This window comes from Candidatus Marithrix sp. Canyon 246 (genome assembly GCF_001723685.1).
Classification (GTDB): Bacteria; Pseudomonadota; Gammaproteobacteria; order Beggiatoales; family Beggiatoaceae; genus Marithrix.
Window position 1 is genome coordinate 1 of the sequence record NZ_MCBX01000010.1, and the last position, 56841, is coordinate 56841.

Below are 56841 nucleotides of genomic sequence, written 5' to 3' on the forward strand. Positions count from 1 at the left end.
TGACTAATAAAATATTGATATTTCTCATTATCTAATTTTTCTAAAATTACAAAGTTCCAATTTTCTCCTATGATAAAAGCCCCTTTTATTACTTTAAAATTATTAATTTCTATTGCTGAGATTAATTCTGCTAATAGTTGTGGTCTAGGGTCGTCATTTTTAATGGATTTTTTAAATTCTTGAATAAAAAAATAAGGTATTTTTGAATATTCTAAGCCTTTTGCTACTAAAAAATCTGTGGTACCTGTTAAGATAAATTTATCGGTTTTATAGGTGAGCTTTTCTTCATAAAAATCTCTTATTTCATGATCCACATCAGTAAATTTTACTCTATTTAAAATCGGAGCAATAAATTTTACTTTTAGTTCTTCTTCGTTATAGCTTTCTATTAAAAAGTAATTTTCCTTAATTAAATTATTAAAAAAATCTTGGTCATTTTGATTAAGTTCAATATCAGCCTTAAACCAATCAGAGAATATTTCAATAGAAATATTTCTTTTAATTTCTACAATAGATTCTAAATCTTTAAAACTAATGGTAGAAAAAGTATAAATTGGTACTTGTTCTTTTAGAGACATTTTTAAATAACCGTTTTAGTAGGGTTCTAGCATATCATAAAATATGTTTAGGTGTTGGACTTGTTTGTCTGATTCAGACAATTATTTTTTGGCAAATATGTTCAATTTCCGTCAAATAAGGGTGCATAGGCAAGCTAATAACTCTTTCAGCCACTTTCTCTGCCACTGAACAATCACTTTCTAATTTAGCAAATGCTTCTTGCTTATTTAGGGGAATGGGATAATGAACCGCTGTTGGAATGTCTTGTTGTTTTAATTTTTGTTGTAGTTGATCACGATTGTCAACTTGTATCGTATATTGGGCATAGACGCTGGTATTATGTAGTTCAATATATGGTGTGGTGACACAATCCTTTAATTTTTCAGTATATGTTTGTCCAATATGATTACGCGCTTGAACTTCTTGTGGGAAAATTTCTAGTTTTGCTAATAATATCGCGGCTTGTAAAGTGTCCATGCGTCCATTAATACCAATACGAGTATGATGATAACGTTTTTCTTGCCCATGTACTCGAATTTCGCGCATTATTTTGGCTAATTCATCATCATTGGTAAAACATGCCCCACCATCTCCATAACATCCCAAGGGTTTAGAAGGGAAAAAACTGGTACAGCCAATCGTCGATAAACTACAAGATTTTTGTCCTTTATAAGTGGCTCCAAAACTTTGAGCAGCGTCTTCAATAACCGGCAGATTATATTTATTAATAGCGTCAAAATCTGCACATTGTCCATACAAGGAAACTGGCATAATAGCTTTAGTTTTTGCTGTTATTGCGGCTTCAATATGTTTAGGATCAATATTATAAGTACGTGGATCAATATCTACAAAAACTGGTTTTGCTCCCAATAACATAATTGTTTCAGCAGTGGCAATGAAACTGAAAGGCGTAGTAATAATTTCATCATCTGGTTTTATGCCGAGTGCCATCATGGCTATAAGTAAGGCATCTGTGCCGCTGGAGACGCTTATGCAGTGTTTTACGCCTACATAGTTGGCTAGTTTTTGTTCCAGTTGGGCAATTTCTGGACCCATGATGTATTTGCCGTGATGCAGAACTTGGTGAATATTTTTTTCTAACTGGGGCAGGATTTGTTGCTGTTGTGCTTTTAAATCAATGAATTCTATTGTCATAGTACTACTCTCAGACCTGACAGGTTTTTAAAACCTGTCAGGTCTTTTGCCAAAATTTAATTTTCTACCCGAATATGAGTCACTTGCCCGTTTATAGCATCTAATTTTTCAATTGTTTCAATTGCTTTATTTAGGTTTTTCTCTACTACTTTATAGGTAAGTATTACTATTGTTACTTCTTCTGTTCCTTCTATCGGTTCTTTTTGAATAATTGCTTCAATATTTATGTTTTGTTCACTTAGTATTGAAGTAATATATGCTAAGACTCCTAATGTGTCATTCGCGGAAATCCTTAAATAATAACTAGTTTCTATTTCTTCTATTGCTACTATTGGTAAATCAGCTAGGGCTTGAAAGGCTAGGTGAGGTACGCGATTGCCGGGATCTGTTGTTAGTGTGCGGGTTACATCTACTAAGTCTGCTATTATCGCTGATCCTGTTGCTAATGCTCCTGCTCCAGCTCCATAGTATAGTGATTCTCCTAATGCGTCTGAATCTACTAATACGGCGTTCATTACTCCTTCTACATTGGCTATTAAACGTTTCTTTGCTACAAATGTTGGATGTACACGTAGTTCAATGCCTTTGTCTGTGCGTTTGGTAATGCCTAGATGTTTTATTTTATAGCCTAATTCATCTGCAAATTTTACATCTTCATTACTAATCTTGGTAATTCCTTCCATATACACTTTATCAAATTGTAATGGAATACCAAAGGCAATCGAGGCTAAAATTGTTAATTTGTGAGCAGCATCAACTCCTTCTATATCAAAAGTTGGATCTTTTTCAGCGTAACCTAAGTCTTGAGCTTCAGCTAATACTTCGCTAAAATCACTGCCTTTTTCACGCATTTCAGTTAAAATAAAGTTACTAGTACCATTAATAATACCAGCAATATATGCGATTTCATTAGCGGCTAAACCTTCGCGCAAGGCTTTAATGATTGGAATACCACCAGCAACTGCGGCTTCAAATGCAACCATAACTCCTTTTTCTTGCGCAGCGGCAAAAATTTCATTACCATGTTTGGCAATCAAGGCTTTATTTGCTGTTACTACATGTTTACCATTTTGAATCGCTTTGAGGATTATTTCTAGCGCGATGGTAGTGCCACCTATTAATTCAACTACAATATCTATATCAGGTTGATTGACTACATCAATCAATTGATCTGTTAATTTAATATTGTCTGTATCATAAGGATAAGCTTTATTTATTTCTTTTGCGCAAGCATGAGTAACTACAATACCTCGCCCTGCACGGCGAGCAATTTCATCAGCATTTTTCTGTAATGTGCTAACTGTGCCACCACCGACTGTACCTAATCCAAGTATTCCTACTTTCACTGGATTTAACATTGTTGTTTATTCTCCTATTTGTAATAATTTATCTTTCTTAAACATTTCTTTAATGTTACGTAATGCTTGACGAGTGCGATGAGGGTTTTCAATCAAAGCAAAACGTACATGATCATCACCATAACTACCAAAACCAATACCGGGTGATACTGCAATTTTAGCGTCATTTATTAGTTTTTTAGCAAATTCTAAAGAACCCATTGATTTATATTGGTCTGGAATTTCTGCCCATACAAACATTGTTGCTTTAGGTTTTTCTACTTGCCATCCTATAGCATTTAAGCCGTCGCATAATACATTACGACGTTCATAATACATATCGCATATTTCTTGAACACAAGTTTGATCATCTTCAAGTGCGCTAACACTTGCGACTTGAATCGGGGTAAATGTACCGTAGTCAAGATATGATTTGAGGCGAGTTAAAGCTCCAATCAGGGTTGGATTACCACACATAAACCCTACTCGCCAACCGGGCATATTATAACTTTTAGATAAGGAAAAAGATTCTACAGCAATATTCTTGGCACCGGGTATTTGTAAGATTGAAGGTGCCACATAACCATCAAACACAATATCTGCATAGGCTAAATCATGTATGACCCATATTTTATACTTTTTAGCAATATCAACTACTTGTGCAAAGAAGTCTAAATCAACGCATTGTGTGGTTGGGTTGCCGGGAAAGTTTAATAATAATATTTTTGGGGGAATTTTAGCAGTAGTAATTTTTTTAACTAATTCAGAGAAAAAATCAACGCCGGGCATTAAAGGTACATGATCAATTTCAGCACCTGCGATTATAAAACCATAAGGATGAATGGGATAAGCTGGATTTGGTACTAAGATTGTATCGCCTTTTTCAACGGTAGCTAAGGCTAAATGGGCTAAGCCTTCTTTAGAGCCAATGGTAACAATTGCTTCAGTTTCAGGATTTAAGGATACATTATAACGTTGTTGATACCAATTAGAGATGGCTTGACGTAAACGCGGTATGCCTTTTGAGGCTGAATAACCATGCGTATCTTTACGCTGCGCTGTTTCTACTAATTTGTCTATGATATGTTGAGGGGTAGCTTGATCGGGATTACCCATACCAAAGTCAATAATATCCTCACCTAGAGAACGTGCTTTTAATTTTAAATCGCCTACTATATTAAATATGTAAGGAGGTAGGAGCTTTATACGAGGGAAGTCATCTTTCAAGGTAAAATTCCTTATAAACACTAAATGATAATATGTATAGAAAAGTCGCAAATTATACGCCAAATTTTAATTAAATTATCAAACCAACAACAGCGGCGGTAAAGCAAGTAGCTAATACTCCTGCAAATACTGATTTTATGCCTAATGATATTATTTCACTTCTTTTTTCTGGTGCCATTGTTGTCATTCCTCCAACCATAATACCAAGGCTGCCTATATTTGCAAATCCACACATTGCATATATCATTATTATTTGGCTTTTTTCTTGTAGCGCGTCTTTTGGTAGATTTGATAAATCTATATATGCTATTAGTTCATTTAATATAATTTTGGTTCCCATTAATGATCCTGCTGTCATAATTTCTGCAACGGGAATTCCTATTAAAAAGGTGAGTGGTGCCATTATTATACCTAATATGTATTGTAAACTTAGTGGTTGTATAATTTGATTGATTAAGTTTACTAGGGCTATTAAGACTATGAGCATTGCTATAATATTTACTAGCAGTTTTACACCATCGCTGGTACCTTTGATAATTGCATCCATTGGGCTATCTGCGATTTTTGGAAATGTAATTTTCTTTTGTTTTTTGTCGCTGTTATGGGGGATCATGATCATAGATATGATTAAGGCTGATATTACGTTTAATACTGATGCGGTTAATATATGCCCCATTGCATCTGGTATTTTGGATCCTATAATTGTTGCGTATAAAACCATTATTGATCCAGCAATTGTTGACATGCCTGCTACCATGACGCTAAATAATTCTCCGCGTGTCATGTCTTTTATATATGGTTTGATTAATAGTGGTGCTTCTACCATTCCAACAAAGGCATTGGCGGCGGCACTAACTCCAGCGGCTCCTCTGATTTTTAGGGTTTTTTCTAGTAACAAGGAAAATATTTTTACAATGAAGGGCAATATACGATAATAATAAAGTAGATATGATATAACGCTCATTATTAAAATGATAGGCAGTGCTTTAAAAGCTAGGATAAACATTGAGTTTTCATTTTTAATTTCAAATGGAGTAGCACCGCCTCCAAGATAGCCAAATACAAAGCTAGTACCAGCAGTTGTTGCTGTTTCTAATACTAATACTAATTTATTCAGCATCATGAAAATATCTTTGAATATGGGTAGATTTAAAAACATTATCGTTAGTATTAAATGAATAGCAATTGCGATTAAAATAGATTTAAATACAATGGTTTTTTTTGCTTCACTGAAGAGATAGGCAATCAGTAAAATAGATAAGATTCCAAATATACTTTGTAGTATCATCATGTTAATATTCTTTAGAAGTTAGTAATAATGTATCATTATATATGATTAATTTAATTCTAGATGCAGCAACTGCAAAAGGTTATGAAACAGATTTTTACCTTTGGCTCATGACAAATGCTGAACTCTTGCGACGACAGCAGTTAAATAAAATTGATATTGAGAATATAATTGATGAGCTAGAAAGTATGGCAAAACGTGATAAACGGGAGTTATTGAGTCGTTTAAAAGTGTTACTTATGCACTTGTTAAAGTGGCAATTTCAAGCGGAAATACGTAGTAAAAGTTGGAAAATGACGATTAATGAGCAACGTGAACAAGTACATTTAATTTTAGTTGATAGCCCTAGTTTAAAGCATCAATTAACAGAAAAACTTGATGATGCTTACCGTTTGGCACTTAGAGCTGCTATAGCAGAAACTGATTTACCAAAAAATGTTTTTCCAAACAACAACCCATATTCTTTGGAACAAACATTAGATGATGATTTTTATCCTTAATTTAACATCAAGCCAACAACAGCGGCGGTAAAAGAAGTAGCTAATACTCCTGCAAATAATGATTTCATTCCTAATGATATTATTTCGCTTCTTTTTTCTGGTGCTATTGTTGTCATTCCTCCTACCATAATACCAAGACTGCCTATATTTGCAAATCCACACATTGCATATATCATAATTAATTGACTTTTTTCTTGTAGCGCGTCTGCTGGTAGATTTAATAAATCTATATATGCTATTAGTGAATTTAATATAACTTTGGTTCCCATTAATGATCCTGCTGTCATAACTTCTGAAATGGGAATTCCTATTAGGAAGGCTAGTGGTGCCATTATTACGCCTAAAATGCCTTGTAAACTGAGTGGCTGTATTATTTGATTTATTAGATTGACTAGGGCTATTAAGACTATAAGTATTGCTATAATATTTACTAGCAGTTTTATGCCATCACTGGTACCTTTGATAATTGCATCCATTGGGCTATCTGCCATTTTTGGAAAGGTAATTTTATTTTGTTGTTTGTCGCTGTTATGGGGGATCATGATCATAGATATGATTAAGGCTGATATTACGTTTAATACTGATGCGGTTAATATATGCCCCATTGCATCTGGTATTTTGGATCCTATAATTGTTGCGTATAAAACCATTATTGATCCAGCAATTGTTGACATGCCTGCTACCATGACGCTAAATAATTCTCCGCGTGTCATGTCTTTTATATATGGTTTGATTAATAGTGGTGCTTCTACCATTCCAACAAAGGCATTGGCGGCGGCACTAACTCCAGCGGCTCCTCTGATTTTTAGGGTTTTTTCTAGTAACAAGGAAAATATTTTTACAATGAAGGGCAATATACGATAATAATAAAGTAGATATGATATAACGCTCATTATTAAAATGATAGGCAGTGCTTTAAAAGCTAGGATAAACATTGAGTTTTCATTTTTAATTTCAAATGGAGTAGCACCGCCTCCAAGATAGCCAAATACAAAGCTAGTACCAGCAGTTGTTGCTGTTTCTAATGCTAATACTAATTTATTAAGCATCATGAACATATCTTTAAATATGGGTAGATTTAAAAACATGATAGCTAGTATTAAATGAATAGCAATTGCTATTAAAATAGATTTAAATACAATTGTTTTTTTTGCTTCACTGAAGAGATAGGCAATCAGTAGAATAGATAGAATTCCAAATATGCTTTGTAGTATTGTCATATTAGAAGTTACAGGGAAAAACGATAAAGTTCATAAAAATCATCCTTATATAAAGATTCGACTTTTTTATATTGTTGTTTGATGGCTATTTTATTAAAAATTGCAAAAGTTTCTGGATAATCATTGTTATATATATGGTATTTAATTAGACTTAATTCTTCTGATGTCATAGCTTTCCAATTATTCAAACAATATTTCCACCAACGATCAAGGTAATCGCTTTGAGTTTCATCTTCACAACGCACTAGATCATATATTAGTAAAGAGCCACCGGGTTTTAAGGCTATAGTTGCTTGTGCAAAAAAATTGTCTTTTTCTGTCAAAGTTAGATGATGTATGGAATAACCTGCGATGATAATATCAAATTTAGCTTGTTGAGTAGCTATAAAATCTATTAAATTTGTTTGAATAAATTGTTTATCACAATTGATAGTAGCAAAATTTTGTTGTGCTTCTTGTAAGGCAATTTCAGAAAGATCGATTCCATAGTAATTTGTTATGTGGCTATTTTTTAAGATTCGCGCTATATGATAAGCATCTCCACATCCTAAATCTAATAGATTTTGATGCTGATGTTGATTTAGGAAATATTGTAATTTTTGAAATATTTCTATATGAAACATGTAATTATGTTTAATTACTTTTTTATAGATATTCCATTGATTGAAAAATTCTTTTATTTGCTTTGACATATTATTGCAATTTTTATTATAAGTGAATAAAATCTATGATGTCTCATTATATACAATATATTATTAATTAGAGGGTCTAAATATGTTTATTATACGTATATTATTGTTTAATTTATTATTAATTGTAACTTCACCAATTGGTGCTGCTTGTAATGATTATCAATTACAAGTAAATCAGGCAATACGTGCTAATGATTTAACTAAATTAGAACGATTGTTACCAAGATTACGCTATTGCCCATCATCTTATAGAAATGCTGTGAAACGTAGTATGTCAAATATTGCAGCGGCAGAAAATTGGCTTAAACGCGCTAAAATTATGACTTGGGCTACTCAAGCTTTGTATGGTGATATTGCGATACGTCGTCAAGATTGGCAAAATGCCAATACATTTTATAATCAGGCATTGGATTTAATAAGTGATAAGCAGGCAACACCTCAAGCACCTGCAAAAGCTCAAATCGAAACAATTTATAAACAAGCAGAAGAAGCTCAAATGTTAGATGGTAACGTAAATACAATCAGTCGTTCAGGGCGAGGTACTGGTATGATGCGTGGCAAAATACGTGGTTTTATACCAATAAAACGAGCTATGCCTATACCATTTTACACAGGTAAATGGGGGTTAGATGAAAATGGTCCACGTTTCTATAATAATTACATTTCAAGACAACGCGCTACATTAGTCAAAATCGAGATAGTCAGCCTTTTGATGAAAAAGATGGTAAGGATGAATCTTTGTTGTTTTATGATTACAATCATAAACAAGGTTTTATTATAGATGATGAGCTTTATAGGGTTAATAAATTTCCTTATAATCTTCCGTCGCTAAAAGTAACATCTCCATTTGGAGGTGATAATTTAATAGCTATACTATGTCGCCAACCAGCATATGGTTTGCATCGTTTGTTAAAATCTAATAAGATTCCAACAATTAAACAAGTTATGGCGCGTTTAGAAGGTAATACTTGTCAAATTGGACAGTATGGGTTTTTTACTCAGGAGCAAGTTAATGCTCAAATTTTAATGAATAAGTAGTTAAAGAGGTAAAAATGGAAAGTATAAATAAACAAGTTTTACAACAGACTTTATCTATAAATGTAAAGATTCCTGAGACTATTGTTAATATCAATCATAAATATGTTCAAGAAGCTCTCGAGCAAATTGTGAATGAATTATTCAGAACCAATCCGGAGGCATTAAAGGCTAATTCTCCAGAAGAAATTCGTAAAAGATTGAATATTTCATCAATATATAAACCGAAAAATACTGGCAAATGGAAAAAATTTACCGAAGGTTTAAAACAACATGCTATGGGAAAAGAAGCTGGGGAAGTATTTGATAAGGGTAGAAAAGAATTTCATGATAATTTTATTATGACAAAACATGAATAAAAGATATTTATTGGATACAAATAGCCTTAGTTCCCTAACTAAAAGTCATGATACACACCATGATAAATTTATTTCAAAGGTGAATGCTCTGAATGATAATGTAGAGCTTTATGCTTCAATTATCAGTCTCTATGAAATGGAATATGGAGCCGCTCATGCTAAAATACCTGAATTAATTCAAGAAGCAAGAGAAGCTATACAATATATTAAAGATGCAGATAAAAATGAAAATAAAGAACAAAATATAATTAAACTTTATGCTTTAACAACACAAGGAGCAGAAATATTTGGAGAACTTAAGGAACAATTTCAGAAATATAAAGAACAAATAGGCGAGAATGAAACGGACATTTGAGTCGGCTTTGCCTTTTAATCCTTAGGGCGTAGGTGAATATTCCATGTTTTAGTTGTGGTAGTTCTTGGGCTAGCGTTTCACTGTCTGTTGCACTTATTACTGTTATTCGTGCATCGGCGGCATCTTTTAGTAGCCGTGACATAATCAGCGGCAGAATCCACGCCTTTATTTAATTGCCAACTCACCATTTTATCCCCATTAGGCGAAGCAGCATAATGTCCACTATTTGTCCAAGCTACCCATTCTCCATTACTTGCATGAAACAAGGTTAATAAATTTTCCTGTGTCTTGACATTCCAAAGCCGTACTGTTTGATCAGCACTACCAGAAAGCAAGAAACGTCCATCTGCCGAAACTGCCACTGCCCAAATAATGTCAGTATGCCCAATATAATCGCCAATTTTTGAGCCATCGCGTTTGTAAGAGGTGAGAACTCCGTTCATTCCACCGCTGATAATTATTTGTCCGTTGGGTGTGAAGGTATAGGAACGGTGTTAATAACCATCAGTATTACCACGTTGAATAGTGGCAACTATACTGTTTTGTTTGCTAATAGCAACAATGGCTGCATTATAGTTATAATCACCGCCTTTATAGTGATATAGATACCAATCTTGCCATTTATCTTTAGCGCGAATGTAATTCTTATAGGGTTGAATTTCTTTGGGTGTGCCTAGTGGATGATCTGAGCTAGGGAATCTGAGACGATATTCTATTAGACCGCGATTAATAGAAGGTTTTGCTGAAGGAGCTTGTGTTTTTCCCCAACCTATCTCTGTCCCATCTTCTGAAAAACCCACAGCCCAAATACTAGCATTAACACTCTGCCCGCTGGGATAAGAGAATACGTGAGAGTTAGATGTTGAACTCATTAGGACTAAAAGATAAGCTAGAAACTTTTGCGCTTTGATTAGCGAAGCTTTTAAGAAATTTCCCAGTTAGTCCATTCCATATAGCAATGTGATCTCTACTTCCAGAAGCTATATTACCATTTGTAGGAGATATTGCCACAGACCTAAACGCTTATCATTACTAGCAGTAACCACACGCTTAGAATCTGGAGTAAAAGCTAGATCATAAATAGCATCAGTATGTCCTTTTAGAATTATTGTGTCCTCGTAGCGTTCGCACTGTCTCTCCAGTTTCTAAGTCCCAGATTCGCACTAGTTTGTCATCTGCCGCCGAGACTAAATAACGTCCATCGGAGGTGAATCTGACATCATTAATCTTCGACTTATGCCCGCCAGTGTCGATTTGCAGGATGGGGGGTGCTCTGAAGCTTATTGTTTCAGTTTGTTCTGATGTTGGTGGTGGTTTATTTTCGGGTTCGTTGCATCCGGTTAGGGATAGTAGCTTTAAAAGCTTGAGTATCGGTATGACCATGAATTTGAATAGTTTTGCCATATAAACTTCTAAAAGCCAATGCGTGTGATTCAACTGATTCATAGCTTGCCGACGCTGTGGATCATACAAAGCCAACAAGCTATCCTTATCATCTTGACAAGCATGTAAATGAGCTTCTAAACTAAGCGCAAAGCGTCCTTGCTTATAATAAGTCTCGCCTAAACCATACCAAGCTTGAGGAAAATTAGGACGCTGTTGTATGGCTTGCTTATAATGAAAAATAGCCTGAGAATAAGAAGCTTCATCTTCCAACAAAGAAGCTAAATTATTATGCGCCTCTGGCATAGTTGGACATAATTGTAAAGCCTTTTGACGATAAATGCTACCAGCTTGACTATGTACATCATAAAACTGATAAACAAAATCAATAGCGGCATCACTACAGTCCGCCCAACTGTTATTAGAAAAGCTTAAAATTAGGATAATTGCAAAATGTTTTAATGAAATGGACATAACTTGCTAGCTCCTGTAACTAATAAAATTAATTTTAGCGTAATTTATAATTTAAATCAATACCTACAGCCTTAAAGTGATATGATAAGCCTATCTAAAAATAAGCATATAAAAGAGGTTATAGCTTATGGAAAGTACAGCACTTTTAAGTAAAAATAGTCACAATTTAAAGGCAAATCTAATCGAAATTCATTTGTCTCGCGATGAAGCTGGTTTATTAAATAATTCGCTCCATGAGATTTGCTATGGCTTGGGATTAAAACCGAAAGAATTTGAAAAGCTAATAGGTGCCAAACCAGAAACTGTAATTGAACTGTTAAACAAAATCAGCCGTGAAATTAATGCGGCTGTTGAAAGGATAGAAGATGAAACGGACTATCTATTAAAATCGCCCGCAAATGCTTTGCAATTAGAACATGCTAAGCAAGAATTTGAAGCTGGGCAAGGAATAATTGTTGATAACTTAGATGAATTGGATCAGTTACTTGAATGAGAAAACTACAGGTGATGCCTTCTGCTATTGAAGCTTTGAAATATTGGAAACAGACAGATCCAAAAAAGTATCAAAAAATTAAAAATATGTTGGCACAGATTTGTGCCACACCTAAAATGGGTATTGGCAAACCGGAACCTTTAAAACATAAATTGACTGGTCTGTGGTCACGACGTATTGACAAAGTCAATAGATTGGTTTACAACTTCGATGATGAATACGCCTATTTATGGCAAGCCCGTTACCATTATTCTGAAATACCAGAATTGTCATCAATAGATAAGACAGTAGAAATAAATTTAGGAAAAAATGGTTTTTCTGATGATGAAAATCATAAATAAAGAATTATAGGTAGGTTATCACCGACCCTACAAGTAATTAGTACAACGGATTTACGGAATAAACGGATTTTTTTTCTAGCTTATTACCAATAATCCGTTTATTATCACACCTAATTCATTCCTAGGGCGTTGCCCTAGGCTGGTATGTTATCCCCTGTTCAATGCGTAACATCAGTAAATTAAATTAAATTATGTAGATTCTGATGAACATATTATTACTAAACCAACATATGCTTTGCATTAATTGTTAGAATATAATTCTAAAATTCCAACAATTGCGCAGGAAAACATATATGAAAACTTTAATTATATTCAGCTTATTATTGACTATTTATAGTACCGCTTATTCTTATGGTTATTATGGTGGTGGTATGAATTCAATGCCTAAACCTTATCAATATCGAAATTATGACCAATATCAACAGGCGTTGCAAATTTGGCAGGATGTGGCTGTGAAACGGCAAAATCAGGTTTTTGTTGAACCTATGCCTATGCCTGATCAATATCGAAATTATGATCAATATCAACAGGCTTTACGATTGTGGCAACAGGTTTATGGGCGATAGCTTAGTTAGTAATCCCATTTTTATAGTCTGGCAGTTGTAGTAGTTGCAAAAATTTGTCTAAGCTTGATGTTGTGTCTATTGCTGAAATGTCATGCGCTGGGGTTACTGTTACTTGCCCTCCATTTCTTTTTACTATTTTCCATGTTTTGTCTGGAATGTTGTTTATTATGTATGGATGGTGGCTTGTTAGTATCACTTGTAAGTGTGATGTTTTGCTTAGTAGGAATTCTGTTAAACCGGGCATACAGTTAGTTCCTAAGCCGCTTTCTAGTTCGTCTATTATTATTACGCTATTTTTCGGTGCTAGCGAAATTTCTATTAGGTGTATGATAGTACGAAACATTCCTGATGACATTTCCCATTGGGCTATCCATTTGGGCGAGGTTTTTTCTTTGAGGTAAAATACATATTCATAAACCCCTCCAGTGTTTTTGCTAATTTCTATCTTTATGTCTTCTACTGAGCCAAAAATTGTTGTAAATAGGTTTTTTATTTTAGTAAATTCTTCTGAATAGCGTTGTTGTAAGCGGTAGGCTTTTACGATAGTTGGTAGTTTAGTGCTTTCCTCTTTAAATTGCTCTATAGGTTCTGATACTTCAGTTAGATTTGGCTCTTGTGGAGTTATACGTGTGCCAAAGTGTTTTTCTTGTAATATATCGCTGAATATAAATTTTTTAAATATTTGATGAATTGGCTTTATTAGTTCAATTTTAGATAATAGATTGATTGCACAATCTTTTTTTTCAAAAATTGGTATGTTGTTATTGTTGAGCTTAAATTCGGTTTCAGAGCGTTTTAAGAGTGTAGTAGTTTTATCTCCTTGTATAATAATTTCTTCTAAGGTGATTGTAGGTACTTTTTTTCCATAAATATATGGTATTTTAGATTTAATTAGTGTACTTTCAAATTTCCATTGATATTGTTCTCCATTAATGCTAAAACCAATTATCCAAGTTTCACCATTCAGTTTATAATCTCCACCAGTAGCTACACGAGATACGAATTCTAGCGCGTTGAGAATTTTGGTTTTGCCTACACCGGAAATACCTACCAATAAGTTAAAGTTATCTAAATCAACTTGTTTAAGGTACCAGTTTTCGGAGTGGTTAGAAAAGCTAAAATGAGTTATTGACATAATATTAATTAATATGTAGGTTGGGCTAACGAAAGAAAGCCCAACAATTTACAAATTATTCGTCGGTAACGCAGCCTTGTGAGGCATTTTTCACATTTTTTATGTATTTATATAATGTGCCTCGTGTGGCTTTGTAGGCTGGCATTGTCCATTGGACGCGACGTTCTGCCATTTGTTGTTCGGTTATGTTGACGCTTAGTTGTTTGCTTTCTGCGTCAATTGTTATTATATCTCCGTTTTTTACTAGGGCTATTGGTCCGCCTTCTTGCGCTTCTGGTACTATGTGTCCTACAATAAATCCATGTGAGCCGCCTGAGAAGCGTCCATCTGTAAGTAGGGCAACGTCGTTGGCTAGTCCAGCTCCTACTATTGCTGAGGTTGGTGTCAACATTTCTGGCATTCCGGGTCCACCTTTTGGCCCTTCGTAACGAATTACTACTACGTCTCCCTTGACTATTTTGTTTTTTTCTAATGCTTTTAGCATATCTTCTTCACAATCATATACTTTGGCTGGTCCAGTGAAGTTTAAGCCTTCTTTGCCGGTGATTTTTGCTACTGATCCTTGTGGTGCAAGGTTGCCTTTGAGAATTTGGATGTGTCCAGTTGCTTTTATCGGTTTTTCTAATGGTAGAATAACTTGTTGTTCTGGATTTAATCCGGGTAAATCGGCTAAGTTTTCTGTTATGGTTTTACCTGTAACGGTTAAGCAATCGCCATTTATTAGTCCTTGTTCTAACAGGTATTTCATTACTGCTGGTATGCCGCCAATGTTATGGATGTCTTCCATAACATATTTTCCACTTGGTTTTAAGTCTGCTATAAATGGTATGCGATCACTTACTTTTTGAAAGTCATCAATTGTTAGTTCGACATCAACTGATCTTGCCATTGCGATTAGGTGTAATACTGCATTGGTTGATCCGCCTAATGCCATTACTATTACTATAGCATTTTCAAAGGCGGCGCGAGTCATAATATCACGAGGTTTGATGTCTTGTTCTAATAAGTGACGAATTGCTGCGCCAGCTTTAAAGCATTCTTCTAATTTGCCGGGATCAACGGCTGGTGTTGATGAGCTGTAGGGTAAGCTCATTCCTAGTGCTTCAATTGCTGATGCCATTGTGTTGGCTGTGTACATGCCACCACAGGCTCCTGCGCCGGGGCATGAGTGTTTTACTATGTCTTGACGTTGTTCTTCATCTATGTTATCTGTAATATATTGTCCATAGGATTGAAATGCTGATACAATGTCTAGGGTATTATTGTTTTTGTCATGCCCCGGTTTGATGGTGCCGCCATAAATCATTAGCGATGGGCGATTTAGTCTGCCCATTGCTATGATGCAGCCGGGCATGTTTTTGTCGCAACCGGGTAGTGATATATTGGCATCATACCATTGGGCAGCCATTATGGTTTCAATAGAATCTGCGATTATATCGCGCGATTGTAATGAGTAACTCATGCCGCTGGTACCCATTGAAATTCCATCACTAACACCAATGGTATTAAATCGCATTCCTACCAAGTCAGCGGCAACAACGCCTTCTTTAACTTTGGCGGCTAAATCCATGAGGTGCATGTTACATGTATTACCTTCATACCAAACACTGCCAATTCCAATTTGGGGTTTTTTCATGTCATCTTCAGTTAAGCCGGTGCCGTAGAGCATGGCTTGAGATGCGCCTTGTGATTTAGTTTGAGTTATTTTGGAGCTGATTTTATTTAGTTTTGTTGCCATTTATATATTCCATAGTTATGATTGTTTTATTTTAACAAATGCCTTTAATTAAAGATATAGAGTATTGGTTAGCTTTGGCGCATGTTCCTTTGTTTCCTATTAATTTTAGACGCTTAATTGATTTTTATGGTCATCCGCGTGCAGTTTTTGAGGCTAAGCATTGGTTGCCTGATTGGAATGCGGTGGAACAGGATTTGTTATGGCTAGATCAAAAAAATAATCATGTTTTGACTTTGTTTGATGCGAATTATCCTTTTATGTTGGCTGAAATTTATGATCCTCCATTTTTGTTATTTGTGAAAGGAGATTGTGAGTTGTTGAATAGTGTTCAGTTGGCTATTGTTGGAACTCGGCGTGCTAGTGGCTTTGCTAGGCAGGTTTCTTGGCAATTTGCTAAGGCTTTATCTGAGTGTGGTTTTGTTATTTGTGGTGGTTTGAGTTTGGGTATTGAAATGGCTAGTCATCAAGGGGCTTTGGCTGGTTCGGGTAAATCTGTTGGAGTGGCTTTTGAGGGTTTGGAGTATGTCAAAAATACTAGTTTTAGTACTTTAGTTTCTGAGATTTCACCTTATAATAAAATGGCGATTACTGCTGAAACTTTTAAGCGTCGTAGTCGTATTATTAGTGGTTTGAGTGTGGGAGTTTTGGTTGTGGAGGCTCCTGAAAATAGTCACGCGCTGTATCCAGTGGATTTTGCGCTTGAACAGGGGCGTGAGGTATTTGCAATGCCGGGATCAGTTTATAATCCGTTGGTTAAGTCTTGTCATAAGTTAATTCAGGATGGGGCTAAATTGGTGGAAACTGTTCAGGATATTTTTGATGAATTGGAGATTTATAATGTTAGACAGACCTGACAGGTTTTTAAAACCTGTCAGGTCTAACTGACGAAAATAAGCCCAAGGAATCATGCTAACTATGGCTTTGATTGGCTTCCATGTATGATTTGTATGATTTTAATAATGAATTAATATTACTTTGATATTCCTTACCCTGAGCTTTAAACCAGTTAAGAACATCTGTATCAATATGTAAGCTAATCTGTGTTTTATTTGGAACTTGTTTTAGAGCTTTACGAACAATAGCGTTTGTAAATTTATCAGGAGATACTTCCGGAAGATCAGAGAAATCGATATCTTGATCTTTCATTGCATCTATTGATTTCCAATCAGTTTCTGATTTTTGAATAATAGTTTCTCTCTTCATACTTAGTTGCCTTACGAATTGAAATTATTCGTATATTGTTATCTCTTTCAGTGTGAACAGTTGCTACAACGCGACTTTGAAGCATACCCAAAGTAACAAACCTTTGTTCTCCGTAGCTAATTCTATCATCTTCAAAGCTTATGGTATAACCATCAAATATTTTTCGTCGATGTTGGAGTTTAGTTAAAATCAATCTCATAACTTGTACTTCTGCCACTGCCGGGGCGTTTTTTTAGAATTTTTTTGATTTCTAAATCGGCAAGATCACGGCTGGCGGTTACTTTGCTGCATTTGCTGATACTAGCATATTTGCGCGTTGTCATTCCGCCTTCAAATTTATTTCCATCATTCAATAGGCGATTTAGTACTTTATGTTGTCTAGTATTGAGTGGGGTGTCTTTATGTTTATTCCAAAACTGGGTTTTTTTAATAACTTGTTCTATGATCCAAGCTGAGTCATTCATTGCAGTAATGAGAGTTTGTAAAAAACCACTTTAACCAGCTAGTGATTTGCCCTTCAATTGCTGATGTTTCTATCGCATCATCAGCCAACACCGCAGCTTCAAGCCCACCAATTAAGCGCGATAAGTTTGTAAGCTCAGGCAACAATTGTTTTAAATCATAACTGAAATTAGCCCAATCAGGATGTTGCCAGATCCATTTTTGATATGTTTGCATGGTTTAATCATATCAAATTTGATGTGATTAGACTATTTATTCGCATCAGCTTGCATATTTAAACTGTCGGTGACTACTTTTAGTACAACGAATTAAGAATTAAACTAATTGAAATTCGTTTATTTCCTAATTCGTTGTACTATTAGCCTGTTGGACTTTACAGAGACTGATTAGCCGAAACTAATCAGAAAACTTTAAAATTTAAAAGCTAAAAAAATTAAAATGGTAAAAGTGATAAAGTTTAAAGGGTTACGAGCATGGAGACCCGGAAGCCCACGTCGTCGCTGCGGTACGTCGGCTTGCTCCTGCTGCGGTCAGCCGAGCGCATGTGCCACGCGACGCCGAGCCACGAGCCGCCGCGAAGGGACAAACTGTTTCCAGTTGTAACACATTGTTTTTCTTTACCATTATATTTATTTTCATATAATGAGCAAGTCCACTCATATACATTTCCTGAAGTGTCATATAAACCAAATTGATTAGCAGCATAACTTCCCACTGGAGAAGTTTTACCAAGATTAACGTTATAATTTGCTTTACTTTTATCAATCTCATTACCCCACCAATACTTAGTCTCCGTACCAGCCCTAGCCGCATATTCCCATTCAGCCTCAGTAGGCAGACGATATTGCTTACCAGTTTGATCACTAAGCCATGCTGCATAAGCTGTAGCATCATTCCAAGAAACCTTAATTACCGGACGATTACCACGCCCCCAGATTCTATCATCAGGTTTACTTCTACCAGTAGCATCAGCAAACTTATCATATTCAGCAAATGTCACTTCAAATTTCCCCATAGCAAACTGCCCCACAGAAACAGAATGCACTGGTTGTTCATCACTATCACCACCACCTTGAATATCACCCATTCTAAAACTACCAGCAGGAATCATAACCATTTCTGGACCAGAGCTACCATCTTTCAAAGTATCACGAAAGGTAGAGCCAGCAGTTGGAGTTTGAGCTTCTGGAATATAAGTACCAACCACACCAAAAACACTAACACCAGCCCGAATATTTTCTGGTTTTAAATTAGCATCACCATCAATAACTATTGACTCATAATAACCAGCACCACCAGCTTGTTGAGCAGCAGAAGGAGTATAATTTTTAGCACCATTATTAGGCATAGTACCTGTTTGTAAACCCCAACTATCAGTTAAGCCCCAATACTTTTTACCCGCAGGAACTTGATTTGGATTAACCCCATCTGCAACTTTAGCAGGGGCTTTATCCATTAACTCATTCAAACTACAAGCAATTTTACTACCAGGAGCAGAACTAGGATCACTAAAAACCCGCATCTCACCACTAACACCACTATCCAAACGTTGACAAATATCAGAAAGACTATACATAGCATTAGCAGCATCACCCGGTGGACCAGAAGGTCCAACAGAATATGCCGCTACAGGTAATAAATAAATTGTTAATAATGTTGATTTAATTTTCATTTTGTTTAATCCTTATATTGAAAATAATTCATGGTGGGTTTCTACCCACCCTACATGATTGATAATTCATGGTGGGTTTCCGCTTCGTTACTACCCACTCTACATAATTGATAATTCATGGTGGGTTTCCGCTTCGTTACTACCCACTCTACATGATTGATAATTCATGGTGGGTTTCCGCTTCGCTACTACCCACCCTACATGATTGATAATTCATGGTGGGTTTCCGCTTCGCTACTACCCACCCTACATAATAAATACACTTGGTCAAATAACGCTGGCTGGTTTGATTTTAATCCTAATAATGGCGGTGTTACAGTATTTCCAGATCATTTGGAAGGTTATGCTTGGTCAGATAACATTGGTTGGTTAAAATTAAGCGGCGAAAACTGGGGCGTGATTCATGATGGGCAAGGTAATTTATCAGGTTATGCTTGGAATCCAAATTTTGGTTGGATCATGTTTAAATCAGATCATTCTCAAGTAAAAATTAACCTAGAAACAGGTGATTTTAATGGTTATGCGTGGTCAGATTTAATAGGTTGGATAAGTTTTAATGGCAAATCTTATAAAGTTCAAGCTAACTTAGCACCACCATCAACCAGCTTGGGTACAGCGATTCTGATAGCAGGTAGTGGCGCACATAAACAAAATACCTTATTTAAATATAGTCAAGATTTAAATCTACAAATGTATAATACCCTACTTCAGCGTGGTTATACTGATGATGACATTATTTATTTCAATCCCTTCAAAGGTGGGCAAGATATTGATGGTGATGGTAAAGAAGAAGATAATATAGTAGATTATCAATTATTTGACCCTCTAAGCGAATTAGAAGCCGCATTTGATAGTATCAAATATTTGCAAGCTGGGCAACAATTTATCTTCTATTTTCATGGACATGCAAATCCAGAGCAGCTACAAATGAATTTAGAAAACTGGCTATCAGCCGAAGAATTAAAGCGTCTATTAGACAAAGTTCCAACAGCGGCTCAACAACTAATCATACTTGACAGCTGTTATTCAGGATCATTTTTAAATGAATTATCAGCGACAAACCGAATAATAGTAGCCAGTGCCGATGCCAAAACTCGTGCTTGGAATGCCAAATATGACAACTTTTCAGAACCCTTAATCAGCGAATTGCGACGTGGCAAAAGCATAAAGGATGCCTTCATAACTACCAAAGACTATATGCAAACGAAACCAACACTGTTTGGTAAACAAATTCCACAACTAGATGGAAGACTAGCAAAAAAATTTATACTAGGCAAAGAAGGAACACATGCAGCAGCCGCTCCCTACATGATTGACATTCATTCGCCACTAATCCTGACACCACAACAAAAAGAAGGATTTTTATGGGTAAAAACTTCCCCAAGCGGAGAAAATATACGTAAAGTAAGAGCAGTATTAATACCACCAAATATAAAAAGCACAGAATACCAAGGAGAAGCAACCAATTTCCAGCGACAAGAAACAATAATGACATACCAAGCAGAAAGAAATCGTTATGAAACAGTGTATTCAGGCTTCAACCGAACAGGCACTTGGCAAATAAGCTACCAAGCCCAAGGCATAGATGGAACATGGTCAGACAAATTAACAGGAGAAGTACAAGCCAGCGGCACATCAGCATTAACAGTAAGACTAAATCAAAGCAGCTACAAAATAGGCAACCGCTTTAGATTTATGCTAGATATAAACGAAGTTCCAAACACCCCCAGCCCATATGATCTATATGCAGCGATAATATTTCCAGCCGGCTACTTTGTAACAATAAGCTACCCACTAAACATAAACTTACCGGGAACAATTCAAACATACCATAAAAAGGTAAAAATCAACTCAACAAAAAGCTTCCCAATAATAGACATAAACCTCCCCCCCGGCTTAGCGACAGGCAAATATAACACCTGCGGAATAATAACCACACCAGAAACAGACCCTTGGAACAATGCCAACTGGCTAGCCCAAGATTGCAAAATCTTTGAATTGAAATAAAATGTTAAAAAGACCTGACAGGTTTTAAAAACCTGTCAGGTCTAACACCCTATTTTATGTTAGGAAACAAGATAATACATTAACGCGCTAAAAAATATTGCAACTGGTAAGGTAATTAGCCATGATAGGATTATGCTGCTAATTATTTTAGCATTGACATTGCCGCTAATCATTCCAATGCCAAATATTGAGCCTACAGATACGTGGGTGGTGGATACTGGTATTCCGAATTTGCTGGCAATTATTACTAAGAAGCTAGTCACTAGGTTGGCTGAGAAGCCTTGGCTATGATTTATCTCAGTAATTTTGTGGCTGATGGTTTCAGCTACCCGACGTGCATTTAATAATCCTCCAATTGCCATTCCTAGTGCAATTGCTACCATTGCAAAACGAATATCAAGGGCTTGTGCTGCTCCACTAGTTGTATGGGCTATATCATGTTATGGTTAGACAAACCACAGCGTCAATTATTAACTTTATATCATTCAGATTATCCGCCGCACGCGATATTATTTATACATGGTGATAGTACAGTATTACTATTACTAGTGGCTTGGCATTAGGCATTGATGGTGCAAGTTGTCAGCGGTTTAAGTTTAGCTACTTTAGTTATTGATTAAGCTGATTGCTGCTATTCTTTCCTGTCTTTTCAAGTTTTTTAGCTGTTAAGCCACTGAATAATCAATACTGGTACTGATATTGCGGTTATTTTAAACGATTGCCATTGATCATACGGTAAATGCAATCAAAAAAAACCGCACTGCCTAAAGAAGTGGCAGAGAATCTTTCTCAAATACAACATAGATAAAAAAAATGATTTTTCGTATAAAAAAAGAAGATTGGTATTTACTTATTATTTTTTCAATGATAGCAATTGCTATTTTTGTGAAATCATATTTTAACCCTGATGGATTTTTAACAATAGATTCAACAGGATATTTAGCATTATCACAAAATTTATTAGATGGAAATGGTTTTTTTGTATCTTTCTATGGACTAACGGGTAATGACAGAGAATTTTTTGCAATATGGCCCATTGGGTATTCATCTCTTATTTATCTTACAGCAAAATTAACTGGTCTTTCAGTTTTTTGGGCTTCAAAAGTCTTAAATATATTTCTCATAGGATTGATTTTAAGTGTTTTTAGAGTATTGTTTAAGCATAATGCTTATGTATATGGTTTCATATTTTTATTTGCATCTTCTATAGAAATATTTACCTATACTTGGAGTGAAACTGTTTTTATTTTTGGTCTAGTTTGGTTTGGTATTTCGATTTATATGTTTATGTTGGAGCCTAAAAAATTAGTTTTAATATATATTTCTTTATTTGTTTCATCTCTATTTTTATTTTTGTCAAGGTACATAGGGGCTTTTAGCTTTGGTTTGATTGGATTGCTTGGATTGTATTATGGATTTGTAAAAAAAGATAAATCTAAGTCAATTATTTTAATAACGATTGCTAGCTTTAATATAGTAATCATGTTTGGATACCTTTATCACAATTATCTTCAAACAGGTTTTCCTACAGGTATGCCAAGGATAGCTGCACCTGAGACAGATGGAGAATTATTTGTGATGTTGCTTAGGGCAATAATATCTGAAACTATAATTCCTATGAATAGCATCTCAAAAACAGCTATGCTAATTTTTTGGATGCAGTTTTCTGTACTGATCTATCTCATAGTCAAATATAGAACAAGTATTTTTAATGTACTAAAAAATAGTCAGAACAATAAAACTAGAAAATTAGTTTTAGTATTTATTTCAATCGGTTTAGTCTATTTGTTTTTTATAATACTGATGCGATGGCTAGTTCAATTTGATACTTATAGAGCTAGATTGCTTGCACCGGGAAGTTTTTTACTCTTCATCGCTTTTATTGTTTATATCGAAAAATTTACAACTGAAAAATTATTCAATGAGTTTAAAATTTTCTTACTATCGTTTGCGCTATTATCTTATTTTATAAATTTTCCGTATAGTGTATGGAAACAAGATAAACAAGCTATGTATAATGAAACTATACAAAATATAGAAAAAAAATATGCTGATGTAGATAAAAATAGTATTGTGGTTTTTGGGAATATACACTTGAAGTACCTCTATACTGATATACAAATAGGAAAACCATTTTATCTACCTTATTATACGAATAAAGAAAGCTGGTCTAATTTTATTAACAGGATTAATCCAAAACATAAAAAGGATGTTTATTTAGTGACATCAGAGTATAACAAGGTTAAACCTAAATATTATGATCAAACAATAGTAAATCTTGTAGAAAAATATAAACACTATCCTATAGTAAAATTGCCATGATCATAGTAGTTTGATTTTTGCAGAATATTTGCGCGTTGTCATTCCACCACCATCTTAGCGACAGGCAAATATAACACCTGCGGAATAATAACCACACCAGAAACAGATCCTTGGAACAATGCCAACTGGCTAGCCCAAGATTGCAAAATCTTTGAATTGAAATAAAATGTTAAAAAGACCTGACAGGTTTTAAAAACCTGTCAGGTCTAACACCCTATTTTATGTTAGGAAACAAGATAATACATTAACGCGCTAAAAAATATTGCAACTGGTAAGGTAATTAGCCATGATAGGATTATGCTGCTAATTACTTTAGCATTAGCATTGCCGCTAATCATTCCAATGCCAAATATTGAGCCTACAGATACGTGGGTGGTGGATACTGGTATTCCGAATTTGCTGGCAATTATTACTAAGAAGCTAGTCACTAGGTTGGCTGAGAAGCCTTGGCTATGATTTATTTCAGTAATTTTGTGGCTGATGGTTTCTGCTACGCGACGTGCATTTAATAATCCTCCAATTGCCATTCCTAGTGCAATTGCTACCATTGCAAAACGAATATCAAGGGCTTGTGCTGCTACTAGTAAGCCGGCTATTTTTGGGGTATCGTTTAAACCACGAGCAAATGATACTGCTGCTCCACTAGTTGTATGGGCTATATCTAATAGTTTGTTGTCTTTGCGGTTGCCTATTATCCAATATGCCGTTGCACCCAAGGCAAATGCTATAAATGGGCTAACTAATAGTGGTATAAAAAACACGGTTCCGAGTTGGTTAAAATTGACATCCCAGCCAACTGCCATCAACCCAGCTCCAAACAATCCACCGACTAAGCTGTGAGTGGTTGAAATTGGAAAACCTAATCTAGTGGCTAATAATACGGTACAAGCGGCACCAAAACTGACTGCCATTAAAAAATCAGTTGCTCCAGCAACATTTTGAGGAACTAAACCTTTGCCTGAAAAACTGCTTATTAACCCTTGAGCTAAAAATATTGCACTTATAGAACCAGCAAAAGTAGCAATAGTGGCAATTGTAATAGCGGTTTTATAGCTACAAGTTCCACTACCATAAAGTGTTGCTACGCCTTTGAAGTTATCATTGGCACCATTAACATATGCTAGAAATAATGTTGCAAAGAATAGTAGATAAATAAGCATTTTTCTCCTTTAAAAATCGGTATAATCAATTTATTATTTCAATAATCTCTGTTTTTCCATAAAAATATGATTCCCGACCCTACAGATATTTAACTCAGCGCAGTGGAGGTGCATAAATTAAGCCACCATCAGTCCACAAACGGTTTAAGCCCCGCGGTATGCCGATACCACCTGAGCCGAGGTTGCGCTCATATATCTCTCCATAATTGCCTACTGCCCGGACAGCCCGTGCAATCGCATCAGCTTCTAAGCCGAGTTTAGCTTGTCCAAAGGAACCTTCCACGCCTAAAAGCCGTCTCACCTGCGGATTGTCGCTGCTCATCATTGTGTCAATATTGGCTTGAGTGATGCCGAGTTCTTCAGCATTGATTAGACCAAATATGATGGTTCTGACAATTTTAAGCCACTGCTCGTCACCAAAAGAAACAGATAGAGCTAGGGGTTCTTTAGAAATGGTTTCATTTAGAAGAAGATGCGCGTCTGGTGTATTACTCCTAAAAATCGACAAGCTCACTTGTGAACGATCGCTGGTATAAGCCGTACATTGCCCCTGTTCATAAGCGGTGAATGTTTCAGTCTGGTCAGAAAAAACTACTGGCGTAAAGCTAATGCCACGCTGGGTGAATACTTCTTTAAGGTTAGCTATCGTAGTGGTACCCTTAGTCACACAAATAGTTGTTCCTTCTAGCTGTTCAAGAGTGGTAATACCACTGTTCTTTTTGACGACGAAACCCTGTCCGTCATAAAAGGTTATCCAAGTAAAATTACCCCAGTTGGCCCCACGGCTGCTGGTCCAAGTTGTGGTCGCAGTGAGTATGTCTACATTACCAGGTTTCAATGCGATGGATCTACTTTCAGGTATTATCATAACAGGCGAGACAACATTTGCGTTATTAAGCACAGCCGCTGCTACTGCCCGACAAAAGTCAACATCAAAACCCGCAATCTGACCATTTGCATTGAGGAAAACGAAACCGCCTTTAAGGGTACTCAACTCATTTCCCATACCGCATACCAAAGCTCTGCGTTTTTTAACGCGGTTTAATGTATTACCAGACGAGGGAATCGACTCTAGTGGGGTGAGTTTCTTGATCGTGAAATCAGAGGCAATGGTATCAGGCACCAATTGCATTTCGACTTCAAATGCACCCACTTTCTCGTCTTTTAGCATGATTTCAACAACTGGAAGATGTAGTTCTTGCGTTTCTACATCAAAAGTGGCTGACTGAGCATGAGCAGACAAATAAGATGCCATACCTACGGCGGTTAATAAGAGCCTTGTTTTGATTTGCATATTTTTACTTTACCTATTTGCTTCAAAGCAACCATTTTACATTCATTTAACTTATATTTGCAAAAATATAAGTGATGTTAAGATTAAAAAAAATTATTTGACAACAAGCGAATTATAGCTTATTTAATGAATCAGGACAAGCCTACATGGGTATTAAAATTGTAGAACAAGTTAAAACGCTGTCATTATATCATTTGTAACCGACTATTTAACTCACTGCTTGAGTTAATACAGAATCAAGAAATGTTGTTTTTAATCGAATAGCTAAAATAATTTCCTGATCTGGTTTTGTTCCCCAACCTGATCGATACATCATCCATAAAAAGTTAGTTTTTATCCAACTCATTCTAGTGTATTTAAAATCCCCACCAAAGTATCCATTTTCTAATGCATTGTGCCGATAGATGGTCGATATGCTTGATATACAATTATGGATTAAAAATGTATCTTATTGTAGTATAAAATATGTTATAAGTATGTCAAATAAATTTTGGGAACTTAAAGAGTGAATGAAACTGACGATATAATTGAAGAAGAATATTGGTTAGCCTTAATACGTGCGCCGGGTATTGGGGCAGCACGTTTTGCTGGTTTGCTCAAGCATTTTGAGCATCCACGTGCTGTATTTGAAGCAGAGAAATCCGAGTGGCAAGCATTAAAATTAAATGATAAATTAATTAGTTATCTCGAAGCTCCAAATTGGCAAGCCGTGGAAAAAGATATGTTATGGTTAGAAAAACCGCAGCGTCAATTATTAACTTTACATCATGCAGATTATCCGCCGCTATTACGTGAAATTAAGCATCCACCTTGTATATTATTTATACATGGTGATAGTACATTGTTATGTAGTAAGCAAGTGGCTATAGTTGGTACTCGTCATCCAAGTCAGGAAGGGCAACTTATAGCTAAAGATTTTGCTGAGCATTTATCTCATCAAGGTATTACTATTACTAGTGGCTTGGCATTAGGTATTGATGGTGCAAGTCATTGGGGTGCTTTGGCTGCTTCTGGTAAAACTATCGCTGTTGCTGGCACTGGTTTAGATCGAGTTTATCCTCCACAACATCGAGATTTGGCTTATAAAATTGTCGAAACTGGTGCATTAATTTCAGAATTACCAATCGGTACGCCTATACATCGTCAACATTTTCCTGTTAGAAATCGGATTGTCAGCGGTTTAAGTTTAGCTACTTTAGTTATTGAAGTACCCATCAAAAGTGGTGCTTTATATACAGTGGATCATGCCAAAAAGCAAGGGCGTGAAGTTTTTGTAGTACCCGGTTCTATACATAATAATTTAGTTAAAGGTTGTCATAAGCTAATAAAAGAAGGCGCAAAATTAGTTGATAAACCTGCTGATATTATAGAAGAATTATCAATTTCACCATCAAAGCCACTTGTATCTAAGCCTATTCAACCACACACTTCTAAGCCATCAACACCTAAACCAAAAATAACAAAGGTACCAGTTGACATTATTGATGATGATGATATACCTTTATCAAAATTTTTAAAATTGGGACCTATTTCGATAGATAGTTTAGTTGAACAAAGCGGCTTACCTGCTGGTGAAGTTTCGTCCATGTTATTAATGTTGGAATTAAATGGACAAGTTGTTATTCAAGCGGGTGGGCTTTACGCATTGAGCGAATAAGAGTAATTATATAGTGACGAATTTAGTAATTGTTGAATCCCCTGCGAAAGCAAAAACCATTAAAAAATATTTAGGTACTGATTTTGAAGTTTTAGCATCTTTTGGACATGTACGTCAATTGCCACGTAAAAATGGTGCAGTTAATACTGCTAATAATTTTGATATGGAATATCAATTAATTGAAAGAAATGCTAAACATGTTAATGCAATAGTAAAGGCAATGGAAAAGGCTGATACTTTATATTTGGCAACTGATCCAGATCGTGAAGGTGAGGCAATTTCTTGGCATTTATTAGAAATTTTACAGGATAAAAACTTATTAACTAATAAGCAAGTCTATCGCGTTGCATTTCATGAAATTACTAAGGAGGCAATTCAAGCCGCAATTGCTAATCCCGGTAAATTGTCTATGAATTTAGTCAATGCACAACGCGCACGATTAGCTTTGGATTATTTAGTAGGTTTTACTCTCTCACCACTGCTATGGAAAAAGATTCGTTCTGGGCTTTCTGCTGGTAGAGTGCAAAGCCCAGCTTTACGCTTAATTGTTGAACGTGAACAAGAAATCCAAGAATTTAAGCCGCGTGAATATTGGACCATAGAAGCTGATTGTAATAAAAATAAGCAAAAATTTTTAGCTAAACTGAATTTATTTGCAAACAAAAAAATCACTCAATTTAGTATCACTAATGAAACTAAAGCCAGTGACATCAAAAGCACATTAATTGATCAAACGAATGGTAAATTAGAAGTAACAAAAGTTAATAAAAGGCAACGTAAACGTCAAGCTTCAGCACCATTTACAACTTCAACTTTACAACAAGAAGCAGCTCGTAAATTAGGTTTTACCACTAAACGTACCATGCAAGTTGCTCAACAGTTATATGAAGGCATAGACATTGGTAATGGTTCAGAAGGTTTAATTAGTTATATGCGAACTGATTCTGTGAATTTAGCTAATGAAGCATTAGAAGAAATTCGTGAAGTTATTGTAGAACGTTATGGTAAGGATAATCTACCTAAACAGCCACGACAATATAAAACTAAAGCCAAAAATGCTCAAGAAGCACATGAAGCAATCCGCCCAACTGCTGCTAAACATTATCCTGAACAGATTAAACAGTTTTTAAAACCAGAGCAGTTAAAACTTTATGCTTTAATTTGGCGACGTACAATTGCTTGTCAAATGATTCATGCCACACTTGATACGGTAGCAGTTGATTTAAGTGCAGGTGAAGCTAATAATTTTAGAGCTAATGGTTCAACTTTAGTTAATCCCGGCTTTATGGCAGTTTATCAAGAAAGCATTGATGATGAAAAAAATGCTGATAACAATGATAAAATGTTACCACCATTAGTAGTAGGTGATACAATTTCTTTAAAAGAAATAACAACTAAACAACACTTTACTGAACCACCACCGCGTTTTACCGAAGCTAGTTTAGTTAAAAGTTTAGAAGAATTTGGAATTGGCAGACCATCTACTTATGCTAATATTATTTCTACTTTGCAGCAACGCGAGTATGTGGTATTAGAGAAAAAACGTTTTACACCCACAGATATAGGTGGAATTGTAACTAAGCTATTAACTACACATTTTAGCCGCTATGTAGATTATGACTTTACTGCGCAATTAGAAGATGATTTAGATGCAGTGTCTCGTGGTGAAAAGGATTGGATTCCGTTAATGGAACAATTTTGGAGTCAATTTAAACAATTAATTGATGAAAAAATGCACACAGTGGAGCGTAAAGATTTTACTCAAGAAGCGATAGATGAATCTTGCCCGAAATGTAAGAAACCATTAGTAAAACGTCTGGGTAAACGAGGTAAGTTTATTGGTTGTACTGCTTATCCAGATTGCGATTATACTCGTAGTCTTGATTCTGATGGAAATGATGGAGAACCAGCAGTTAGCAATGAACCTGAAATAGTCGAGGGGCGTAAATGTCCAAAATGTAAGTCTGCTTTACATATAAAACTATCTCGTACAGGTAGTAAATTTATTGGTTGTAGTAATTATCCAAAATGTAAACATCTTGAGCCGCTAGAAAAACCAGAAGATACTGGAATAAAATGCCCAAGTTGTAACAAGGCGACACTAGTTAAGAAAAAATCTCGTTATGGCAAATACTTTTATTCATGTTCAACCTATCCAAAATGCAAATATGCAATACCTAATGAGCCGATAAAAGAAAGTTGTCCAAAATGTGATTGGGCAATTTTAATGCTTAAAACGACTAAGCGGCGCGGTACAGAAAAACTTTGCCCACAGAAAGAATGTGACTTTGTTGAAGCAGTTACTAGTTAGTGATTAAACCTGACAGGTTTTTAAAACCTGTCAGGTTTGGCATACTATATGCCAAATAAGTTCTAAAAATTTTATTATCAATAAAAATATAACTATGTGGAATATGACTCAAAAGGTAAATAATTGGTTTATTGGTTTATTAGTTGGATTAATAATATTAATTATTACTTTAATAGGCTTGTTAGAACCTTTGGAACAGTTTGTTTATGATTGGAGTATCGAATTAATAAATCATAATCCGGGTGACAAAGTTGCTGTTATTACTATTGATGGTAAATCACCAGCCGATGTAGCCAGAGTCATTAATTTAGTTGCTCCACATAGTCAAGTTATCGCCACAACTCTTGATTTTAGCACATTACAAAAACCAGCTGGGCTGGTTTATATTGATGAATTAATGACATTTTATCAAAATTCTAAACCATTGAACCTCATTAATGAGCAATTAATAAGTCAATTATCAAAAGTTAGGGGTAAATATAATAGTGATAGGCGACGTATAAGGCAAATAATTAGTAAGATCGCTCAATTGCCAGAAGCTTTGACAAGCCTTGAAGATAGATTACAAGCCGCCAGTATTGATTTGAATGGCGATAAAAGATTAGCTAGCTCTTTTAAACAAACTAAAAATCTAGTTTTATCTATGGAATTTTCTTTAGGTAAATCTAATGTTAATTTACCTGACTATATAATAAAACATGCCATTAAATCAGTTAGAACCCCATTTGATAGATCATTTAAAGTAGAGCAACCACCTTCTATTAGCAACTATATTGCACCCTTAGAAATTTTAGCTGAAAATGTTTTAAGCATTGCTTATTTAAACCCAATTAATAATAATCCACATCAATTTCCATTAGTTTTAAAGCATCAAGATCATTATTTGCCTTCATTACCCTTAGTATTAGTCGCTAATAGTTTGAAATCTGCTATTAAAGTTCAGCTTGGTAAAGGCGTGCATTTAGGCAAATTACAGATTAATACTGATGCTAATTTATTTATGCGACCATTTTTTTATTCTAATTTAATGGTAGATTCTTATTCTGATTTATTATCTGGGCGTGTTGCCGCTGAAAAATATAAAGATAAAATCGTATTGTTAGGTGATAAAGCATCTGCATTAGTAATCGCAAATACAGTTGCTAGTATATTGAACCAAGATTTTTTTATAATTCCAAATTGGGCAATAGCATTACAAATAATCTTATTTTTATTGATACTAGCCTATGTTTGTTTGTTATTACCTAATATTTTTGTCAGCGGCGGAGCAGTCTTAATATTGTTTGTACTATATGTTGCATTATTACATCAAGGTTTGTTAGTGCAATTAATGCCATCTATATTATTAATCGTATGTACTTACTTAGTATTACAAATCAAAAACGCTATAGTTGTATATCAAAACGCTTTTCGTTTACATCCAGAAACAATTGAAGAAAATCGTTTATTAGGTTTAGCTTTTCAAGGGCAAGGCAATTTAGATTTAGCATTTGAAAAATTCAGTTTATGCCCAGCCGATGAAACAATAATGAGTTTATTATATAATTTAGGCTTAGATTATGAACGTAAGCGCAATTTAAAACGCGCTGCTGGAGTATATCGTTATATGATTCGCCAACACCCAAGATTCCGCGATGTAAAAAAACGCCTAGAACGATTACACGTTGTAAAAAAACCGCGATTATTAGATAGTAATTTTAATGAATTGCAATTAGATGATAATGGAGAAAAACCGGTTTTAGGGCGTTATCAAATCGAAAAACAATTAGGTAAAGGTGCTATGGGTGTTGTCTATCTGGGCACCGATACCAAATTAGACCGTTTAATGGCAATCAAAACCTTACCATTAGCACTAGAGTTTGAAGAAGAAGAATTACAAGAAGCCACAATACGCTTTTTTAGAGAAGCTTCAGCGGCAGGGCGTTTACAACATCCAAATATTGTTGCAATTTATGACGCTGGTGAAGAACAAGATTTTGCTTATATTGCTATGGAATTTTTTAAAGGTGGCAATTTAGTACCATTTACAGAAAAGGATAATTTATTAGCTATTGAAATTATTATAGATATAATGATTAGTGCTGCTGATGCATTACATTATGCTCATAGTAATGAAGTTATACATCGTGACATTAAACCAGCCAATATCATGTATAATCCTGCTACTGAAAAAATCAAACTCACTGATTTTGGTATTGCGCATATCACAGATTCCAATAAAACCAAAACCGGTGTAATCTTAGGCACTCCATCTTATATGTCGCCAGAGCAATTGGCAGGAAAACCCATAAATGGTAGTACAGATTTATTTTCTTTGGGCGTGACTTTATATCAATTATTGACTGGAGAATTACCATTTCAAGCAGATTCTATGGCAACATTAATGTTCAAAATTACCAATGAAGCCCATCCAGATATTTTGACTATAAGAAAGGATATACCGCTGTGCTTAAAAAAAGTAATTGATATAAGTCTGCATAAAACCGTTTCACGGCGTTACCAAACTGGTTCTGAGTTTGCCAATGCACTGCGTGATTGTGGTAAATTAGGAAAAATATGTTATTAGAAATCGTTAGTGCTACTGATACCGGATTAATTCGCAATAATAATGAGGATTATATTGCCAGTGATGCAGATTTAGGATTTGCAATTGTTGCTGATGGCATGGGCGGTTATCAAGCTGGTGAAGTTGCAAGTGCAATAGCAGTAACAACTGTGATTGCAGAATTAGAAATGTTACTAACAAAAAAAGCTAATTTGAAACGTCAGCCTAATCACCATTATCACACAACAACTGTGTGGCTAGAACAAGCTGTTATTAAAGCAAATCAAATTATATATGAAACTGCGATGCAAAAACAAATGTATCAAGGCATGGGTACAACCGTAGTTGCAGTATTATTTCATGATGATTTTCTCAGTATTGCACATGTAGGTGATTCACGTTTATATCGTTTACGAGCTAATAAATTTTGTCAAATTACAAAAGATCATTCAGTGCTACAAGAATTAATTGATTGTGGTTATTATTCGCGAGAACAAGCGCGTAAATCTCCAAATAAACATTTAGTAACCAAAGCATTAGGGATTGGGGAACAAGTAAGTGTAGAAATTCAAGAATGCAGTTTACTACATGAAGATATATATCTATTATGTTCTGATGGTTTAAGCGATATGCTGGATGATGATGAGATACATAAGCTGATCAAGAATGCCGAAACACTTGATCAAGCTGTAAAAGATTTGGTTAAAGCCGCTAATGATAAAGGCGGTAATGATAATATTTCTGTAGTTTTAGCTACTTTGTTAGAACCACAACGCAAGAGTAAATTAGCACAATGGTTGTTTCACTCTTCATAAATAATATCTGATCCTGCTGGTGGTGTAAAAATAAACAAACCTTGATCCATTCTTTTATTTTTCTTTACACGACGAAAAGAAATATAACTTTTCTGATCTAAATTATCTAATAATTCAAATCCTTTTAAACTATTATATTTATTAAATTTTATACGTATTTTCTTAAATGCTGCTTGTTTATCTTTAGGAGTCAATTCAAAAGCTTTTCTAGTATATGCTATTTGTCTGACTCTAAAATCCTTATTAACTTTACGATTACTACTTAGTAAAAATGCAGGGGTTTTACCTAATGCTTTATTCATATTTTTAACAGTAACTTGATCTAAGTCATTATCATATATCCACACCCTTTCTCCATCTGCAACAATTAATTGACTATAAGGCTTTTCATATACCCAACGAAATTTATTTGGACGTTGTACATACATCTTACCGCTTGATTTTTCTAATAATGTACCATTATCATTATAAATTCTTTGTTCAAAATTTGCTTGAAAAGTAGCTAAATTACCAAGGTAGCGGTTCAAGAAATCTTCGGCATGAAGCAAATTAGGAGCTAATACTAATATTAGTAATAAGGAATTTTTCATGGTTTCCATTTAATATTACAGCCTAGACTCGCTTTTTGATCTGAATCAACTGGCTTTCCTGCTAAAACTGCATCTAAAGCAGCGCGAATATCCTTAGCATTTACAGGCTCATTATTATGGGGTCTTGAGTCATCTAGTTGCCCGCGATAAATACATTTTAAATCTTTATCAAATATAAAGAAATCTGGTGTGCAAGCGGCTTGATAAGCTTTGGCTACGTCTTGAGTTTCATCAAATATATAAGGAAATGGATATGCTAATGTTTCTGAGGCTTCCTTCATTTTTTCTGGTGAGTCATCAGGATAATTGATAACATCATTAGAATTAATCGCCACAAAAGCAATACCTTTAGCTTGATAATCATTAGCTAGTTTAACTAATTGGTCTTGTACATGTATAACATACGGGCAATGATTACAAATAAACATTACAACTGTAGCAAGATCAGATTTGACATCTTGAAGTGCTACATGCTTTTCAGATTGTGGATTGTATAGATTAAAGTCAGGGGCGACGGTGCCGAGTGGCATCATATTGGATGGCGTTCTAGCCATAATTATTATTACTCCTATTATAATTTTAAGCAAAACCAGACAGGTTTTAAAAACCTGTCAGGTTTAATTTCGGCTTTTATTGATAACGACGGCTATTTTCTAGCATTTTTTTGTAAGCAACTTCATGCTTAAAGTATTTCTTGTTTCTCTTATAATAAGATAAAACTTTTTTAACATAGTTTCTTGTTTCTCTGTAAGGAGGAACTTTATAGCCATGACGTTTTACAGCAAATGGTCCAGCATTATAACCAGCAATTGCTAACTTTCTATTTTTATTAAAGAATTTTAGCAAATAACGTAAATAGCGAGCACCGCCATATAAATTCGCGACAGGATTATAACGATTTTTTACACCCATTTCTCTTGCAGTTCCAGGCATTAATTGTGTAAATCCTGCTGCACCTACATGAGATCTAGCTTTTGGATTATAATTTGATTCCGCGCGTACAATTGCATGTAAAAATGCTGGTTCAATACCTACACTTTTAGCAACTACACGTATCATTTTATTATAACGTTTATAACGTCCGCGTACTTTAGAAGAACGAATTAAGCTACTTAAACGAGGTTTACTAACATATCTAAACTTACCATTAGATTGAATTGCATGTTTGGAAGCTAAACCTACTGGTTTAATTGGCTTCTGGTAATTATATCTATTTCTAATTGAAGCTACATTTACTCGTCTATGTGGCTTCTTGTAACGATTTTGAGCAATGGTTTGAGTTTGAATTTGATTCCAATCCAAGGCAACCCATGCTGGTGTATCTTTATTCAGACTTGATGCAATTGTATCTAATTCATGAATATGAAAAGCTAAATTTTCAACTTTCTTTTGTTCAGAATTATTAGATACATTCAGATCATTACTCTTAGGCATATTTGAACAAGCCGAGATGCTCATTACCATTACAACTGAAAAAACTGCTTTCTTTGACATAATAATATGTCTCCTATTAAAATTTAAATGTTAATAAATATACTACTTCTCCTTTAAAGCAAACACCCATACAGAATATTATTATTAATCCTTACAAGGAATTATAAAAAATCCTACCTTATTTATAATATGGGAAATCCTTGTATGAAATATGGATTATAAAGATATTTGAATAATTATTCAACTATTTGTGTATTTGAATTTTTAGATACTTTCTCATATACTTGTACTTGTGGTTCTAATAATTCAAATCCGTTATGAATATTATGTCCCATTTTACCAGTAATAGATGCCACCCATTCAGTATATTCATCATTGGCTTCAATTAATTTATTCCAAACTCTTGGACGTACCTTTATTCTGACTACTTTTCCATCAACATTTATACAAAAACGTTGCCAACCTCTTTTTATGGTTTCTACCCAATTAGGTAATTCGGTTATTTTAATATTTAGTTCTAATTTACCTATTGTTTTAGCGATTCTAATAGTTGATGGTCGTGATAATAAAGGTTCTTGTGGTGTATCTACCACAGATTCTGGTTTAAATTCTTGCTTTTTCTTAAATCTAGTTTCTTGAAATTGTTGTTCTGTAGCTGCTACTGGTTGAAACAGAGCAGCTTTTTTTCTTGAGCCTATTCTTAATTTGTTAGTGGTTTTTGTTTTATCATCTTGAGGTTTATGTAATTTTTTTTTCAAACCCAAGGTTAATTTGGGTTGATTTCCTTCATTCATAGATCTTTCCTTTCAAAGTGCATGGTTTCTAAGTCTGCAAATACATAGGTTGGAGTTGCGCCAATTCCAGCTACTGTGCCGGGATTACAGACAATTGTAGTTTTGCCTTTGATATTTTTTATAGTGTCAATAGAAATAATATGGTTATGTCCGCAACAAACTAAATCATAATTGCCAGTTACCGCCATAGCTTTTGCATAATGTGGGTAATGGACTATAAAAATTCGTCGTTTCGCTAAAGTAAAGGCTGCATCTTGACCATAATACTTAATGAGATTATTTGATTTGTTCCCTAAACGAGATAAGTTATATAAATCTCCTGTATTATTGCCATGAATAGCATGTATAGGTAGATTCTGATCTTGTACTTTAGCAAGCGTACTCGGTGCAACAATATCTCCACAATGCAAAATTGCTTCCGCTCCTAATTTTTTAGCATCTTCTATTGCGGCAATTAATAATGGAGCATTATCATGGCTATCCGATAAAATACAAATTTTCATTATAAGTTAATTTTAAAATGTTTGATAATATAAATATAATTTTAGTTGGTACTACTCATCCCGGTAATATAGGCGCAGCCGCTAGGGCTATGAAAAATATGGGATTATCGCAACTGCGATTAGTCCAACCAAAAACTTTTCCTCATGCTAAAGCTATAGCACGTGCTAGTGGAGCCAATGCGGTGTTAGAAAACGCACAAGTTTTTGATACTTTTGAAGAAAGTTTAAAAGATTGTCAAGTAATTTTTGGTGCTAGCGCGAGATTACGTAGTTTAAGTTGGCCCACTTTCACTCCAAAGGAGTGTGCTAAACATGTATTGGATCATAGTGGGCAAATTGCAATTGTATTTGGACGAGAACATTCTGGTTTGACGAATGAAGAACTTGAACAGTGTCATTATTTAGTACACATTCCGACAAATCCTCAGTTTAGTTCTCTTAATATAGCAGCTGCGGTTCAGGTTATTACTTATGAGTTACGAGTTAATGGTATGGCTGAGTTAAGTCATAAGTTACCTTCACCAGTATCATCTGAGGTTATGAATAATTTTTATCAACATTTGGAGCAAACATTGGTTGATATAAAATATTTAGATCCGGATAATCCGAGGTTATTAATGCGACGTTTACATAGGTTGTTTAATCGTACAGAGTTGATGGATTCAGAAATTAACATTTTACGCGGCATTCTCACTGCTGCACAACGAGGTATTGAAAAATGATTAAAAAATATTTAATATTGGCATTATTTTTATTTATTAATAATGCAACTGCTAGTAATTTATTAGAGCAACGTTGGCAATTTGAAGAGGCAAAAAAAGCTTTGGATGGTGGAAATGTTGTTGCTTTTAATGCTTTGTCAGCGCAGTTAAAAGATTATTCGCTTGCTGATTATTTACGTTATTTTTATTTAAAGTCTTATGTTGATCAACAATATCCACAAACTATTAAGTTGTTTTTAAATAATAATCAAAATGCTCCGTTTGCTCGTTCTTTGAGGGTAATTTGGTTAAAATCTTTGGCTAAACAGGCTGATTGGGATAGTTTTCTTAATGTTTATACTCCCCAAAAAAATACTATTTTAAAATGTCATTTTTTAACTGCTTATATTAAGAAGTATTTTCGTTTAAATCAGGAGTTGTTAAATTCTGCTAAAGATCTGTGGTTGGTTGGCAAATCTCAACCTAATGCTTGCGATCAGGTATTTAATTATCTTTATACTAATAATATAATTAGTCCAGATTTACGTTTACAACGTAGTATTTTAGCTATTAAAAATGGTAATTCTGGTTTAGCTGGATATTTAGCTAAAGATTTACCTATTCAGGAACGAAGATGGATTTGGCGGTGGAAGGTGGTGTATCAGAATCCTGCTAAAGTTTTGCGTAATTTTCGGTATAAAAATACCAAATATGCACGTGAGTTATTGGTATATGGTTTACGCCGCTTAGCTGCTAAAGATGCTGAACTTGCTTATGAGTATTGGAAATCATATCAAAATTATTTGACGCTGAAGGAAAAAGATGAGTTGTTATCTTATATTGCTTTAAAAGCTGCTAGTCAGAAACATTTCAAAGCTGAGTTGTTGTTAGAGCAAGTTGATAATGAGTTAATGACTGAAAAGGTGATTTTGGCGCGTTTGCAAATTTATTTGCTTAAAAAAAATTGGCAAGCGATAGTCAAGCTGATTGAATCTTTGCCGGTTGCTAAGCATGAATATTGGTATGCGCGTGCTTTAGAAAAAGTAGGTAATCATCAAAAAGCAAAGCGAATATATAAAAAGCTGGCTAAAAATCGAGATTATTATGGCTTTTTAGCCGCTGATAGACTTGGTCAAGCTTATCAGTTTAATTCACAGCCGTTAAATATTAGTAAGAAAGTTCAAACTGAGTTATTAAATAAATATCGCGGTTTACAACGCGCTCGTGAATTATATTTTCTGAAATTTAATTATTTTGCTCGGCTTGAATGGAATAAGGTATTGGCAAAATTAACTACTGAAGAAATAAAAACAGCGGCAACTTTGGCTAATAGTTGGGGTTGGCATAATCGAGCTATTGTGACACTGGCTAAAGTTCAGTATTGGGATGATCTGGAAATACGCTTTCCTTTAGCTTTTTATGATGATGTTATTGGCAATGCTGAAATTCAGAATTTAGATTATTCATATGTTTATGGGGTGATTCGTCAAGAGAGTATTTTTCAAATAGATGCGCGTTCTCGTTCAGGGGCAAATGGATTAATGCAAGTAATGCCGGCAACAGCTAAATATATTATTAGACGACAAAAGTTTAATGATATTGATGATGTTTTATTGCCTGCTAATAATATTAAATTAGGCTCTGCTTATTTGCGAATGATGCTAAATATGTTTAATAACAATCACATATTAGCCACAGCGGCTTATAATGGTGGACCAACAAACGCGAAAAGATGGGCAAAAGCACATCCTTGCGTAGCTCCAGATATTTGGGTTGAATTAATTCCATTTAGCCAAACACGTAAATATGTGAAACGTGTTTTAAGTTATGCTGCTATGTTTGAATCTCGAATGGTGGATAAGGTTAAACCGATGAAGATGGATCCGATTTGTCATTATTGATATTGTCAAATCTGATGGGTTTTTTTAAGCCTGTCAGGTTTATATTTCTACATCCGCCTTTGAATTTTTCGTGATAATATTTTGCATATTTACCACGAATACTCTAAAGTTTCTTTTTTAATTTTTGCACTTCTGTGACATTCAAACCAGTTTTCAAAGCAATAGTTTCAATATCTAATATATCTAACAAACTTTTTGCAATTTCTAGCTTTTCTTCTTTTCTTCCAAGCCCATAACTAGATTCCCACATACTAGCTTGATAATGCAAATTTTCTTGATAAGCATCATAAGTTCTTTTATCTTCTGCATTTAGCTCTAATACATCAAGTGCTTTCTTTGCCTTTTTAATGCCTTTAGCTGTAAAAGAGTCTTTGATTTCAGCCGTTTTTAGAAAATAAATCCATTCATCTAAAGTATCTTTAGCAATTTTATTGAATTTATTGACTCTAATTACATAGTATTCCGGAAATACATTAAAAATTCTATTAAGATCATAATATTCTTTTTGATTTGTTTCTAGCTGCAATATTTTATTATCATGCACACCTTTAAAACTAGTTATTCCGCGATAGAAACACGATTATATTTTTCATTACTATGTTCCTTATTAGTTTCACTTTCTAATATTTGTATTATTTTTATATCATCTTTTAAGAGTTCACTTAAAAAACCTTCTAATATTTCAAAATTGGCTTTATTTGTTAATAATTTTTTAATAGCCCAGTCGAAACTTACTAATTCTCTTTCTGCCATAATTTTTTGTCTTTAAATTGTTGGGCTTCCTTTCGTCAGCCCAACCTACAAATAATTCCAAACCTCAATGCAAAACACCGGGCACAGATAATAAAAACACTGGAATTTTAGCATCAAAATGTTTTTGATCTTCAGCTATCATTTGATAGCTACCTTCCATAGTTCCAACTGGCGTTTTCAATACTGAACCACTGGTATATTGAAAGCTTTCACCGGGTTCTAAGTGTGGTTGTTCTCCAATTACTCCTGCACCACGTACTTCTTCAACCTTATTATCTCCATCAGTAATAATCCAATGTCGCGATAATAATTTTGCCGCCATTGTACCTGAATTGTATATAGTTATATGATAAGAAAAAGCATAGCGATCGTCTTTAGGAATGCTATGTTCTTCCATGTAAGTCGTTTTAACATCAATTTGTATATCGTAAGTATTCATAAAAATTTTTCTCCAATTTCACTACAAGCCCGCAATTCCAATAATCGCGCTTCTCCATCATAACTGATTTGCACTTCTACATCCGCCTTTGGTGTAAATGGTTTGCCCTTTTCTGACCATTCTATTAAGCAAATAGCTTGTTCATCCAAATAATCACGAATTCCTATATATTCTAATTCTTCAGGATCACCTAAACGATATAAGTCAAAATGGTAAATCATACGTTCAGCTACTGAATAATCTTCTACTAAGGTATAAGTTGGGCTTTTTACTTTGCCTGTATATCCTAAAGCTCGTAAAAACCCTCTGGTTAATGTAGTTTTACCTACACCTAAATCACCATTCAAATAGAAAATGCAGCCGCTATTACAAACACGCGCTAATCTGCCACCAAAATTTTCCATTTCTTCAGCACTGGAAATTATTTGCATAATATTGTATCCACTTAAATAAATCTGATGGCAACAAACCTCGTTCGCCATTTTCTTCAGCAGCACGATCTGCCGCTTGCGCATGAAGACATACTGCTAATTTAGCAGCTTCAAAATTAGAAAAACCTTGAGCTACTAAACCAACTATAATTCCTGTAAGAACATCACCCATTCCACCACAAGCCATACCGGGATTTCCAGCAGTACAAACACTAATTTCATCCTTATTTGCCACCAAAGTTCCAGCCCCTTTTAAAACACATACCCCAGCTAATTGCTCTGTTAAACGCCGTACCACTGTAAAACGATCTGTTACCATATTCTTTTTTAATAATCTAGCCGCTTCACCGGGATGTGGAGTGAAAATCGCATTGGCTAAATTCATTGGTTTTTGGGCTAATAAATTCAAGCCATCAGCATCAACAACTATTGGTTTTTCTATCGTTTTTAAGACATTTAATAAATTACGTCCCCAATCTGATTGACCTAATCCCGGACCAATAGCAATCGTATCTATTTGATCTAACAAAGATTCTAGTTCAGCCACAGTTTCTATACTATGACTCATAATTTCTGGGCGTGTAATACTTAATAAAGCCGCATGATTAGCGCGAGTAGCGACACTAACTTTACCAGCACCAACCCTTGCCGCTGCTTCTGCGGCTAAATGAGCGGCACCAATCATTCCATAATCACCACCAATTATCAGTACATGACCAAATTTACCTTTATGCGCAGTGCGAACACGTTTAGGATATAAACTAGCGTCATAAACAATACGATTAACGCTAGATTCTACCTTTTGATAAACCTCAGAAGGTACTTTTAAATCATCAAAATATATTTTGCCACAACAATCAGCAGCCAATCCAGTAAACAAACCTTGTTTAAAGCCAATAAAAGTCACACAAACATCAGCAGCTACCGCAACACCTAACGCATTACCAGTATCTGCATCAAGCCCAGATGGAATATCTATAGATAATACCGGGCAGGAACAATCATTAATACTATCAATAGCTTCACGCCATATTCCTGAAACTTGACGATCTAAACCAGTACCAAAAATAGCATCAACAATGACATCAGGATTTACAAGTGAATCTTGCACTTGCAAACCAACATTAATCATATATTGATAAGCAAGCAAAGCATCAGCTTTTAACTTATTGACATCACCTAATTGCAATACACTAACATCATAACCGGCTAAATGAGCTAATCGCGCTAACACATAACCATCACCAGCATTATTACCTATACCACAAACAACAGTAATACGACGCGCTTGCACCCAATGAGACTTTAAAACTTCAAACGCGGCACTACCAGCGCGTTCCATTAAACATAAGCCGGGAATATTATGATCTTCAATAGTAATACGATCAAGTTCTGCGACTTGAGCGGCAGTATATAAAACTTCTAAATGTTGCTTTTTCATGTTATTTTAATTGTCAGAAGAAAAATGAAAAACCACGTTTTAGTTCCATTTTTAGATGGTTTTAGCCGTGAAGAAACTGGTGAAAAAGGAATATTTAACGTTCAATTACAGGAAAAAATTAAAGATGCTTTTGAACTCATACCTTGGAATATAAATCTTAAAGCTATGTTTGAAGGAAAAGCTACATTTTATAAAGACGTTACGATGAAGCAGTGGAATGAATCCTATCCAATATTTCATATTAAAGACATGACTAAAGCTGATAGTTGTAATTAGAGTTTGTAGGTTGGGCTGACGAAAGAAAGCCCAACAATTCCAGATTCTAAAGTTTATCTTTTAATTTTTGTAGCTCTGTGACACTCAAACCAGTTTTCAAAGCAATGGTTTCAATATCTAACACATCTAACAAACTTTTTGCAATTTCTAGCTTTTCTTCTTCTCTGCCTTGCCTTTTTCCAACCCCATAACTAGATTCCCACATACTAGCTTGATAAGCATCATAAGTTCTTTTATCTTCTGCATTTAGTTCTAATACATCAAGTGCTTTCTTTGCCTTTTTAATGCCTTTAGCTGTAAAAGAGTCTTTGATTTCAGCCGTTTTTAAAAAATAAATCCATTCATCTAAAGTATCTTTAGCAAGAAGATTAAATCTATTGACTCTAATTAAATAATATTCAGGAAATACATTATAAATTCTATTAAGATCATAATATTCTTTTTGATTTCTTTCTAACTGCAATATTTTATTATCATGAATACCTTTAAAACTAGTTGTTCCACGATAAATATAATCTTCTCCTTCACCTATATCGAAATATAAAATACTAATAGAAATAACTTTAGGAATATTTCCATAAGCCTGCCCTTTATCTAAATGCTCTGCAATCACTTTACTCTAAGCCCATAATATTCGAGAAAAGAAATCTATTTCACGATCATATTGTATTTCAATAATAATAATACCATTTTTTTCGCTTTCTACTTTTAAATCAACACGATTATATTTTTCATTACTATGTTCCTTATTAGTTTCACTTTCTAAGATTTGTATTATTTTTATTTCATCTTTTAACAATTCACTTAAAAAACCTTCCAGTATGTCAAAATTGGCTTTATTTCTTAATAATTTTTTAATAGCCCAGTCGAAACTTACTAATTCTCTTTCTGCCATAATTTTTTGTCTTTAAATTGTTGGGCTTCCTTTCGTCAGCCCAACCTACATTCTTCAGTGCAAAACACCCGGCACAGATAATAAAAACACTGGAATTTTAGCATCAAAATGTTTTTGTCCATAGTTCCAACTGGCGTTTTCAATACTGAACCACTGGTATATTGAAAGCTTTCACCGGGTTCTAAGTGTGGTTGTTATCCAATTACTCCTGCACCACGTACTTCTCCATCATAACTGATTTGCACTTCTACATCCGGCTTTGGTATAAACGGTTTACCCTTTTCTGACCATTCTATTAAGCAAATAGCTTGTTGATCCAAATAATCACGAATTCCTATATATTCTAATTCTTCAGGATCACCTAAACGATATAAATCAAAATGGTAAACCATACGTTCAGCTACTAAATATATTTTGCCACAAACACCAGCATGTACCGCAACACTAACATCATAACCGGCTAAATGAGCCAATCGGGCTAACACATAACCATCACCAGTATAAAATTTTTAAATGTTGGTTTTTCATGTTATTAAATTGTCTGAATCAGGATTTACAGGATTTTAGAATTTACAGAAATGATTTATCATTGCCATGAATTATAAAGATTTAATTCTGTAAATTATGATTCAGACACACAATATTATAAATAATATAAATCTAACCATAAAAATAAAAAAAAACCAAAAAACCTTGACATTTTTCTCCATCAAGCATTCTATATTTTTTTCTATTGAAAACCCATTTTTTTTAACTCTTAAAGGAGAAACTTTATTGAAAAAATATACATTTATAAATGCTATGGTTTTATCTGCTGCATTAAGCGGCAATGTTTCGGCTGATTTAAATGATGGATTGGTGGCTTATTATCCGTTTAATGGTAATGCTGAGGATGAATCGGGGAATGGGAATCATGGAACTGTTAATGGCGCGACGCTGAGTGAGGATCGGTTTGGGAATCAGGAAAGTGCTTATAGTTTTGATGGAATAGATGATCTGAACCATTTTTAGGATCTATAGACGATCTCCGAATATACAACCGCGCCCTATCAGAATCAGAAATCCAACAACTTTATAAAGCTGAAGAAGAGGAACATGAAAAACCACCAATAGAAATTTCATCAAAAGTTAAAAGGAGTTTTAGTTCCATTTTTAGATGGTTTTAGCCGTGAAGAAACTGGTGAAAAAGGAATATTTAACGTTCAATTACAGGAAAAAATTAAAGATGCTTTTGAACTCATACCTTGGAATATAAATCTTAAAGGTATGTTTGAAGGAAAAGCTACATCTTATAAAGACGTTACGATGAAGCAGTGGAATGAATCCTATCCAATATTTCATATTAAAGATATGACTAAAGCTGATAGTTGTAATTAGCATTTGTAAGCCTTAAATGGTCGGTGATAACCGACCATTTAACTAAAACCCCACTTTCTATCAGAATAATATAAATTAATATTATGAAATTAAAGTTGGCAGATTTTTCTGGGTGCCTTAGTTACTATCTAAAAAAATATTGTCCAATTATTGAACAACATGGTTGTTCCTTTCTTTACCACCACGATGTCCAGCAGGTTTTTGATTCAATTCTTCCGTAGAAATGACACCATCTTGGTTAGTATCCATACGTGTAAACTTATCTACTAATGGAGCATTTTTTTCTAGGCTAGAAAGCATACCATCACCATCCAGATCAAGCCGTGAGAACATTCCTTCTGATCTGCCGCCATGTTTGTCAGCAGGTGGTTTACCAGCTTGAAATTCATCCAAACTCAGTGAACCGCTTCCATCTGTATCCAACTCAGCAAAACGTTTCGCGGCTCGCTCTTGATGTTCTAGTTCATGAGCAACTGTTATCTCTTCTTGTGTTAATAAACCATCAGTATTAGTATCAGCCGTTGTGAATTTTTGATCTAACACAGACTGAACTTCTTCGCCGGAAATTGAACCATCTTGATTTACATCAAATTGCTCCAGCAACCGGTTTGCCATATTGGGTTCAGCAATCGCGGTTCCCATGGTCAAACTTAAAACTACAGCACTTGATAACATTATTGTTTTCATCACAAAATCCTCTAATTTAATTTTCAATTTAAAGTATAGCAAGCAATTGTGGAGAAAATGTGGAGAAACTAAATTATCCTATAAATTTTTTATCTCATTCTTGTTAACCAGTGTCATAACTATTGTTTTAATGATTGTCATCATGAACTTTTATCTTCAGAAAAACTTCGTAGATTTTATGAACAAAATGGACATGAAAATACTCAATGAGCTTGATTATAGACTCAGTATAGAATATAAAACAGAGCAAAGCTGGGATAGATTAAGAAATAACCATTTTGTTTGGAGAGAATTGCTACATTCAATTCGTCACAAAAATAAAGATCATAGACCACCTCCACCTCCACCTCACGATTTTAGGCGAAAACCACCAAAAAGAGGTCCATTTCGGAAGTTTGCTCTGTTTGATGCACAAAAAAAAAGAGTTGTTGGTAATCCTGCTCCAATCAAACAGCATCAACTTCAAGCAATTATCGTCGAAGGAAAAATAACTGGATGGCTGGGAATGCACAAAAGAAAACATAGATCAAAACCTTGGGATATTGAGTTTTTAAAACAACAAACCGAGATATTCTATGTAATATCTGCAAGTATTGTCTTGATAACAACCTTGCTGGTATGGTGGTTATCAAGACAATTGTTAATTCCTATTCAACAACTAATTAAAGGTACACAAGCATTAACTTCCCGTCAATTTAAAACAAAAATTAAAATTAATTCCCATGATGAATTGGGACAATTAGCTGATGATTTTAATACAATGTCACAAACACTTGAAAAATTTGAAATAATGCGTCAACAATGGTTGACTGATATTTCACATGAACTAAGAACTCCTTTATCAATAATGCGTGGCGAAATTGAAGCAATGCAAGATGGTATTCGAGACTTCAATCATGAAGCTTTGAATCCACTACAAATTTTGCGAGAAAGCTTACAATTATATCATACTCAATTAGCACAACATAATATTTTAGTAGAAGAAAATTTGCAAGCAGATAGTATTTTACAAGCAAATGCAGATAAATTAAGGCAATTATATTCCAATATACTGGAAAATACATTACGATATGTAGATTCGCCCGGCAGCTTAAAAATTTTATCTGAACAGACAAAAACTCAGCTCTGCATCAACTTTATCGACTCAGGACCCGGGGTACCTAAAGAATCTATAGGACGCTTATTTGATCGACTTTATCGGGTAGAACAATCAAGAAATCGAGCCAAAGGTGGCAGCGGATTAGGTTTGGCTATTTGTAAAAATATCGTAGAAATACACGGTGGCAAAATTACAGCTACTAATGTATCATCAGGTGGACTTTGGATTAAAATCGTTTTTCCTTTAAAATAAAGACTATGAAAACTCAACATATTCTGATTGTAGAAGACGAAATCAAAATTGCTCAATTACTCCGTGATTATTTAGAAAAATCAAACTATACAGTTTCTTGTCTGAAACAAGGTGATAAAGTAGTGCCTTATGTCAAACAAACAGCACCGACATTAATCTTATTAGATATTATGCTACCAGAAATGGACGGAATAGCTGTTTGTAGTGAAATCAGGAAATTTTCAAATGTGCCTATAATCATGATCACGGCAAAAGTAGAAGAACTTGATCGACTATTGGGCTTAGAATTGGGAGCTGATGATTATATATGCAAACCCTTTAGCCCAAGAGAAGTGGTAGCACGTGTCAAAGCAGTGTTGCGAAGAATGCCTCCTAATCCTGTAGAACAAGAGAAAAAATTGCTGGTTGGAACCATTAGGCTAGATGAAAAAACCCATGAAGTGCATATTGCAGATCAGAAATTAAAATTTACACCTAGTGAATTTACCTTATTAAAATTCCTATTAGCGCGTCCGAACACCGTCTTATCCCGTCAAAAATTATTAAATATGATGCGAGATTCTGACTTTGAGGGCTATGAGCGTACCATTGATTCACATATCAAAAATCTGCGTAAAAAAATAGCAACTCAACTACCCAATAAAGAAGTTATCAGCACTATTTATGGTATTGGGTATAAATTGAATTATCCTTGGTAAGATTTGGTTGCATAGTCGGTGACAACCGACCATGTAATTAAAACCCCACTTTCTCTCAGCATAATATAAATTAATATGTTAATATAAATACTTCTAAGTTATTAATGGAGCAAACAAATGAACCAATTAAAAAAGTTTATAACTATAGTCTTAAGTTTATGGCTATTCCTGTACTCATATACAACTATGGCAAAACTGAGTAATGATTGTTTATACCGTGTCAGCAAAGTTCAAACTAATGATACATTAACAGTTCGCGTGGGTCCCGGTGCTAAATATAAAAAGGTTGGTTCTATTCCATCAAATGGAAATCATATTGAAATTGTTGGTTATGAAATTAAAGTTGGCAGATTTTTCTGGGTGCCTATTGAATATGATGGCATCAGAGGCTGGGTTAATAGTTACTATCTAAAAAAAGATTGTCCAATTATTGAACAATATGGTTGTTCCTTTCAAGTTGTCAATGTTGATTCCAATGACACATTATCAGTCAGAAATGGACCGGGAATTAGCTATAAAAAGATTTATAGACTCAGTTCAAACGCTACAGGCATAGAAGTAACTGGCAGATCAAAAAAAGTTGGCAGATCCCGTTGGTTTCCAATTAAATATAAATATGTTAAAGGCTGGGTAAATCGTCGTTATATCCAAGAACAAGATTGTTTGTAGTATAATATACAATTTGTTTTGAGGATAAATTAATGAATGCTGAAGCGGATCGTCATATTAGCCAATTAACTCGTAACACAATGGCTTTAGTTCTAGCTGGTGGGCGTGGCACACGTTTGAAAGATTTAACTCAGTGGCGAGCAAAACCAGCAGTACCTTTTGGTGGTAAATTTCGTATTATTGACTTTCCTTTATCCAATTGCATTAACTCTGGCATACGCAAAATATCAATAGTCACACAATATAAATCACATTCTTTGATTCGCCATATTCAAAGAGCTTGGAATTTTTCTCGCGGGATTTTATTTGGTGAATTTATTGAATTAATGCCAGCATCACAACAAAGTGAAAATTGGTATTCAGGAACAGCCGACGCTGTATATCAAAATCTCAATATAATTCGTGCTCATAAACCAGAATATATCCTAATTTTAGCTGGTGATCATATATATAAAATGGATTATGGTCCAATGATAGCAGCACATGTTGATAACAACGCTGATATGACCGTAGGTTGTTTAGAAGTTCCATTAGATATGGCAACCAGTTTTGGTGTAATGAGTATTGATGACAAAGATCAAGTTATACGTTTTGCAGAAAAACCTAGTCAACCAGAACCAACACCTAATGATCCAAGTCAAGCATTAGCATCAATGGGTATTTACGTTTTTAAAGCAGATTTTTTATATGATCAACTTAATATAGATGCAGAATCCACGCAGTCTAGCCATGACTTTGGTAAAGATATAATTCCATCTATTATCGATCAACATCAAGTATTTGCCTACCGTTTTCGCGACGTTCAAAAAGGAGAACAAGCTTATTGGCGTGATGTTGGTACATTGCAAGCATTTTGGGAAGCCAATATAGACTTAGTTTCTGTAAGCCCACAACTAAATGTTTATGACGAAGAATGGCCTATTTGGACTAATCAACTACAATTACCACCTGCAAAATTTATATTTGATGATGAAGAGAGACGAGGTATGGCTGTTGATTCTATCGTATCAGGAGGATGTATAATTTCAGGTGCTAAAGTCAAAAAATCCTTACTATTTTCTAATGTTAAAATAAATTCTTATTCATCTGTAACAGATAGCGTAATATTACCAAATGTAGAAATTGGTCGTAATTGCAAAATCAAAAAAGCTGTAATTGATAGAGGTAGTATCATTCCTCCTAATACCGTCATAGGAGAAAACTTAGAAGAAGACGCTAAACGTTTTTATGTTAATGAATCTGGAATTGTATTAGTTACACCAGACATGTTAGGGCAAAGATAAGGCTACTTGGTTCGGTGGGTTTCGCTGTCGTCGCTCTACCCACCCTACATTAAAATTCATTAACATCACATGTAGGGTGGGTAGAGCGACAGCGAAACCCACCGAACTAAACGTTTTTATGTTAATGAATCTGGAATTGTATTAGTTACTCCAGATATGTTAGGGCAAAGATAAGGCTACTTGGTTCGCCGAACTATTCTTTCAATAAAATTGTAGCCAATCCCAACAGAGTTCCAAATCCAATAACATCAGTAATAGTAGTTAAAGTAACACTAGCCGCAAGAGCTGGATCTATAGATAAACGTTTCAACAATACTGGAATTAATACCCCTGCAAAAGCTGCTACAAATAAATTAATAATTAACGCCGTTCCAATAATCAAACCCAATATAACATTATTAAACCAAATTATAGCTATAACAGCCACCACAATCGCCCAAATAATTCCATTTAATATAGCTACTGCTAATTCCTTTTTTAATAACCAAGGAATATTAGTATTACTAATTTGATTTAATGCCATACCACGAATCACAATCGTTAAAGTTTGACTGCCAGCAATACCACCCATACTAGCAACTATTGGCAATAAAACTGCTAAAGCTACCATTTGTTCTAAAGTTGCCTCAAATAAACCAATTACATAAGCGGCTAAAAAAGCTGTTATTAAATTCACACCTAACCATATCGCTCTATTACGAGTCGTCTTCAAGATTGGAGCAAACATATCATCCTCTTCATCTAAACCAGCACGCCCCATTAAATGATGATCAGCTTCAGCCCGTATTACATCTACTACATCATCAATCGTAATACGCCCAAGCAAAATACCCTGCTTATCAACTACAGGTGCAGACAATAAATCACGTTGTTCAAATAATAAAGCTACCTTATTATCTGATAAATCAGCTGCAATAGCCTCTATATTAGTGGACATAATTTGCTCAACTAAATATTTAGGGCTACTAGTTAATAAATCGGTTATAAATAATACCCCACTATAATGATTATTACTATCAACCACCATTAATAAATCAGTTCTATCAGGTAATTTATCAAAGCGGCGTAAATAACGTAGCACCATTTTTATAGTCATTTGAGTACGTACAATTAAAATATCGGTATTCATTAAACCACCGGCGGAGTTTTCAGGATAAAATAATACCTGTCTCAAGCGGCGATAATGTTCCAAATCTACTTCTTGTAAACAAGCTTCAACAACTTCATCCGGCAAATTTTGTAACATATCCACCGCATCATCAGTATCCATACTCTCAATTGCCCTTGCTAAAGTAGCAGCAGACATATCTTGTATTAATTCAAGCTGTACAGTATCATTCAAATAAGGCAATACTGCTTCTTGATCAACTAGTTTCCATAACTCAGCGCGTTGTTTACAAGGCAATGATTCTAAAGAATCAGCGATTTCAGACGGATGAAGTTCTGTGACTTGTTGTTCAATTTCGGTTGATAAACCCTTATCAACAGCATCATGTAAAGAATTTAAAGAATCATTAGTAGGCATAATTTTCTATACTATATTAAAATAAGACATTTAATAGAGATTATTATGATACTAGGATTAGGCATAGACATAGTTGACCAAATACGTATTCGTAAAGGCATAGAAAAACATGGTGAAAACTTCACCAACCGCCTATTCACTTCAAAAGAAATCACATATTGCCAAAAATATCGCGATCCAACAGAACGTTATGCAGGTAAATTTGCAGTTAAAGAAGCCTTTATGAAAGCAATAGGAACAGGATTAAGTCAACAAGTAACCTTTAAAGATATAGAAGTACTTAATAAAGACACTGGCGCACCCTATATAATTACACATGGCAAAACACAACAAATAGTCAAACAATTAACAGTCACCAAAGTGCATGTAAGCCTATCACATATTACAGAGATTGCAGCAGCAATAGTCATTTTAGAGAATTAACAATGAAAGTTCACCTAACAACATCTAATAGCACATACCAAATAAAAAACATTGATACAAACAGCGTCACAATTAATGACAAAAAATATTCAAATAGCATAATTATAATGCCAGAATATCTAACAGACTGGCAACCAACAAATGTTGACGACTTAAAAATAGCCCATTTTGAAACACTAGCTAAACTAGAAGTAGATATAATTATATTAGGAACAGGGCAAACAATACATTTCCCCAGCGCAGAATTACTAAGCCCTTTAATAGAAAAAAGTATTGGAATAGAAATTATGGATACAGCAGCCGCTTGTCGCACCTATACAATATTAATATCAGAAGGTAGAAAAGTCGCAGCGGGATTATTAATATGAATACTGCTGAATTAATTAAAATAATTAATGCCGGTGAAAATAGCCAAGTACAGTTTAAACAACAACTTAAAGCAAAACAAGCAGATGATATTGTTGCTGAATTAGTTGCTATGTCTAATTTTCAAGGCGGCAAAATTCTGATTGGTATTGAAGATAAAACCGGTAATATTATAGGACAAGATTTTGAATCCATAGAAAAAGCTAATAATTATCTATTCAATTGGGCAGCAAATAATATAAAACCCTCTATTAATATATTTACTGATACCGTCTCTATTGAGAATAAATTAATTTTAATTGTAACAATTCCCGCTGGAATTGAAAAACCATATTGTGATAAAAATATGGTCTATTGGATGAAATCAGCCGCTAACAAAAGACGTGTATCACCTGAAGAATTAAAACGTTTATATCAAAACGCTGGTAAATTATATGCTGAAAGGCAACCAATTGCAGACACTACTATTAATGATGTTGATCTAATCATATTTAGAGATTTCTTTCAAAAAAGATACAAAGAAGATTTTGAAACTGAAGAAATATCACGTTTAATGACAAATCTCAGACTTATGAAAGATGATAAACTAACTATAGCAGGAACCTTACTATTTGGCAGAAATGTAGAAATTTTATTGCCTGAACTTTATATTTCAATGGTTTCATTTTGGGATAATGAATTTATTACTAACGATTATAGAGATAGTGAAAATTTTACCGGTAATTTATTACAACAATATAAAAACACTCTTAGTTTTATAACTAGCATACTAAGAAAACATCAAGGCAATCAAAGTTTTAATAGCTTAGGAATACCAGAAATACCAAAAATTGTTTTTGAAGAACTACTAATTAATGCCTTAGTACATAGAGATTATTTTATTCATGACTCAATAAAATTATTTATATTTCCAAATAGAATTGAAATAAAAAGCCCGGGTAAATTACCAAACAGTCTTTCTGTTGAAGATATTAAACAAGGTATTCAACGCCGTTCCAGAAATATTGTTTTAACATCCTTTGTCAGTGATGTCTTACCATACAGAGGAATTGGTAGTGGTATTTTAAAATCACTTAAAGCATATCCTAATATAGAATTTGAAAATAATACCACCGCAGAATATTTTAAAGTTACAATTTATAGACCTAAAATTGATTAATAGTAAGGGTATTTAAGTGTTACATTATTTACAGATTGAAAATTTTGTCATTGTTGAACAATTGAAATTACAATTTAATAACGGATTGACAATCATCAGTGGCGAAACTGGAGCAGGTAAATCAATTGTTATTGACGCACTCAGTTTAGTGCTTGGAGAAAGAGCTTATAGTAATATGGTACGGCAAGGTTGTGAAACTGCACAAGTTAATGCCGTTTTTCATCTGCCATTAGCAGCGCAACAATGGTTAGAGCAACAAAATTTATCTCACGGAGAAGAATGTTTTGTACGACGAGTTGTCAATCATAACGGGCGTTCAAGAGCTTATATTAATGACCAACCAGTATCTATACAAACAGCGCGTAAATTAGGAGAATATTTAGTAGATATTCATGGTCAACATGTTCATCAATCCTTACTGAAGCCCGACATACAACGTGAATTAGTTGACGAACTAATGGACGATAAAACAATTTTACAACAAGTTAAAAATACTTATCAAGCTTGGAATAAACTAAAAACAGAATTAAAACATTTAGGTGGAGAAGATCGTGACGCAAAAATAAGCTTATTACGTTATCAAGTTCAAGAATTTGAAAACTTTGAAGTTACAACTCAAGCACTAGAAAAACTTGAAACAGAATTTCGTCGTTTAGTTAATGCACAAAAATTATTAGAAAATAGTCAAGACGCGCTAACATTACTTGATAATGACGAAGCAGGAGGATTAAATAAAGCCTTTAATTTATTAGAAGAAATGCAAGATGCAGATTCACAACTAACTAATATTGCTGCATTTTTAGAAAATGCAATCATTCACACTCAAGAAGCGATAGGTGAATTACGTACATATATACATAACTTAGATTTAGATGCAGAACGCTTACAAGATGTACAACAACAAATTAACCAACTACAAGACTTAGCACGCAAACACCGAGTTAGCTATGCAGAGTTGCCAAAATATGTAGAACAACTAAATAAACAACTAAATGAATTAGAAAATTATGAACAACGCGTTGTGAATTTAGAAGCTAAAATTGCAGAAAGCTTAGAAACCTATAAACAAATAAGCCAAATTTTACATAAACAACGAATAAAAACCGCAAACACATTATCAGAACAAATAACGAAAGAAATACAACAACTAGGAATGCCCGGCGGCAAATTAACGATCAAAGTAAAAACAGACCAACAAGCAGCACCATCTCCAACAGGCAGCGACAAAATAGAATTTTTAGTAAGCACCAACCCCGGCAATCCACCGAAACCACTACAACAAGTAGCATCAGGCGGCGAACTATCAAGAATAAGCTTAGCAATACAAGTAATTACCACAGAAAGCCGTGGAGTACCAATACTAGTATTTGACGAAGTTGACGTAGGAATAGGCGGTGGAGTTGCAGAAATAGTAGGGCAACTACTAAACAAACTAGGGCAACAACGCCAAGTATTATGTATTACCCACTTAGCACAAGTAGCAAGTCAAGGGCATCATCACTTACAAGTAAGCAAAAAAGTCTTACAACAAACCACATATGCAACTATAAAACAACTAGACTACCAACAACGCATTGAAGAAATAGCCCGAATGTTAGGAGGAATAGAAATCACCTCCCAAACCTTAGCACATGCACAAGAAATGTTAGAGCATGCTAGAGTGCAGTGAATTTTTAACAATGAAAAAATAATAATTATTATGCACCCAGCAATAGAACTATTTCGTGGCATAGCGGCATTGATGGTATTAACATACCACTATGCTTTTTTCTTGATGCCAGAATCAAAGACTCTAAATTTTTTAGGAACAGGTGTAGATTTATTTTTTGTAATTAGTGGATTTGTATTTGCGCCTATAATTTATTCTGGTAAGATAGCTATCAAACCTTACTTAATAAGGAGATTTTTTAGAATATATCCATTATATTTCTTTTCACTGTTATTATATTACGGATTTGCACCAGACGATCCACAAAAATTTGCATTTTTTATTGATCATTTATTTTTTCTGCAAACTACAAGCTCCATTCAAGAAGCAATGTTTTTTAATGGTGTAACATGGACTATTCCTATAGAAATAGAATTCTATTTATTAGTACCGTTTTTAGCATTTTTGACAGTGAGAAATATAAATACTATTTATATAGTACTGATATTAGCAATTGTATTAAAAACAATCCTAATTATGACTTCAACAGAAGTTTCAAATCCTAATCTATCAACAATTTTAAGCTTTCATTTACCCGGTTTTCTCATTGAATTTATGATTGGAGTTTTATTATTTAGTATTTATGATAAATATAAGCATCAAAAAATACCTAAAATAATTTATATTATAATAATTACATTTACTATCATTAGTTTATATTTTTTAATATTAGTACTTGATTTATACGGAGAAGGTAGTAAATTGTTGTTAACATCATATTTTCGTTTATGGTGTGCTATTAGTTATGCTATTCTGTTATTTCCATTTCTAATATATCTAAAGAAAGTTAATTCCTTTTTTTATTCTATATGTTTATTTATGGGAAATATAAGTTATGGAGTTTATTTATTTCATCTGTTACTTCCAAAAGTTTTAAATCACTTAAATTATAATTTAACTGGTTTTATAGGATATTTAACCTGTTTAATACTAACAGTTATTTTAGCCTTAATGACTTATTATTTAATTGAAAATCCTGCTCGTATCTTTGGTCGTAAATTATCTACTAAATTTTTATATTAATTTTATTACAATATGCCTTTCAGTCAAAGTTCCCAAATTTCAACCATAGTGCAATACATAGAACAACTCAATCCAGCATCCTTACTTGATGTAGGAGTTGGTATGGGGCAATATGGTTTTTTAGCACGTATTAATCTTGAAAATATCAATCTATTTGAAGTCAATGGTAGTGAAGGAAAACAACGCCCAAAAGCAGAATGGAGTGTGCGTATTGATGGCATTGAAGCATGTGATGTTTACCTTACGCCAGTTCACGACTACTGTTATCACAACATAATGATTGGTAATGCTTTAACAATATTACCTACTTTAGCTGATAATAGTTATGAACTAGTTTTAGCTATAGATATACTAGAACATTTTACCAAAACAGATGGATTAGAGTTTCTAGCACAACTAAAAAGAATTGCTAACAAAGCTGTTTTAATAAGCACCCCAAAAGAATTTATTCCACAACAAGTAGAAGCTAATCCTTACGAAAATCATCGTTCTTTTTGGCAAAAGAATGAATTAATAGAAAACGGTTTTTCGCAAATATTAGATAATGATATTAGTTGGGTTGCAATATCTAAGTTTTAAAGACAGAATGTAACCAACGTAGTGGCATAGTTAAACGCCATGAACGACTATTATATACTCTGGATAATTCAGCAGTTTGTCGCGTATTTCCAAATACGCTAAACTGATTTTGTAATTCCAAGCCATTAAGCATATAATAGCCCTCAACCGCTATTACAGTGGCTGGCAAAGTATAACTACGATAAGTATTTAATCCTAACACATGGCGACTATAATCTTGGAGGGCTAATTGAGAAACAAAACAATTCATTGCTTCTTTCTTGCGTTCCAACATATTAGTTATATCTAACAAAATATTAGGATGTAAAGGCACACCTATTTCATACATGCTCAAATTCACGTTTTCACCACAGCGGCGCACTGCTTCTACTGCACTAATAGCTAAAGCATAATGATCAGGGTGAATTTCCATCACAGATGGTGCATATACCAACGTTATTTGTTTTTCTTTAATATAATTAACTAACCGCTCAATCAAATTATCATTACATTCCAAAGTACGATCAGTAATACCCCAAAATTCTGGTGTAC

General features: G+C 34.3%; 66 protein-coding genes and 2 pseudogenes (1 of these 68 only partly in view). 30 read left to right on the top strand and 38 right to left on the bottom strand.

The genetic code is table 11. The annotated features are described in order from the left end of the window. The 5 genes from BHU68_RS07615 to BHU68_RS07635 form a co-directional block, all read right to left on the bottom strand. On the bottom strand, window positions 1–578 hold a 578-nt coding region (locus BHU68_RS07615), incomplete at its 3' end, for a hypothetical protein (RefSeq protein WP_083235046.1). Window positions 579–651: 73 nt separating this feature from the next. Then, window positions 652–1713 carry a DegT/DnrJ/EryC1/StrS family aminotransferase gene (locus tag BHU68_RS07620; RefSeq protein WP_069472371.1) on the bottom strand — a complete coding sequence of 354 codons (1062 nt, stop codon included), beginning with the start codon at window positions 1711–1713 and terminating at the stop codon, window positions 652–654. A 56-nt stretch (window positions 1714–1769) separates the two neighbouring features. Continuing rightward, window positions 1770–3071: a homoserine dehydrogenase gene (locus BHU68_RS07625; RefSeq protein ID WP_069472370.1), complete on the bottom strand. Its 1302-nt coding sequence runs from the start codon at window positions 3069–3071 to the stop codon at window positions 1770–1772. Window positions 3072–3077: 6 nt separating this feature from the next. Next, window positions 3078–4277 (bottom strand): alanine transaminase, encoded by a 1200-nt coding sequence (gene alaC / locus BHU68_RS07630; protein WP_069472369.1) that lies wholly within the window; start codon window positions 4275–4277, stop codon window positions 3078–3080. 70 nt (window positions 4278–4347) lie between these two features. After that, window positions 4348–5568, bottom strand: coding sequence for a NupC/NupG family nucleoside CNT transporter (locus BHU68_RS07635; RefSeq protein ID WP_069472368.1), 1221 nt, complete (start codon window positions 5566–5568; stop codon window positions 4348–4350). 41 nt (window positions 5569–5609) lie between these two features. Between BHU68_RS07635 and BHU68_RS07640 the strand changes: the two genes are divergently transcribed. Next, window positions 5610–6065, top strand: a complete 456-nt coding sequence (locus tag BHU68_RS07640) for a DUF29 domain-containing protein (RefSeq protein ID WP_069472367.1) — start codon at window positions 5610–5612, stop codon at window positions 6063–6065. On the opposite strand, the gene BHU68_RS07645 is transcribed toward BHU68_RS07640, so the two are convergent. Further along, on the bottom strand, window positions 6062–7285 hold the full coding sequence (locus BHU68_RS07645; RefSeq protein ID WP_069472366.1) for a NupC/NupG family nucleoside CNT transporter: 1224 nt from the start codon (window positions 7283–7285) through the stop codon (window positions 6062–6064). The two genes, BHU68_RS07640 and BHU68_RS07645, sit on opposite strands and share 4 nt — an antisense overlap. Window positions 7286–7293: 8 nt before the next feature. Continuing rightward, window positions 7294–7977: a class I SAM-dependent methyltransferase gene (locus BHU68_RS07650; protein ID WP_069472365.1), complete on the bottom strand. Its 684-nt coding sequence runs from the start codon at window positions 7975–7977 to the stop codon at window positions 7294–7296. Between the two features lie 82 nt (window positions 7978–8059). Here BHU68_RS07650 and BHU68_RS07655 point away from each other — a divergent pair, with 82 nt between their 5' ends. The 4 genes from BHU68_RS07655 to BHU68_RS07670 are packed head-to-tail and all read left to right on the top strand — an operon-like array spanning window position 8060 to window position 9726. Then, window positions 8060–8758, top strand: a complete 699-nt coding sequence (locus tag BHU68_RS07655) for a hypothetical protein (protein WP_069472364.1) — start codon at window positions 8060–8062, stop codon at window positions 8756–8758. Next, window positions 8719–9015 carry a hypothetical protein gene (locus BHU68_RS07660; RefSeq protein WP_069472363.1) on the top strand — a complete coding sequence of 99 codons (297 nt, stop codon included), beginning with the start codon at window positions 8719–8721 and terminating at the stop codon, window positions 9013–9015. The genes BHU68_RS07655 and BHU68_RS07660 overlap by 40 nt, the downstream gene beginning before the upstream one ends. A gap of 14 nt (window positions 9016–9029) precedes the next feature. Continuing rightward, window positions 9030–9371 carry a hypothetical protein gene (locus tag BHU68_RS07665; RefSeq protein ID WP_069472362.1) on the top strand — a complete coding sequence of 114 codons (342 nt, stop codon included), beginning with the start codon at window positions 9030–9032 and terminating at the stop codon, window positions 9369–9371. Continuing rightward, the gene (locus tag BHU68_RS07670; protein WP_069472361.1) at window positions 9364–9726 is read left to right on the top strand and encodes a type II toxin-antitoxin system VapC family toxin; all 363 of its coding nucleotides are present in this window, start codon (window positions 9364–9366) and stop codon (window positions 9724–9726) included. Before BHU68_RS07665 ends, BHU68_RS07670 begins: the two co-directional genes overlap by 8 nt. Before the next feature lie 77 nt (window positions 9727–9803). On the opposite strand, the gene BHU68_RS07675 is transcribed toward BHU68_RS07670, so the two are convergent. The 4 genes from BHU68_RS07675 to BHU68_RS07685 form a co-directional block, all read right to left on the bottom strand. After that, the gene (locus BHU68_RS07675) at window positions 9804–10169 is read right to left on the bottom strand and encodes a WD40 repeat domain-containing protein (RefSeq protein WP_069472360.1); all 366 of its coding nucleotides are present in this window, start codon (window positions 10167–10169) and stop codon (window positions 9804–9806) included. Window positions 10170–10220: 51 nt separating this feature from the next. Continuing rightward, the gene (locus tag BHU68_RS07680; protein WP_069472359.1) at window positions 10221–10598 is read right to left on the bottom strand and encodes a hypothetical protein; all 378 of its coding nucleotides are present in this window, start codon (window positions 10596–10598) and stop codon (window positions 10221–10223) included. A 108-nt stretch (window positions 10599–10706) separates the two neighbouring features. Then, window positions 10707–10868, bottom strand: coding sequence for a hypothetical protein (locus tag BHU68_RS18325; RefSeq protein ID WP_445082192.1), 162 nt, complete (start codon window positions 10866–10868; stop codon window positions 10707–10709). Beyond that, on the bottom strand, window positions 10813–11583 hold the full coding sequence (locus BHU68_RS07685) for a WD40 repeat domain-containing protein (RefSeq protein ID WP_069472358.1): 771 nt from the start codon (window positions 11581–11583) through the stop codon (window positions 10813–10815). The genes BHU68_RS18325 and BHU68_RS07685 overlap by 56 nt, the downstream gene beginning before the upstream one ends. A gap of 127 nt (window positions 11584–11710) precedes the next feature. Between BHU68_RS07685 and BHU68_RS07690 the strand changes: the two genes are divergently transcribed. From BHU68_RS07690 to BHU68_RS07700, 3 genes are all read left to right on the top strand, one after another. After that, window positions 11711–12076, top strand: coding sequence for a hypothetical protein (locus tag BHU68_RS07690; protein WP_069472357.1), 366 nt, complete (start codon window positions 11711–11713; stop codon window positions 12074–12076). Continuing rightward, on the top strand, window positions 12073–12417 hold the full coding sequence (locus BHU68_RS07695; protein WP_069472356.1) for a Txe/YoeB family addiction module toxin: 345 nt from the start codon (window positions 12073–12075) through the stop codon (window positions 12415–12417). The genes BHU68_RS07690 and BHU68_RS07695 overlap by 4 nt, the downstream gene beginning before the upstream one ends. A 293-nt stretch (window positions 12418–12710) precedes the next feature. After that, the gene (locus tag BHU68_RS07700; protein WP_069472355.1) at window positions 12711–12983 is read left to right on the top strand and encodes a hypothetical protein; all 273 of its coding nucleotides are present in this window, start codon (window positions 12711–12713) and stop codon (window positions 12981–12983) included. 1 nt (window position 12984) lies between these two features. Here the strand turns inward: BHU68_RS07700 and BHU68_RS07705 are convergent, their stop codons facing one another. Both BHU68_RS07705 and ilvD read right to left on the bottom strand, forming a co-directional pair. Continuing rightward, the gene (locus tag BHU68_RS07705; protein WP_069472354.1) at window positions 12985–14118 is read right to left on the bottom strand and encodes an AAA family ATPase; all 1134 of its coding nucleotides are present in this window, start codon (window positions 14116–14118) and stop codon (window positions 12985–12987) included. Window positions 14119–14173: 55 nt separating this feature from the next. Next, window positions 14174–15856, bottom strand: a complete 1683-nt coding sequence (gene ilvD, locus BHU68_RS07710) for a dihydroxy-acid dehydratase (protein ID WP_069472353.1) — start codon at window positions 15854–15856, stop codon at window positions 14174–14176. A gap of 38 nt (window positions 15857–15894) precedes the next feature. Between ilvD and BHU68_RS07715 the strand changes: the two genes are divergently transcribed. After that, entirely contained in the window at window positions 15895–16710 is an 816-nt protein-coding gene (locus BHU68_RS07715; protein WP_069472352.1) for a DNA-processing protein DprA, read from the top strand. Window positions 16711–16765: 55 nt separating this feature from the next. Here BHU68_RS07715 and BHU68_RS07720 read toward each other — a convergent pair whose 3' ends face one another. The 5 genes from BHU68_RS07720 to BHU68_RS07735 all read right to left on the bottom strand — a co-directional run bounded on the left by BHU68_RS07720 (window position 16766) and on the right by BHU68_RS07735 (window position 19193). After that, window positions 16766–17059, bottom strand: a complete 294-nt coding sequence (locus BHU68_RS07720) for a BrnA antitoxin family protein (RefSeq protein ID WP_069472351.1) — start codon at window positions 17057–17059, stop codon at window positions 16766–16768. After that, on the bottom strand, window positions 17022–17258 hold the full coding sequence (locus tag BHU68_RS16415; RefSeq protein WP_083235025.1) for a BrnT family toxin: 237 nt from the start codon (window positions 17256–17258) through the stop codon (window positions 17022–17024). Before BHU68_RS16415 ends, BHU68_RS07720 begins: the two co-directional genes overlap by 38 nt. Next, on the bottom strand, window positions 17239–17523 hold the full coding sequence (locus BHU68_RS07725) for a hypothetical protein (protein ID WP_069472350.1): 285 nt from the start codon (window positions 17521–17523) through the stop codon (window positions 17239–17241). Before BHU68_RS07725 ends, BHU68_RS16415 begins: the two co-directional genes overlap by 20 nt. Beyond that, entirely contained in the window at window positions 17516–17737 is a 222-nt protein-coding gene (locus BHU68_RS07730; protein ID WP_069472349.1) for a DUF4172 domain-containing protein, read from the bottom strand. The genes BHU68_RS07725 and BHU68_RS07730 overlap by 8 nt, the downstream gene beginning before the upstream one ends. Window positions 17738–17978: 241 nt before the next feature. Beyond that, window positions 17979–19193 (bottom strand): formylglycine-generating enzyme family protein, encoded by a 1215-nt coding sequence (locus tag BHU68_RS07735; protein ID WP_069472348.1) that lies wholly within the window; start codon window positions 19191–19193, stop codon window positions 17979–17981. Between the two features lie 201 nt (window positions 19194–19394). On the opposite strand from BHU68_RS07735, the gene BHU68_RS07740 reads away from it, so the two are divergent. Further along, the gene (locus tag BHU68_RS07740) at window positions 19395–21200 is read left to right on the top strand and encodes a C13 family peptidase (protein WP_069473727.1); all 1806 of its coding nucleotides are present in this window, start codon (window positions 19395–19397) and stop codon (window positions 21198–21200) included. A gap of 59 nt (window positions 21201–21259) precedes the next feature. On the opposite strand, the gene BHU68_RS16420 is transcribed toward BHU68_RS07740, so the two are convergent. Continuing rightward, window positions 21260–21583 carry an inorganic phosphate transporter gene (locus tag BHU68_RS16420; protein WP_083235012.1) on the bottom strand — a complete coding sequence of 108 codons (324 nt, stop codon included), beginning with the start codon at window positions 21581–21583 and terminating at the stop codon, window positions 21260–21262. Window positions 21584–21637: 54 nt separating this feature from the next. Between BHU68_RS16420 and BHU68_RS18040 the strand changes: the two genes are divergently transcribed. Beyond that, window positions 21638–21763 (top strand): hypothetical protein, encoded by a 126-nt coding sequence (locus tag BHU68_RS18040; protein WP_256359169.1) that lies wholly within the window; start codon window positions 21638–21640, stop codon window positions 21761–21763. A 250-nt stretch (window positions 21764–22013) separates the two neighbouring features. After that, window positions 22014–23522, top strand: coding sequence for a hypothetical protein (locus BHU68_RS07745; RefSeq protein ID WP_069471997.1), 1509 nt, complete (start codon window positions 22014–22016; stop codon window positions 23520–23522). Between the two features lie 224 nt (window positions 23523–23746). Here BHU68_RS07745 and BHU68_RS07750 read toward each other — a convergent pair whose 3' ends face one another. From BHU68_RS07750 to BHU68_RS17885, 3 genes are all read right to left on the bottom strand, one after another. Further along, a complete protein-coding gene (locus BHU68_RS07750; protein ID WP_069471998.1) occupies window positions 23747–24682 on the bottom strand; it encodes an inorganic phosphate transporter in 936 nt (311 codons plus the stop codon). A gap of 94 nt (window positions 24683–24776) precedes the next feature. Next, window positions 24777–25976 carry a transporter substrate-binding domain-containing protein gene (locus tag BHU68_RS07755; protein WP_083234216.1) on the bottom strand — a complete coding sequence of 400 codons (1200 nt, stop codon included), beginning with the start codon at window positions 25974–25976 and terminating at the stop codon, window positions 24777–24779. 208 nt (window positions 25977–26184) lie between these two features. Beyond that, window positions 26185–26412 (bottom strand): DUF4291 family protein, encoded by a 228-nt coding sequence (locus BHU68_RS17885; RefSeq protein ID WP_216092610.1) that lies wholly within the window; start codon window positions 26410–26412, stop codon window positions 26185–26187. Between the two features lie 69 nt (window positions 26413–26481). Between BHU68_RS17885 and dprA the strand changes: the two genes are divergently transcribed. From dprA to BHU68_RS07775, 4 genes are all read left to right on the top strand, one after another. Beyond that, window positions 26482–27633: a DNA-processing protein DprA gene (gene dprA / locus BHU68_RS07760; protein WP_253180936.1), complete on the top strand. Its 1152-nt coding sequence runs from the start codon at window positions 26482–26484 to the stop codon at window positions 27631–27633. A gap of 10 nt (window positions 27634–27643) precedes the next feature. Beyond that, window positions 27644–29944, top strand: coding sequence for a type I DNA topoisomerase (gene topA, locus BHU68_RS07765; protein WP_102135589.1), 2301 nt, complete (start codon window positions 27644–27646; stop codon window positions 29942–29944). Between the two features lie 94 nt (window positions 29945–30038). Further along, the gene (locus BHU68_RS07770; protein ID WP_083234217.1) at window positions 30039–32510 is read left to right on the top strand and encodes a protein kinase domain-containing protein; all 2472 of its coding nucleotides are present in this window, start codon (window positions 30039–30041) and stop codon (window positions 32508–32510) included. Continuing rightward, complete coding sequence (locus BHU68_RS07775; RefSeq protein WP_069472001.1) at window positions 32501–33304, top strand: Stp1/IreP family PP2C-type Ser/Thr phosphatase; 804 nt, start codon at window positions 32501–32503, stop codon at window positions 33302–33304. Before BHU68_RS07770 ends, BHU68_RS07775 begins: the two co-directional genes overlap by 10 nt. Here the strand turns inward: BHU68_RS07775 and lolA are convergent. The 5 genes from lolA to BHU68_RS07800 all read right to left on the bottom strand — a co-directional run bounded on the left by lolA (window position 33292) and on the right by BHU68_RS07800 (window position 36625). Then, window positions 33292–33894, bottom strand: coding sequence for an outer membrane lipoprotein chaperone LolA (gene lolA, locus BHU68_RS07780; RefSeq protein ID WP_069472002.1), 603 nt, complete (start codon window positions 33892–33894; stop codon window positions 33292–33294). The two genes, BHU68_RS07775 and lolA, sit on opposite strands and share 13 nt — an antisense overlap. Further along, window positions 33891–34448: a thioredoxin family protein gene (locus tag BHU68_RS07785; RefSeq protein ID WP_069472003.1), complete on the bottom strand. Its 558-nt coding sequence runs from the start codon at window positions 34446–34448 to the stop codon at window positions 33891–33893. The genes lolA and BHU68_RS07785 overlap by 4 nt, the downstream gene beginning before the upstream one ends. A 76-nt stretch (window positions 34449–34524) precedes the next feature. Next, window positions 34525–35388, bottom strand: a complete 864-nt coding sequence (locus BHU68_RS07790; protein WP_069472004.1) for a lytic transglycosylase domain-containing protein — start codon at window positions 35386–35388, stop codon at window positions 34525–34527. Window positions 35389–35564: 176 nt separating this feature from the next. Then, window positions 35565–36122, bottom strand: coding sequence for a hypothetical protein (locus tag BHU68_RS16430; protein WP_083234219.1), 558 nt, complete (start codon window positions 36120–36122; stop codon window positions 35565–35567). Next, window positions 36119–36625, bottom strand: a complete 507-nt coding sequence (locus tag BHU68_RS07800) for a metallophosphoesterase family protein (protein WP_069472005.1) — start codon at window positions 36623–36625, stop codon at window positions 36119–36121. Before BHU68_RS07800 ends, BHU68_RS16430 begins: the two co-directional genes overlap by 4 nt. A 17-nt stretch (window positions 36626–36642) precedes the next feature. Between BHU68_RS07800 and BHU68_RS07805 the strand changes: the two genes are divergently transcribed. Together BHU68_RS07805 and BHU68_RS07810 are read left to right on the top strand one after the other, a co-directional pair. Next, complete coding sequence (locus tag BHU68_RS07805) at window positions 36643–37347, top strand: RNA methyltransferase (protein ID WP_069472006.1); 705 nt, start codon at window positions 36643–36645, stop codon at window positions 37345–37347. Further along, a complete protein-coding gene (locus BHU68_RS07810; protein ID WP_069472007.1) occupies window positions 37344–39227 on the top strand; it encodes a transglycosylase SLT domain-containing protein in 1884 nt (627 codons plus the stop codon). The genes BHU68_RS07805 and BHU68_RS07810 overlap by 4 nt, the downstream gene beginning before the upstream one ends. 103 nt (window positions 39228–39330) lie before the next feature. Here BHU68_RS07810 and BHU68_RS07815 read toward each other — a convergent pair whose 3' ends face one another. The 5 genes from BHU68_RS07815 to BHU68_RS07835 all read right to left on the bottom strand — a co-directional run bounded on the left by BHU68_RS07815 (window position 39331) and on the right by BHU68_RS07835 (window position 42291). Next, window positions 39331–39753 (bottom strand): hypothetical protein, encoded by a 423-nt coding sequence (locus BHU68_RS07815; protein ID WP_069472994.1) that lies wholly within the window; start codon window positions 39751–39753, stop codon window positions 39331–39333. A gap of 32 nt (window positions 39754–39785) precedes the next feature. Then, complete coding sequence (locus BHU68_RS17620; RefSeq protein WP_069472009.1) at window positions 39786–39980, bottom strand: PD-(D/E)XK nuclease family transposase; 195 nt, start codon at window positions 39978–39980, stop codon at window positions 39786–39788. Between the two features lie 64 nt (window positions 39981–40044). Further along, complete coding sequence (gene apaG, locus BHU68_RS07825) at window positions 40045–40419, bottom strand: Co2+/Mg2+ efflux protein ApaG (RefSeq protein WP_069472010.1); 375 nt, start codon at window positions 40417–40419, stop codon at window positions 40045–40047. Next, on the bottom strand, window positions 40416–40850 hold the full coding sequence (gene tsaE / locus BHU68_RS07830; protein WP_069472011.1) for a tRNA (adenosine(37)-N6)-threonylcarbamoyltransferase complex ATPase subunit type 1 TsaE: 435 nt from the start codon (window positions 40848–40850) through the stop codon (window positions 40416–40418). The genes apaG and tsaE (BHU68_RS07830) overlap by 4 nt, the downstream gene beginning before the upstream one ends. Then, complete coding sequence (locus BHU68_RS07835) at window positions 40828–42291, bottom strand: NAD(P)H-hydrate dehydratase (RefSeq protein ID WP_069472012.1); 1464 nt, start codon at window positions 42289–42291, stop codon at window positions 40828–40830. Before BHU68_RS07835 ends, tsaE (BHU68_RS07830) begins: the two co-directional genes overlap by 23 nt. Before the next feature lie 24 nt (window positions 42292–42315). Here BHU68_RS07835 and BHU68_RS07840 point away from each other — a divergent pair, with 24 nt between their 5' ends. Further along, window positions 42316–42567: a hypothetical protein gene (locus tag BHU68_RS07840; RefSeq protein ID WP_069472993.1), complete on the top strand. Its 252-nt coding sequence runs from the start codon at window positions 42316–42318 to the stop codon at window positions 42565–42567. Between the two features lie 46 nt (window positions 42568–42613). Here the strand turns inward: BHU68_RS07840 and BHU68_RS07845 are convergent. The 3 genes and pseudogenes from BHU68_RS07845 to tsaE (BHU68_RS07850) all read right to left on the bottom strand — a co-directional run bounded on the left by BHU68_RS07845 (window position 42614) and on the right by tsaE (BHU68_RS07850) (window position 43947). Next, window positions 42614–43462, bottom strand: a pseudogene (locus tag BHU68_RS07845) (Rpn family recombination-promoting nuclease/putative transposase). 35 nt (window positions 43463–43497) lie between these two features. After that, window positions 43498–43617 (bottom strand): annotated as a pseudogene (locus BHU68_RS18045) (hypothetical protein); the annotation flags it as partial. 39 nt (window positions 43618–43656) lie between these two features. Then, entirely contained in the window at window positions 43657–43947 is a 291-nt protein-coding gene (gene tsaE / locus BHU68_RS07850) for a tRNA (adenosine(37)-N6)-threonylcarbamoyltransferase complex ATPase subunit type 1 TsaE (protein ID WP_069472014.1), read from the bottom strand. A 289-nt stretch (window positions 43948–44236) separates the two neighbouring features. Between tsaE (BHU68_RS07850) and BHU68_RS16900 the strand changes: the two genes are divergently transcribed. Then, complete coding sequence (locus tag BHU68_RS16900; protein ID WP_141699533.1) at window positions 44237–44473, top strand: hypothetical protein; 237 nt, start codon at window positions 44237–44239, stop codon at window positions 44471–44473. Between the two features lie 513 nt (window positions 44474–44986). Here the strand turns inward: BHU68_RS16900 and BHU68_RS07860 are convergent. Beyond that, window positions 44987–45526, bottom strand: a complete 540-nt coding sequence (locus BHU68_RS07860) for an EF-hand domain-containing protein (protein ID WP_069472016.1) — start codon at window positions 45524–45526, stop codon at window positions 44987–44989. Between the two features lie 178 nt (window positions 45527–45704). Between BHU68_RS07860 and BHU68_RS07865 the strand changes: the two genes are divergently transcribed. The 4 genes from BHU68_RS07865 to glgC all read left to right on the top strand — a co-directional run bounded on the left by BHU68_RS07865 (window position 45705) and on the right by glgC (window position 49527). Beyond that, window positions 45705–46877: an ATP-binding protein gene (locus BHU68_RS07865; protein WP_171900392.1), complete on the top strand. Its 1173-nt coding sequence runs from the start codon at window positions 45705–45707 to the stop codon at window positions 46875–46877. 5 nt (window positions 46878–46882) lie between these two features. Further along, a complete protein-coding gene (locus tag BHU68_RS07870; RefSeq protein ID WP_069472018.1) occupies window positions 46883–47575 on the top strand; it encodes a response regulator in 693 nt (230 codons plus the stop codon). A gap of 117 nt (window positions 47576–47692) precedes the next feature. After that, complete coding sequence (locus BHU68_RS07875; protein ID WP_083235014.1) at window positions 47693–48244, top strand: SH3 domain-containing protein; 552 nt, start codon at window positions 47693–47695, stop codon at window positions 48242–48244. 32 nt (window positions 48245–48276) lie between these two features. Further along, the gene (gene glgC, locus BHU68_RS07880; RefSeq protein WP_069472020.1) at window positions 48277–49527 is read left to right on the top strand and encodes a glucose-1-phosphate adenylyltransferase; all 1251 of its coding nucleotides are present in this window, start codon (window positions 48277–48279) and stop codon (window positions 49525–49527) included. Between the two features lie 193 nt (window positions 49528–49720). Here glgC and mgtE read toward each other — a convergent pair whose 3' ends face one another. Next, window positions 49721–51052: a magnesium transporter gene (gene mgtE / locus BHU68_RS07885; RefSeq protein ID WP_069472021.1), complete on the bottom strand. Its 1332-nt coding sequence runs from the start codon at window positions 51050–51052 to the stop codon at window positions 49721–49723. A 45-nt stretch (window positions 51053–51097) separates the two neighbouring features. Here mgtE and acpS point away from each other — a divergent pair, with 45 nt between their 5' ends. Genes acpS through BHU68_RS07915 form a run of 6 tightly spaced genes read left to right on the top strand, consistent with a single transcriptional unit; the run spans window position 51098 to window position 56310 of the window. Beyond that, window positions 51098–51475 (top strand): holo-ACP synthase, encoded by a 378-nt coding sequence (gene acpS / locus BHU68_RS07890; RefSeq protein ID WP_069472022.1) that lies wholly within the window; start codon window positions 51098–51100, stop codon window positions 51473–51475. A gap of 2 nt (window positions 51476–51477) precedes the next feature. After that, a complete protein-coding gene (locus tag BHU68_RS07895) occupies window positions 51478–51843 on the top strand; it encodes an Mth938-like domain-containing protein (RefSeq protein ID WP_069472023.1) in 366 nt (121 codons plus the stop codon). Next, window positions 51840–53000, top strand: a complete 1161-nt coding sequence (locus tag BHU68_RS07900) for an RNA-binding domain-containing protein (RefSeq protein ID WP_069472024.1) — start codon at window positions 51840–51842, stop codon at window positions 52998–53000. The genes BHU68_RS07895 and BHU68_RS07900 overlap by 4 nt, the downstream gene beginning before the upstream one ends. Window positions 53001–53016: 16 nt before the next feature. Continuing rightward, on the top strand, window positions 53017–54669 hold the full coding sequence (gene recN, locus BHU68_RS07905; protein ID WP_069472025.1) for a DNA repair protein RecN: 1653 nt from the start codon (window positions 53017–53019) through the stop codon (window positions 54667–54669). A 30-nt stretch (window positions 54670–54699) separates the two neighbouring features. Continuing rightward, window positions 54700–55731, top strand: a complete 1032-nt coding sequence (locus BHU68_RS07910; RefSeq protein ID WP_069472026.1) for an acyltransferase family protein — start codon at window positions 54700–54702, stop codon at window positions 55729–55731. A gap of 48 nt (window positions 55732–55779) precedes the next feature. Then, window positions 55780–56310 carry a hypothetical protein gene (locus BHU68_RS07915; protein ID WP_141699534.1) on the top strand — a complete coding sequence of 177 codons (531 nt, stop codon included), beginning with the start codon at window positions 55780–55782 and terminating at the stop codon, window positions 56308–56310. Here the strand turns inward: BHU68_RS07915 and BHU68_RS07920 are convergent. Beyond that, window positions 56300–56841, bottom strand: the 3' portion of a protein-coding gene (locus BHU68_RS07920; RefSeq protein ID WP_069472028.1) for a PIG-L deacetylase family protein. The gene runs 265 nt beyond the window's last position; only the last 542 of its 807 coding nucleotides appear in the window; its start codon lies beyond the right edge, outside the window; the stop codon is at window positions 56300–56302. The two genes, BHU68_RS07915 and BHU68_RS07920, sit on opposite strands and share 11 nt — an antisense overlap.

Coding starts and splice junctions, on each gene's coding strand:
- BHU68_RS07670 (WP_069472361.1), top strand. CDS start 9,364: ATGAATAAAAGATATTTATTGGATACAAATAGCCTTAGTTCCCTAACT.
- BHU68_RS07625 (WP_069472370.1), bottom strand. CDS start 3,071: ATGTTAAATCCAGTGAAAGTAGGAATACTTGGATTAGGTACAGTCGGT.
- BHU68_RS07640 (WP_069472367.1), top strand. CDS start 5,610: ATGATTAATTTAATTCTAGATGCAGCAACTGCAAAAGGTTATGAAACA.
- BHU68_RS07870 (WP_069472018.1), top strand. CDS start 46,883: ATGAAAACTCAACATATTCTGATTGTAGAAGACGAAATCAAAATTGCT.
- BHU68_RS07620 (WP_069472371.1), bottom strand. CDS start 1,713: ATGACAATAGAATTCATTGATTTAAAAGCACAACAGCAACAAATCCTG.
- BHU68_RS07635 (WP_069472368.1), bottom strand. CDS start 5,568: ATGATGATACTACAAAGTATATTTGGAATCTTATCTATTTTACTGATT.
- BHU68_RS07700 (WP_069472355.1), top strand. CDS start 12,711: ATGAAAACTTTAATTATATTCAGCTTATTATTGACTATTTATAGTACC.
- BHU68_RS07645 (WP_069472366.1), bottom strand. CDS start 7,285: ATGACAATACTACAAAGCATATTTGGAATTCTATCTATTCTACTGATT.
- BHU68_RS07720 (WP_069472351.1), bottom strand. CDS start 17,059: ATGAAGAGAGAAACTATTATTCAAAAATCAGAAACTGATTGGAAATCA.
- mgtE (WP_069472021.1), bottom strand. CDS start 51,052: ATGCCTACTAATGATTCTTTAAATTCTTTACATGATGCTGTTGATAAG.
- BHU68_RS07740 (WP_069473727.1), top strand. CDS start 19,395: ATGATTGATAATTCATGGTGGGTTTCCGCTTCGCTACTACCCACCCTA.
- BHU68_RS07735 (WP_069472348.1), bottom strand. CDS start 19,193: ATGAAAATTAAATCAACATTATTAACAATTTATTTATTACCTGTAGCG.
- BHU68_RS07665 (WP_069472362.1), top strand. CDS start 9,030: ATGGAAAGTATAAATAAACAAGTTTTACAACAGACTTTATCTATAAAT.
- tsaE (WP_069472011.1), bottom strand. CDS start 40,850: ATGCAAATAATTTCCAGTGCTGAAGAAATGGAAAATTTTGGTGGCAGA.
- BHU68_RS07755 (WP_083234216.1), bottom strand. CDS start 25,976: ATGCAAATCAAAACAAGGCTCTTATTAACCGCCGTAGGTATGGCATCT.
- BHU68_RS07705 (WP_069472354.1), bottom strand. CDS start 14,118: ATGTCAATAACTCATTTTAGCTTTTCTAACCACTCCGAAAACTGGTAC.
- BHU68_RS07800 (WP_069472005.1), bottom strand. CDS start 36,625: ATGAAAATTTGTATTTTATCGGATAGCCATGATAATGCTCCATTATTA.
- BHU68_RS07790 (WP_069472004.1), bottom strand. CDS start 35,388: ATGTCAAAGAAAGCAGTTTTTTCAGTTGTAATGGTAATGAGCATCTCG.
- BHU68_RS07775 (WP_069472001.1), top strand. CDS start 32,501: ATGTTATTAGAAATCGTTAGTGCTACTGATACCGGATTAATTCGCAAT.
- BHU68_RS07650 (WP_069472365.1), bottom strand. CDS start 7,977: ATGTCAAAGCAAATAAAAGAATTTTTCAATCAATGGAATATCTATAAA.
- glgC (WP_069472020.1), top strand. CDS start 48,277: ATGAATGCTGAAGCGGATCGTCATATTAGCCAATTAACTCGTAACACA.
- BHU68_RS18040 (WP_256359169.1), top strand. CDS start 21,638: ATGTTATGGTTAGACAAACCACAGCGTCAATTATTAACTTTATATCAT.
- acpS (WP_069472022.1), top strand. CDS start 51,098: ATGATACTAGGATTAGGCATAGACATAGTTGACCAAATACGTATTCGT.
- BHU68_RS17620 (WP_069472009.1), bottom strand. CDS start 39,980: ATGGCAGAAAGAGAATTAGTAAGTTTCGACTGGGCTATTAAAAAATTA.
- BHU68_RS07785 (WP_069472003.1), bottom strand. CDS start 34,448: ATGGCTAGAACGCCATCCAATATGATGCCACTCGGCACCGTCGCCCCT.
- BHU68_RS07895 (WP_069472023.1), top strand. CDS start 51,478: ATGAAAGTTCACCTAACAACATCTAATAGCACATACCAAATAAAAAAC.
- BHU68_RS07860 (WP_069472016.1), bottom strand. CDS start 45,526: ATGAAAACAATAATGTTATCAAGTGCTGTAGTTTTAAGTTTGACCATG.
- BHU68_RS07865 (WP_171900392.1), top strand. CDS start 45,705: ATGAACAAAATGGACATGAAAATACTCAATGAGCTTGATTATAGACTC.
- BHU68_RS07875 (WP_083235014.1), top strand. CDS start 47,693: ATGAACCAATTAAAAAAGTTTATAACTATAGTCTTAAGTTTATGGCTA.
- BHU68_RS07770 (WP_083234217.1), top strand. CDS start 30,039: ATGTGGAATATGACTCAAAAGGTAAATAATTGGTTTATTGGTTTATTA.
- BHU68_RS07685 (WP_069472358.1), bottom strand. CDS start 11,583: ATGTCCATTTCATTAAAACATTTTGCAATTATCCTAATTTTAAGCTTT.
- BHU68_RS07910 (WP_069472026.1), top strand. CDS start 54,700: ATGCACCCAGCAATAGAACTATTTCGTGGCATAGCGGCATTGATGGTA.
- BHU68_RS07695 (WP_069472356.1), top strand. CDS start 12,073: ATGAGAAAACTACAGGTGATGCCTTCTGCTATTGAAGCTTTGAAATAT.
- BHU68_RS16430 (WP_083234219.1), bottom strand. CDS start 36,122: ATGAATGAAGGAAATCAACCCAAATTAACCTTGGGTTTGAAAAAAAAA.
- BHU68_RS07745 (WP_069471997.1), top strand. CDS start 22,014: ATGATTTTTCGTATAAAAAAAGAAGATTGGTATTTACTTATTATTTTT.
- BHU68_RS07835 (WP_069472012.1), bottom strand. CDS start 42,291: ATGAAAAAGCAACATTTAGAAGTTTTATATACTGCCGCTCAAGTCGCA.
- BHU68_RS16420 (WP_083235012.1), bottom strand. CDS start 21,583: ATGGTAGCAATTGCACTAGGAATGGCAATTGGAGGATTATTAAATGCA.
- BHU68_RS07680 (WP_069472359.1), bottom strand. CDS start 10,598: ATGAGTTCAACATCTAACTCTCACGTATTCTCTTATCCCAGCGGGCAG.
- BHU68_RS07675 (WP_069472360.1), bottom strand. CDS start 10,169: ATGAACGGAGTTCTCACCTCTTACAAACGCGATGGCTCAAAAATTGGC.
- BHU68_RS07840 (WP_069472993.1), top strand. CDS start 42,316: ATGAAAAACCACGTTTTAGTTCCATTTTTAGATGGTTTTAGCCGTGAA.
- apaG (WP_069472010.1), bottom strand. CDS start 40,419: ATGAATACTTACGATATACAAATTGATGTTAAAACGACTTACATGGAA.
- BHU68_RS07750 (WP_069471998.1), bottom strand. CDS start 24,682: ATGCTTATTTATCTACTATTCTTTGCAACATTATTTCTAGCATATGTT.
- BHU68_RS07805 (WP_069472006.1), top strand. CDS start 36,643: ATGTTTGATAATATAAATATAATTTTAGTTGGTACTACTCATCCCGGT.
- BHU68_RS07715 (WP_069472352.1), top strand. CDS start 15,895: ATGCCTTTAATTAAAGATATAGAGTATTGGTTAGCTTTGGCGCATGTT.
- BHU68_RS07730 (WP_069472349.1), bottom strand. CDS start 17,737: ATGCAAACATATCAAAAATGGATCTGGCAACATCCTGATTGGGCTAAT.
- lolA (WP_069472002.1), bottom strand. CDS start 33,894: ATGAAAAATTCCTTATTACTAATATTAGTATTAGCTCCTAATTTGCTT.
- BHU68_RS07655 (WP_069472364.1), top strand. CDS start 8,060: ATGTTTATTATACGTATATTATTGTTTAATTTATTATTAATTGTAACT.
- BHU68_RS07810 (WP_069472007.1), top strand. CDS start 37,344: ATGATTAAAAAATATTTAATATTGGCATTATTTTTATTTATTAATAAT.
- BHU68_RS07690 (WP_069472357.1), top strand. CDS start 11,711: ATGGAAAGTACAGCACTTTTAAGTAAAAATAGTCACAATTTAAAGGCA.
- BHU68_RS16415 (WP_083235025.1), bottom strand. CDS start 17,258: ATGAGATTGATTTTAACTAAACTCCAACATCGACGAAAAATATTTGAT.
- ilvD (WP_069472353.1), bottom strand. CDS start 15,856: ATGGCAACAAAACTAAATAAAATCAGCTCCAAAATAACTCAAACTAAA.
- BHU68_RS07900 (WP_069472024.1), top strand. CDS start 51,840: ATGAATACTGCTGAATTAATTAAAATAATTAATGCCGGTGAAAATAGC.
- BHU68_RS07725 (WP_069472350.1), bottom strand. CDS start 17,523: ATGAATGACTCAGCTTGGATCATAGAACAAGTTATTAAAAAAACCCAG.